Consider the following 57,671-nt stretch of genomic DNA (forward strand, 5'->3'; position numbering starts at 1 on the left):
TCAGGATATTTCTACTCAGGTCGGTCGTCAGCGCAAAAACGCTGTGGCCATCGTCAAGGTCAAAACCGGCGAAGGGATCAAAGAATGACTATCGGCCTCGCACACTATCTCACCGTTTCGGCCATTTTGTTTACGATCGGGGTGCTGGGCATCTTCGTGAACCGCCGCAACGTTATTATTATTCTGATGTCGATCGAACTGATCCTGCTGGCGGTTAATATCAACTTCGTGGCTTTCTCAAGCTATTTGCATAATGTGCAGGGGCAGATTATGGCCATGTTTGTCCTGACAGTGGCGGCGGCTGAGGCCGCAGTCGGTCTGGCTATCCTCGTCACCTTCTTCCGTAATCGCGGCGATATCGAAGTCGATGACGCCAGCATGATGAAAGGCTAATCCATCATGCAGACCTTAGTTACTGTTCTGGTTCTGGCGCCGATGGTCGGTGCGCTGATTGCAGGCCTGTTTGGTCGCCGCATTGGCAATATTGCCTCTCAAGGTGTGACGACGGGGCTTCTGTTCCTGTCCTGCGCCCTGTCTTGGTATGTGTTCGGAGCCCACACTTGGGGCGGCGCGTCGGATTTTACCGTCAAGTTGCTGGACTTCATCAATATTGGCACCTTCCAATCGGCGTGGTCGATCCGGATTGATGCCTTGTCGGCCACCATGCTGATCGTCGTGACGTCGGTGTCTTCTCTGGTTCACCTCTATAGCTGGGGCTATATGGCTGAGGATCCGTCACGCCCGCGCTTCTTTGCCTATTTGTCGCTGTTTACCTTTGCCATGCTGATGTTGGTGACGGCGGCTGATTTCATGCAGTTGTTCTTCGGCTGGGAAGGGGTGGGGCTGGCGTCCTATCTGTTGATCGGGTTCTGGTTCAATAAGGCCAGCGCCAATAATGCGTCCATCAAGGCGTTTGTGGTCAACCGCGTTGGGGATTTCGGCTTCGCGCTGGGGATCATGACGGTTTACTGGATGTTCGGCACCGTTAATTTTGCCGAATTGTTTCCGATGATCGAAGCCAAGGCTGGAACAACCTGGATGTTCCTTGGCTACTCTTTCAGCGCCATTGATCTGGCCTGCTTCCTTCTGTTCATCGGTGCTATGGGTAAGTCTGCGCAGTTCTTCCTGCACACCTGGTTGCCGGACGCGATGGAAGGCCCGACCCCTGTGTCGGCCCTGATCCATGCCGCAACCATGGTGACCGCCGGTGTCTATATGGTTTGCCTGCTGTCGCACATGTTTGAGTATGCGCCGGTTGCCAAGATGATTGTCGCCTATGTGGGGGCTATTACGGCGATTTTTGCGGCGTCGATAGGCTTTACACAAAACGATATCAAGCGCGTCATCGCGTTTTCGACCTGTTCGCAGCTTGGCTACATGTTTTTTGCCGCAGGCATCGGTGCTTATCAGGCCGCCATGTTCCACCTGTTCACGCACGCTTTCTTTAAGGCGCTGTTGTTCCTTGGTGCCGGTTCGGTAATTCATGGCATGCACCATGAGCAGGATATGCGTAAAATGGGCGGGCTTTATAAATATATGCCTATCACCTATGCGGTTATGACCATCGGCACCATCGCCATTACCGGCCTTGGGATTCCGGGGACACAGATCGGCTTTGCCGGCTTCTTCTCTAAGGATGCCATCATCGAATCCGCTTGGGCGATGAGCGAAACGCCGCAAGGTATGTTCGCGTTCATCATGGGCCTGTCGGCAGCGCTTTTGACCTCATTTTATAGCTGGCGTCTGGCCTTTATGACCTTCCACGGCAAGAAGCAGTGGGAACATGCACACGACGACCACCATGCCCATGCAGAGACACACGGCCATGACGATCACGCGGATGATCATGGGCATGGTCACCACGCCCATACGCCGCACGAAAGCCCTCTGATCATGCTGGTGCCTTTGCTGGCCTTGGCAGTTGGGGCGGTCGCGGCAGGCTTTATCTTCGCGCCTTATTTCGTTGGCGATCATGCTCATGACTTCTGGGGGCATGCTATTTTCACAGCACCGACCAACCATGTTATGCACGATGCGCACCATGTTGAGACGTGGGTAAAGTTTGCACCGTTGGTCGTCACCATGCTTGGGCTGGTATTGGCGTGGTTCTTCTATCTCAAGCGCCCGGATCTGCCGAAGAAAATGGCCGCGAATGAGGGACCGCTCTATACCTTCCTGTATAATAAGTGGTTCTTCGATGAGATTTATCAGGCCACTCTGGTCAAGGGTTCGCGCGCCCTAGGTAATGTCTTCTGGAAAATCGGTGACGTAAAGCTCATTGATGGTCTGGGCCCCAACGGGGCGGCATGGTCAGCCTTGAAAGCCGCCAAGAATCTGGTCAAGACCCAGACGGGTTATGTCTATCACTATGCGTTCGTTATGTTCTTAGGTGTCGCGGGTCTTTTGACTTGGGTCGTATTCTGGCTGGCCGCTTAAGAGGGGATAAGTTTCAACAATGTCACTGGTTATACCTAATCTCCTGAGCGTCATTACCTTCCTGCCTTTGGCAGGGGCGCTGGTCATACTTGTTCTGCGGGCGATTTCGCGCAAGGATGATGAAGCCGCGATCGACACCAATGCCAAGTGGATCAGCCTGTGGACGACGCTGGCGACGCTGGCTTTGAGCATGGTCATGCTGTTGGGCTTTGACCGCACCACGACTGATTATCAGTTTGTTGAAAAAATTCATTGGTTTGGGCCCTTGTCTTACCATCTGGGTATAGACGGCATTTCGATCCTGTTTGTGGCCCTGACCGCATTCCTGATGCCGCTGTGTATTCTGGCGTCCTGGACCTCGATCAAAACGCGTCTGGTCGAATATATGATCGCGTTTCTTATTCTGGAAACCCTGGTCATTGGTGTCTTCACGGCGCTTGATCTGTTCCTGTTCTACGTCTTCTTCGAAGGCGGTCTGGTGCCGATGTTCTTGATTATCGGAATCTGGGGCGGTAAGAACCGGATTTACGCAGCCTATAAATTCTTCCTCTATACCCTGCTTGGTTCGGTGCTGATGCTGGCCGCCATGCTTTACATGGTCAATGTCGCGGGCACCTCTAGCATTCCTGAACTGTCTAAATTCGCCTTTGCTGAGAATGCTCAGCCGTGGCTGTGGTTTGCTTTCTTCGCGTCATTTGCAGTTAAAATGCCGATGTGGCCGGTACATACTTGGCTACCGGATGCCCACGTTGAAGCCCCGACCGCGGGTTCGGTCATGCTGGCGGGTATTCTGCTGAAACTGGGCGGCTACGGCTTCATCCGCTTTAACCTGCCTATGTTCCCGCAGGCATCGGAAATGTTCACGCCGTTTGTGCTGGCCTTGTCGGTGATTGCCATTGTCTATACGTCACTGGTGGCTTGGCGCCAGACTGATATCAAAAAGCTGATTGCCTATTCGTCCGTTGCCCACATGGGTTTTGTGACCATGGGTATCTTCGCCGGCAACCAGGCGGGGATACAGGGTGCAGTCTATCAGATGATCAGCCACGGTATTATCTCCGGCGCTTTGTTCCTCTGTGTTGGCGTGGTTTACGACCGGATGCACACCCGTGAAATCAGCTTCTATGGCGGTCTGACCAACCTGATGCCGCACTATGCCTTTGTGTTTTTGCTGTTTACGATGGCCAATGTCGGTTTACCGGGCACGTCTGGCTTTGTCGGGGAAATACTGACCATGACCGGGGTCTATCAGGCCTCGACGTGGACGGCCCTGATCGCAGCTTCCGGTGTGATTTGGTCAGCCGTTTATGCGCTCAATCTGTTCAAGAATGTCATGTATGGTCCGGTGACCAACCCTAAACTTGACGGCATTAAGGATTTGAATGCGCGCGAAACCCTGATTTTCGTGCCGCTGGTTGCGGGAACGCTTTTGCTGGGTATCTATCCGGCGTTTATATTTGATTTTACGACCGTCAGTGTGGACGCCCTCGTTGGTGTCTACCAAGCGGCTATCGGCGGTTAAGGGTGGCTTGATATGGACTTGAACCTCGGTCTGAATTTGGCACTACCAGAACTGATCATCGCTGTTGGTGCGCTGGTTGTTCTGGTATTCGGTGCTTTCCGTGGCGATAAGGGCATGACTTCGGTCAGCGCCTTGTGCGGGGTGGTGCTTATTGCGGCAGCCTATTTTGCAGCCTTCGTCGGACATGGCACAGCGTTTTCCGGTTCTTTCGTCATTGATGGCGTGGCCGCCTTTGCCAAGGTATTTATCTACATCGCGGGCGTTTTTGTGATTGTGCTGGGGCAGGGCTATTTTGACCGTGTCGGCAATCGCCGCTTTGAGTTTCCGATCCTGATCCTTCTCGCCACACTTGGCATGAGCATGATGGTGTCGGCAGGAGATCTGATTGCGTTGTATATTGGGATCGAACTGCAATCTCTGGCGCTTTATGTCTTGGCCGCTTTCCGTCGTGATGACCCCAAAGGCTCAGAAGCTGGTTTGAAGTATTTTGTACTTGGGGCCCTGTCGTCTGGCCTGCTTCTGTATGGTGCGTCGCTGGTTTACGGCTTCACCGGCTCGATGAATTTCAATGAGATTGCGGTCGCGGCGGCGGCTAATCAGCAAACCGGCCTGATCTTTGGTCTGGTGTTCCTGATCTGCGGTCTGGCCTTCAAGATTTCAGCAGCGCCCTTCCATATGTGGACGCCGGATGTCTACGAAGGCGCTCCGACCCCGGTTGTGGCCTTTGCGGCAGGTGCGCCTAAATTTGCGGCACTCGTTCTTATTGCCCGCGTCCTGATGGGCGGTTTTGAAGACTCGATCGAACAATGGCGGCAGGTCATTCTGGCTATTTCGGTTCTGTCATTTATCGTCGGGGGCCTGGGCGGTTTGATGCAAAAGAACATCAAGCGTCTGATGGCCTATTCATCTATCGCCAATATGGGCTATGCGCTTCTGGCTATTGCCGCCGGTACTGAATACGGCGTTCAGGCGCTGCTGCTGTTTTCGGTGCTTTACATGGTCGATACGCTCGGCATGTTCGCCGTGCAAATGGCTCTGTCGCGTAAAGGCCAGCCGGTTGAGACTGTGGCCGATCTTACCGGCATGTCCAAACTCAGCATGCCCATGACCATCGTCATTACCATTCTGATGCTATCACTACTGGGTATGCCGCCACTGGGCGGGTTCTGGGGCAAGTACTATATCTTTGGTTCGGCTCTGGCAGTCGAAGGTTTATGGCCATTCGCGGCACTTGGTCTGGCCGCATCGGTTCTGTCGGCATTCTATTACCTGCGCATCCTCAAAGTCATGTGGTTTGATGCCCCGACGGGTGAACTGGATAAGGCACCGGCTGAAGCCAAATGGATTGCCTATGGGGCGGCGGCTTTTGCCTTCCCGGTTGCTATGCTGGCCCTTCACTGGCTTGATCCGTTAGCGCAAATGGCGGCCAGCAGTTTTGGTCTTAAATAAGAAAGGTGTCCGGCTACGGTCGGCGACTATGGCATCTTACTCTTCGTCCCGAATTGAAGTTTTTGATGTCCTGCCGTCCACTCAGACGCTGGCGGTTGAACGGTTGCGATCCGGAGTGGTTGGATCGGGATGGATTCAGGCTCGGATGCAAACCGATGGTATCGGCCGCCGGGGGCGGGCGTGGCTGGGTTTTTCCGGAAATCTGATGGCGTCCTGGTACGGTTTGTTGCGTTTAGATGTTGGCTATGTGACCCAACTCTCGTTTGTAGCGGCCCTCGCCGTTACTGATCTGCTGCGGCCACTAGTGCGCGATAAGGCGGATCTGGCGATCAAATGGCCTAACGATATTCTTTATAAGAATCAGAAGCTCTGCGGCATTCTGGTACAGAGTGAGCCCACTGAGGTTGATGGCTATTTAGGCATCGTCGTTGGTATTGGTCTTAATGTTGCGGCTGCTCCCGAACTGGAAGCCTATGCTACAGCAGCTCTAAAACATGTCGTTCTGACACCTGAAGAGTTTGATCCCCTGCGGCTACTCGAAGATCTCAGCGTTTATTTCGACCAGCGTTTAAAGCTTTGGCAGGAAGCAGGATTTAGCCATATAGCTCAGGACTGGCTTGAACAGGCCTATGGTCGTAACCATTTGATTGAGGTCGTGGATGCAGGTGGCCAGATCATAGGCAAACTTAAAGGTCTTGACCCTTATGGTGCTCTGAAGATCATGGATAGATCCGGCGCTGTTCATCACTTTAGCGGCGGTGAAATTGCCTACAAAGAAGTCTAACGGTCGCAACTAACGACTGATCCGGCGAAAGAAATGATATGCTGCTAGCCATTGAACAGGGCAATACCAACACGTTGTTTGCCGTCCACGACGGCGAAACCTGGGTCGCACAATGGCGTGCGTCGACCGATTCGACTAAAACGGCGGATGAGTATGCCGTCTACCTGTACCAGTTGCTGCAGATGAGCGGGCTTGATTTCAAGTCAATAACCGACTGCATAATATCCTCGGTCGTGCCTCAGTCTTTGTTTAATCTGCGTAAGTTGGCGCAGCGTTATTTCCACAAGCAACCCTATGTCGTGGGCGACAATACCGTGCTTGGCATCGAAGTACGCATCGATAAGCCAAAAGAGGCGGGGGCTGACCGGTTGGTGAACGCTATTGGGGCGCATATTGTCTATTCAGGGCCATTGATCGTCATCGATTCCGGTACGGCCACCACCTTTGATGTCGTCGCCGCCGATGGCGCGCTTGAAGGCACCGCGATTGCGCCCGGCATAAACCTCTCGGTTCAGGCCCTTCATCTGGCGGCGGCTAAATTGCCACGCATTGCGATTGAGCGGCCCGCACATAAAATCGGCAAGGATACGGTATCGGCTATGCAATCAGGGATATTCTGGGGCTATGTCGGCCTGATTGAATATCTTGTGACCTCCATTCAGGCGGAGTATGGTCAAAAAATGACTGTAATCGCAACGGGCGGCGTTGCCTCTCTGTTTGAGGGCGCAACCGACAAAATCGACCACTTTGATCCCGATCTGACCTTGCGTGGACTCCTTGAAATTTACCAGCGCACAGTAAGCGCTTCAAAAGTATAAAAGAAAATATGAAAAAACATAAAGACGAACTTGTGTTCCTGCCGCTTGGTGGCTCGAACGAAATTGGCATGAATCTGAATCTCTATGGATTCGGGCCGGAAGATAACCGGCAATGGATTCTGGTTGATGTCGGTGTAACCTTTGGCGATCTGACCACACCAGGAATTGAGGTCATTGTACCCGATCCCAAATTTCTGGAAGGCGAAACCATTCTGGGTGTCGTCCTGACCCATGCCCACGAAGACCATATCGGCGCCTTGGGCTGGCTGTGGGATAAGATTAAAGCGCCGCTTTATGCCACACCTTTTACGGCATTTCTGATTCGTGAAAAGCTTCGTGAAGCGGGAGTTGATGACTTCGATCTTACCGAAGTCCCTTTAGGGGGCAGCATTAAAATTGGGCCGTTTGAGATTGATTATATTACGATAACCCATTCTATCCCAGAACCAAATGGCCTTGCCATTCGCACTCCGCTCGGCACAGTTTTACACACAGGTGACTGGAAGATAGATCCCGATCCGATCACCGGTAAAGCCACTGACATCAGCGCCATCACAAAACTGGGTGATGACGGCGTGCTGGCCATGATCTGTGATTCCACCAATGTATTTGTCGAAGGCGCGTCTGGTTCCGAAGCCGGAGTCCGCGACGCTCTTGCTGCCCTGATCCGCACATTGAAAGGCAAGGTGGCCGTGGCGTGCTTTGCATCGAACGTCGCGCGGATGGACAGCGTCATCCGTGCCGCCGAAGCGTGTGGGCGCAGAGTATGTCTGGTCGGGCGTTCCATGCACCGCATGACGGCAGCAGCCAAGCATGTGGGGCTGTTGGGCGGTATCAGTGAATTTGTCACCGAAGGCGAAGCGTCCAAGATGAAGCCCACAGAGGTGCTTTATCTGTGTACGGGTTCCCAAGGGGAGCCACGGGCGGCACTGTCACGGATAGCGGACGGAAACCACCCACTGGTCAAACTTAAATCCGGTGATGCCTGCGTTTTTTCATCGCGGGTTATTCCTGGTAATGAAATTTCCATCCGCTCCCTGCAAAATCGCCTGTCGGATTTAGGCGTTGAAATCCATACAGAAAAAGATCATCCAGGCATTCACGTCTCCGGGCATCCGGCGCGCGATGAATTGCGCCAGATGTATGAGTGGGCGCGTCCTAGGATTGCCGTGCCGACCCACGGTGAACGCCGGCACCTTCAAAAACATGCGGCCTTGGCGGCTGAAATCGGTGTACCTGAACAGATTACCCCAAGAAATGGCGATATGGTGCGTCTGGCCCCCGGCCTTGCCGAAATTATCGATGAGGTGCCGGCAGGTCGTTTGTTTGTAGATGGCGGCATGCTGGTTCCGGAAGGTGCCGATGCTCTGCGAGAGCGCCGTCACGCCGCCCATAATGGTATGCTGTTTTGCTCTTTTGCGCTGGACCGCAAAAACAAGCTGGCCTCGATTGTCGAAGTCCGCGGTTTGGGGCTGGCCTTCGAAGACGACGACACCATCTCTGATCAACTGGAAAATATGTGCGATCTGGTTGAAAAGGCACTGCAAAAACTGTCGCCCGAAGAACGGGATGATGATGTCACCGTTGAGACAACCGTGGCCCGTGTACTGAAAAAAGCGGCCCAGAACATCTGGGATCGCCGCCCGATCGTAGAGACGATTATATTACGGCTTTAGCAGAGCCAAAATGTCTTCATAAAGCTTGGCCGGGATCGTTACGGTTCCGGTCTCAAGACTGCGGGCGCGAGCTTCATAACGACGCTGTGAAGGTAGGCGGGCGCCCTGATCAACAATGGCGTTAAAAAGCGCTTCAGCGCGGTCCGTATGCAGCGCCCAGTCAGGCCCCATAAAAGTCTTAGGGTCGATCGCGATAATCAATTCGCCATGATAAGGTGTAGCACCGGCTCCGGCATCGTAAGCCCGCGACTCCAAGCTCAGAAAATCTCCGATCAACGGGCCGGCCATAAGCTCTATCATGGCCGACAGGGCAGACCCCTTATAGCCTCCAAAGGTGAGCATGGCACCCGCCATAGCGGCTTCGGCATCAGTGGTGGCGTTTCCGTCCTTATCGACCGCCCAACCTTCAGGAATCGCTTTTCCCGCCCGGCGATGGAGTTCGATTTCTCCACGCGCCGCAGAACTGGTGGCAAAATCAAAAACGAATGGATTGCTACCGGGCCTTGGCCAGGCAAACGCAATGGGATTAGTGCCGAAAACGCCTTTAGTGCCACCGTAAGGTGCGACCCAGCTATGACTTGGTGTCATGGCGATAGCCACTAATCCTTCGGCGGCAATGGCCTCAATTTCAGGCCATAGCGCCGAGAAATGATAGCAGTGGTTGATTGCCAAGGCGGCCATACCGTGCCGTCGAGCCTTTTCAGCCAGTATCGGCCGCCCTTTATCAAAGGCCAGCAAGGAGTAAGCGCCCTTGGCGTCTACGCGGACCAGCGTGTCTGCGGCTTCGCTGACTTCTGGAACCGCATCTGGTGATACTTTGCCAGAGCGGAGCGTATGAACACATACGAGCAGCCGGTAAAGACCATGAGATTGACATTCATCTCTCTGGCAGGCCCATATAACCCTGGCTATAGATTGCGCATGATCCTTTGAAAAACCATTATGAATTAATACATTAATGGAAAGATTTAAGGCCTCATCCAGGGAAATGGTCGTGGTCATATCTTAGCTCCGGTAACACGACCTTACCCTTACTTTGGGTGTATACAATATACAAGTCCAGCTTAGGATTTGACCATCACATAACTGCCCGGTGCGTCTAAAATAGGCTTTAGCGGGCCTTTTGAGGGATCACGTGCCTCAACCCAATCACCGGATTTGTCATGCAACCATTCCGCCCAATAGAGCCACCATGATCCGGGATGCTCAGATGCTTTTGAGAGCCAGTCATCATAGTTTGTTGCCGCAGACAGATTTTTGTTGATCCAGTGCATATACTTTTGAGCGGCTGGCGGATTGACGACACCGGCTATATGCCCTGACCCGGCCAGAACATAGGTCACGTCTCCACCAAACATTTTAGCACCTTTAAACACGGATACCGGAGGCGCAATGTGGTCTTCGCGACCGGCCTGAGTGAAAATGGGTATTTTTACGTTTTTAAGATCAATCTTAATCCCACCTAATTCCAGTTCCCCTTTGGACAAGGCATTTTCGTTATAGAATTTGCGTAGATAAAACATATGCAAGGCCTTGGGCATACGCGTTTGATCGGCATTCCAGCATAGCAGGTCAAATGCCGTAAGATCCTTACCCATCAGGTAGTTATTCACAAAGAATGACCAGACCAGATCATTGGCGCGCAGGGCGTTGAAAGTATCAGCCATAGCCGCGCCGGGCAAAACCCCGCCCGCCGCATCCATCTGACGCTCCAACTCGTCAATCCAGGCGTCGTTGGTAAAGAGCAGCAAATCACCAGCTTCGGAGAAATCATGCTGAGCCGTAAAGAAAGTGGCTGAGCCTATGCTTTTGTCACCCTTGGAAGCCATATGTGCCAAAGCCGTGCCGAGCAATGTCCCGCCTATGCAGTAACCGACAGCATTAACGGTTTTAGTACCACACTGCGCCATGACTTGTTTTGTGGCTTCGTAAATGCCTTGGGTAAGGTAATCCTCAAAGGTGACATCCTTCATGGAGATATCGGGGTTGACCCAGGAAGTTACGAAAACAGAAAATCCCTGATCCGTCAGCCACTTGATAAGGGAATTCTTAGGTTGCAGGTCAAGTATGTAGAACTTGTTGATCCACGGCGGGAAAATGAGCAGGGGTATATCACGCACTTTGTCTGTGGTTGGCGCATACTGGAGCAGTTCAAAAAATGCGTTTCGATAAACCACCTTGCCTGGCGTCGTGGCGACATTTTTGCCGACTTCAAAATGGGCGTAATCGGCTTGTGAAATCTTGAGCTTACCGTCACCGCGCGCGAGGTCCTCAGCAAACTTCTGCATGCCCTTGACTAAACTTTCGCCATTCGTGTTCATCAGTGTGTCAAGGGCAGCCGGATTGGACATCAGGAAATTTGATGGTGAAAAGGCGTCAGTCACCAGCTTGGTAAAAAATTCAGCACGTCTTTTGGCAATAGGATCAATGCCTTCTACGGATGAAATAAGGTTATTTAGCCAGTTGGACGACAACAAATAGGACTGCCGCATCATATCAAAAATGACATTTTGCTCCCAACGGGGATCGGAAAACCGTTTGTCCTTGATTTTGGCTGAGGGCATTTCGGCATTATCATCGGCACCGAGACTGCGCCGGGTCATGGCGGCCCATAATTGCAAATACCCCGTCATGAGTTCGGTTTGCGCATTAACAAGCTTATCGGGATCAGACGCCAGTGCTTTAGCCACTGTCGTCATAGCAGGGCCAACCTGAAACGGATCGGACGGCACATTATCCGTAACATCCTGAGGCCGGAACAGTGTTTGCGCCAATGCGCTTTGGGCCGTCATGGCTGCCTTGGCAAGATTCAAGGATAAATCTTCGAGATTTTTAAGCGCGTCTACCTTCGCTCCAAAATGATCCGAAGCTTTTTCGTGCGAGGCTGAAGCCGTTTGTGTTTCATAGGCCGATGATATTGCCTCGGGCTTCGTTTTCGTCTTGCGGGGCGCTGATTTTAAAGGTGCTTTAACCTCTGGCGCGGTTGCTTTTGACGTAACCTTAGGTTTGGCGGGACTTGAGCCGGATTTAGTTTTCGGGGGGCGGGCGGACGGCATCTAAATCCCTTCATTATGAATCACAGCATCAGATTATATACCAACATAATTTGGCCTTGGCAGAACATAAGACTAAAGGCGTACAAATTTTTGCTTTCCGATTAGCTGATTGCGGACTATGACATGACTGGTTTGAAGACACCCGCATATGCGGTTACCTGCACTAAGGAGTCTGAAATGCGTATCCGGTTCCTTTGCCTGTCTTTCACAGCGTCTGCCGTTATAATGGCAACAAACCCCGCCATGTCGCAAACTCAGCCTGTCTGTGCGCCTGACAAACGGGTTGCGTCCGTAGTGCCTGTGGTGGCACCAATCATCGCCCCTGTCGACGCGCCTTCAACTCAGGTTGTGGTGCGAGACCTTGAGCGCGATGAGAAGGGCTTTCCGAAATGGTCGAATTTTCCATCCGCGCCCCAGAATGTGCCGACCGCTTCAGACATCAAGCAGCGCGTATCCAGCATTAACGGGCGTGAAGACGCTCTTGAGACGGCGGTTGCGCGCTTAAGTTGGGATATGACGGATCCGGTGGCCTACAGTGCGTCTACGCGCAATCGGCTAAATAGTGATCTTAGCCGGCCAGTTACGAAAAACAGTTGCAATGAAATTCATCAGTTCGCGCTGACCCAACGCGCTAAAGCGGTGCCGCCGCCATCAGCTGACCGATAAAACCGAATCAATAAAAAAGTATAAGGTTAGGAAACCGCCACACCATGCCAGCATTAGATTTCAGCCTCAGCCTCGATGTTGTTCGTGTAGCTGAAGAAGCCGCTATATCTGCCTTTGAACAGGTGGGCGGAGGTGATGAGAAAGCCGCCGATAAAGCCGCCGTTGACGCCATGCGCAATGCGCTCAATGCCATTGATATGGATGGGCGTATCGTAATCGGGGAGGGTGAGCGTGACGAAGCGCCTATGCTTTATATAGGTGAAAATGTAGGTACCGGCAAAGGCCCTCAGATCGATATCGCCCTTGATCCATTGGAGGGCACAACGCTCGCGGCCAAGGCCATGGCTAATGCGCTGGCGGTTATTGCGTTCGCGCCACGCGGCGGCCTATTGCATGCCCCCGATACCTACATGGACAAGATTGCCATCGGCCCCGGTTATCCCGAAGGAACCATTGATCTGGACGGCACACCTGAAGATAACGTCCATAATTTGGCAAAGGCTAAGGGGGTAAGGGTCAATGAAATCGTCGCCTGTGTGCTTGATCGGCCCCGTCATGAGCAGATCATTTCGTCGCTTCGTAAATCAGGCGCGCGGGTTCACCTTATAACCGATGGCGATGTAGCAGGGGTTATTCATACGGCTCAAGCCGAGACGGCGATCGACATCTATCTGGGACAGGGGGGAGCCCCTGAAGGCGTGTTGGCCTGCGCCGCTCTTAAATGCGTAGGTGGCCAGTTTCAGGGCCGCCTTGTGTTTCGTAATGATGATGAGCGCGCCCGCGCCGCTAAACTTGGGGTTACCAACTTTGACCGCAAATATATGCTGAATGATCTGGTGAGTTCAGACGCAGTCTTTATAGCGACCGGTGTTACTCATGGCGCACTGCTTCGCGGTGTCCAAAAAGAAGTATCGCCACGCGGTGAGGTCTTTGTGACCACAGAAAGTCTCGTTATGATGTCTGAGACGAAAACTATTCGCAAACTGTATATGCGCCGGCCTTTGTGACAACAGATAGACAGTCAATCCCCGCCTACCTTGATGTTACAACCTCGGCTACGGGCCGGGTTTGGCAGGATCGTCAGGCCGCCCGGTCTCTCGATCCGGACAATTTGCGTAAAATCAGCCACCAGTTAGGCCTCAAAGCTATTGTGCCTGATACTTACGTGGAGCCCATCGCCCAGTCGATTGCGGGGCGAGGCATAAGCGCCGAAGCCTTGGATGACTATCTTTACCCAACGCTGAAGGCCCTTTTTCCCGAACCTGATGGTTTTATGGACATGCCTGTTCTGGTCACAGCGATACTTGACGCGCTGGAAGCCCGGAAAAGCATTTATGTCTTTGCGGATTATGATGTCGATGGCGCCACCAGCGCCGCGCAACTCGTGCGCTGGTTCCGTCACATGGGCCAGGAGTTGAAGGTTTATGTTCCCGACAGGCTCACCGAAGGCTATGGTCCGTCGCCGGCAGCCTTTGACCGCTTAAAAGCTGAAGGCGCTGATCTAATTATCACCGTCGATTGCGGGGCCTCTGCCCACCACGCGCTGGAATATGCAGCCGGGATAGGGTTGGACGTAGTCGTTATAGACCACCATCTGATGCGTGAAGACCCGCCTAAATGTCTGGCGGTTGTCAATCCAAACCGGCCGGGTTGCCAGTCCGGTCAGGGCAACCTTGCGGCGGCCGGGGTCGTGTTCGTGGTGCTGGCCGCACTTAATCGTGAAGCTGAAAAACGCGGACTGTTTTCTGAGGTGCCCAAGCCCGACCTGCGGCAATGGCTTGATCTGGCGGCACTTGGAGCGATTTGTGATGTGACGGCTTTAACGGGCTTTAACCGGGCATTGGCGTCTCAAGGCCTTAAAGTTATGGGGCGGCTTGAGAATACAGGGATTAAAGCCCTGATAGATGTGGCGGGGATCGACCTTAATAAACCGGATAACCGTCAGAATCTGATGAGCGTGTTCCATTCGGGTTTTGTTATCGGCCCTCGTATCAATGCTGGCGGCCGCGTAGGCCGTGCCGATCTGGGGGTAAGGCTATTATCCACCGATGATCCTGAAGACGCCAAAGCTCTGGCTAATGAATTGGACACGCTCAATCAAACTCGCCGGGATGTGGAAGCCGAAGTTTTGGAGCAGGCGGTCGCTATTGCTGAGCGCGAAAAGCTGATCGTAAGCGACGACAACGTCATCATTATTGCGCACGAGGAGTGGCACCCGGGCGTCATCGGTATTGTGGCCGGCAGGTTACGCGAACGCTGGCGCAAGCCGGTTATTGTTATCGGTATTGATCCGATATCGGGTACCGGCAAAGGATCCGGCCGCTCTCAACCCGGCATTAATCTGGGGCAAGCGGTAGGGGCTGCGTATGAGGCCGGCATAGTCATGTCAGGGGGAGGTCATGCTATGGCGGCAGGCCTTAGCGTCATGCGCGACCGGATTGATGACTTGCGTCAGTTTTTGAATGACCACATCCGGCACCAGACCGGCGGAGCCCCGGTTCAGGAAACACTTGAAATTGACGCGACCTTAAGCTGCGGTAGCGCCACCCGTGATCTGCTCACACAATTTGATATTATGGCACCTTTCGGGCAGGGAAATCCTGAGCCCATATTTGCCTTGTCTCATATGACGGTCAGCTATGCGTCCGTGATGAAGGGCGGTCATGTCAGGGCTCAACTCAATGACGACCGCGGCCACCGCATCAAAGCCATTGCCTGGCGCGCGGAAAATACCGCGTTAGGAGACATGTTGCTGCATCCTCCAGGCCGAATTCACGTGGCTGGAAGGCTGAAGGCTGATGATTATATGGGCCGCAATGGCGTTCAGCTGGAGATCGAAGATGTGGCCCATGCTCAGGCCACAGATATTCACAAGACGATGTAAAAACGCAAAAATAAGGCTTGCATCGTTTATTTTGTAAGGCTATCTAGCGCACCTCTTGATGCGGTCCCTTCGTCTATCGGTTAGGACGTCAGGTTTTCAACCTGAAGAGAGGGGTTCGACTCCCCTAGGGACTGCCAAGAGAATGACGCCTAACGGCTCTTACCAAGCGCTTAATGCGGTCCCTTCGTCTATCGGTTAGGACGTCAGGTTTTCAACCTGAAGAGAGGGGTTCGACTCCCCTAGGGACTGCCAGTGCGCTTAGCTTGTCTTTACAACCGAATGATAGTGTTGATTTTAGGCCACTATCGTAAAGGTTTTGAAACAAGACTGACATAACACCCAAATTTCATATATATTTATGACCGGATTGGCCGTAGTCACGATTATGACTGCATAAGATTACCGGGGGTTGTCGGAGGGGGATTCTTCGCATTTTTTGAGAAAACTTGTCAGAAATGCCTCCCCTTTTTGGGATATCCGTGTTATTAATAATGATGTCGCATTAGTTTTATGTGCGTGGTGAGGGATTATGAGTTTGTACGAATTGAATAATCGGGGTGAGGCGGAACCACTGGTCGACATTAAAGGCCAAGTTAAATGGTTTGATACAACCAAGGGTTACGGGTTTATCGTGCCTCAAGATTCATCCCTGACCAATATGCGCGATGTTTTGCTGCATATTTCAAGCCTTCGCGATATTGGTCGTGATACGGCTTCTGAAGGCGCTGAAATTACTTGCAAAATCGCCAAGCGTGCTAAGGGCTGGCAGGTCATTCAGATAGACGATCTGACCGATCAGGGAACGGGTGCGCCGATGCGCGTACCGTCCGGCGATACCAAGCTGCACTCCAGCGCGGTCGTAAGCTCCATTGCCGTAGGTGACCTCGAAGCGGCCACTATCAAGTGGTTTAACCGAACAAAAGGGTACGGCTTTGTGGTTCGTGGAAACGATCCGACAGATATCTTTATCCACATTGAAACACTGCGCCGGTTTGGGCTCGAAGATGTTCAACAGGGCGAAATCATCATGGTGAGATTTGGTGAGGGGCCTAAAGGGCTGGTGGTAACTGAGGTTCAGCCTAAGGCCTTTGCCTGATTGTGTTGTGGCCGGGTTGCTCTGGTCATATGTGAGGCTCTATGTCATACCTTCCTGAATAATTCAGGAAGGTATTTTTTATGCCGCATCTTCATCTAAAAACTAGCTCTGCGGCATCAGCCCTGACCGCAGTTATGCTGTCTGTGGTGGTGGCGTTCGCCGGTCTTAGCGCATGTGCAAAACCGCTTGCTGACAATGCTCAGATAAAGCCCTATTCGGCACTTGAGCCATTAACGGTAAAAACGCCGAACGCCGCGCATGAATTCCGGGTTGAAATCGCCGATGACTTTTCTGAGCGCGAGCAGGGTCTGATGTATCGTAAAAATCTGCCGGAAACACAGGGGATGCTGTTTGAGTTTCCGGATATATCTGAGCGTGCCTTCTGGATGAAGAACACCGTCATTCCTCTTGATATTATTTATATTTCCTCAGAGGGCCGGATTGTGTCCATTCAAAAGCAGGCACAACCGTTTGACGAAACCCCGTTACCATCATTCGCGCCAGCCAAAGGGGTGCTTGAAATTCAGGGGGGGCTTGCTGACAAACTGGGTATAAAGGTTGGAGATCAGGTTATGCACCCTTTTTTCGGTTCCAAGCCATAAAACTGCATATCATTGAGGAATAGGGCTTGCAGCCACATGTCTTAAGTGGCAATAAGCGCGCCTCTTCACGGAGAGATGTCTGTAAAGGCATCGGGGTGTAGCGCAGCCTGGTAGCGCAGCTGTTTTGGGTGCAGCAGGTCGGAGGTTCGAATCCTCTCGCCCCGACCATTAAAAAAGCGATCCGCAAGGGTCGCTTTTTTAATGATTGCGATGATGAACACTTTCCCCCGAAAAATATCTGCCCTCACAGAAATTAATTCGATGGGGCTTGTCAAAAGAATTGTGGCCTATTAAACAACCGCTTCCTAAAGCGTCGGGGTGTGGCGCAGCCTGGTAGCGCGCCTCGTTCGGGACGAGGAGGCCGGAGGTTCGAATCCTCTCACCCCGACCATTTAAAAAAGCGATCCGAAAGGGTCGCTTTTTTAGTATCTGTTTTTGGGGGCCAATTTTCAGGCGCTGTTTGCATTTACAATGCTTTGATAGTAACTAGCCTCTAGGAGCCAGGACAGATTCTATGAATCTGTATAGGAGACGTGTTTATGTTCGCGCGCATTTTCAAACCCGCAAAAACAGCCATGCAATCGGGTAAGGCCAAAACGCAAGATTGGGTGCTTGAATTTGAGCCGGCGTCAGCACGCCATCCGGATCCCCTTATGGGCTGGATCAGTTCCTCCGATACGCGCGCCCAGATTCGCCTGACGTTTGAAACCAAGGATCAGGCTATCAATTATGCCGAACATCATGGCATTGCCTTTCGCCTGATCGAGCCTGAAGTTCCGCCCAAGATCATTAAAGCTTATGCGGACAACTTTGCCTACAATCGCAGGCAGTCCTGGACGCACTAGGCATTTAATAGCCAAAACGACTCCGTAGCTCAGCTGGATAGAGCATCCGCCTTCTAAGCGGACGGTCGCAGGTTCGAATCCTGCCGGGGTCGCCAATGGGCCTTATTGGGCTATATTGTAACTAATCTTCCCATTTAGCTTTGACCGGGCCTAGGAACCGGCCTATGATTTCAATAATCCCGTCTTTGGCTCAAGGTGTGTCAATGCCGCTTCGGCATGTTCTCGACAATGGATCAAGATACCTGTTAACGGCCATGATGGCTGTTGTGACCATAAGTGCCTGTTCCCCTCGGACGTCCGGTGACGATGCACCTTCCGCCGAACTGAAGGCGAATGTGAATGAGGGTAAGGCCAATACGATTCGCAACAATTATGGCGCTACTCTAAAATCTGTGCAGGAACGTGGCCATTTAAATTGCGGCGTCCATCCGGGCCTTGTCGGTTTTTCCTATCGTGACAACCGCGGTGAATGGAAGGGGTTCGATGTCGACTTTTGCAGGGCAATGGCGGCGGCTATTTTCGACGATCCGGCAAAAGTGAACTTTATCCCGCTTGAAACTGATAATCGCTTCGGTGCTTTGAGGCGCGGGCAGATAGATGTTTTGTGGCGAAACTCTTCGTGGACGATGTCACGCGATACGACCGAAGGGTTAAATTTTGGCGGAACAAACTACTATGATGGACAAGGATTTCTTGTACGCCGTAGCTTGCGGTTGAATAGTGCAACGGAACTGAACGGGGCCCGTATTTGCGTTCAAAGTGGCTCCACAACAGAACTAAACCTGGCTGACTATTTCCGCATCAAAGCCATTAAATATACCCCCATCGTGGTCGCCACAGAGGATGAAGCACGCGCCAAATACGCCAACGAAAGCTGCGACGCTTTTAGTTCAGATATTTCTGCCTTGGCGGCGGCGCGCACCACCCTTAATGACCCTCAAAATCATGTCATTCTGCCTGACGTTATATCTAAAGAACCGCTCGGCCCTGTGTTGCGCGAAGGGGATGCGCAATGGGACAATATTGTACGTTGGACGCTGAACGCGCTAATTCTGGCCGAAGAATATGGCGTCACATCTAAAAACATTGACGACAGTATGAAATCTTCCCCAAACTCTGAAGTCCGTAGACTGTTGGGGGCCGATAGCAACCTTGGGAAAGATATGGGCCTAAATGCTAAATGGGCCTATAACGCCATTAAGCGGGTAGGGAACTACGGTGAGATATTTGACCGCAATGTCGGCAGTCAATCACCATTAAATCTGGATCGAGGCTTGAACGCCCAATGGAATAGCCCAAGACCTGGCCTGATATATGCGCCGCCAGCGCGGTAATCAGATATTGACCGGCATGTTCAGATGCGGCTGTCCCCACTCTGCCCATGAACCGTCATAAAGTTTGATATGCTTATGGCCAATTTCATGAAGGGCCAGGGCTATAATAGCTGCCGTTACACCCGATCCGCAGGTGGTTACGGCCGTTTGATCGGGCGTAAGTCCCATATGATCGAATATCGATTTCAAATCACTGACCGGCCTTAATTGCCCATTTTCGAGCAATTGATCAAAGGGCAGGCTGTGACTTTGTGGTATATGCCCGCTTATGAGACCAGGGCGAGGCTCAGGTGCGGCGCCATGAAACCGTGCTCGTGATCGGGCATCAAAGATCATAAAGCCATTTATGCCTATTTGCGCCGATAGATCATAAATTTTCACAATTAAATCAGCATTATAATTTGCCTTATAAGACTTAAAAGTCGGCGCTGAAATCTCATCAGTGAGCGGAGCCGATAACCCACGCCACGCCGGCAAGCCACCTTTTAAAATTTGAACTTTATGATGCCCCATAAGCTTAAACGTCCACCAAATTCTGGCGGCCGAAAACAGCCCTTGCTGATCATAAATAACGACATGATCGCTTTCAGATATTCCTAATTTTCCCACGGCTTCAGCAAACTGCGCCGGCGAAGGCGCCATATGCGGCAGATCAATACTATGATCACTTACGGCATCAAGATCAAAAAACTGAGCCGTTGGGATATGCGCCTTCCGAAAAGCGGTTTTCATGTCCGCTCCGCCCAAGTCCCAGCTACCATCAAGGATTTTGACAGAGCCCTTGCCTAACAATCCATTCAGTTCTTCAACATCGATCTGGGACGACGTCATAAGCGCTCCTGCAAATGAATCTGGTAAACATGCTCTGGTTTCATAACTCACTATCCCGGTCATCAAAAGCGGTCAAAGCCCTCTGACGGGCAAAACTATGATCTATAATAGGCTGTGGATAATGAGAATTATTTCCGTATTTACCTATATTATCAAATAAATCTGCCTCACTTTTGATGTGATTATCCTTTGTGGATAATGTGGTAAAGCCCTGTATATATTTATTCCGATATAGCCCTTTAGGGTCAAACTTTTCGGCCTGAGTAATCGGGTTAAATATGCGAAAATAAGGCGAAGCGTCAGCGCCCGATCCAGCCACCCATTGCCAACTTGCCGCATTATTGGCTGGATCCGCATCGACTAAACAATCCCAGAACCACGCTTCGCCCCACCGCCAATCTACAAGGAGATGTTTAATCAGGAAGGATGCGGCAACCATGCGAACACGGTTGTGCATAAACCCTGTCTGCCACAGTTCCCGCATGCCGGCATCGACCAAGGTGTAGCCGGTCAGGCCTGCCTTCCAGGCTTTGAAATCGGATGAATTATTATGCCATTTTATGCTGTCATATCCCGATTTGAAATTTTCTTCATTAAGCCGTGGCTGCTGAGCCAAAAGGCCATAAGAAAATTCACGCCATGCTAATTCGGAACGAAACTTTTCCACCGGGCCCTGCAAGTCAGGATAATGGAACAGAGCTTTATCAAGTTCATGAAGAATTCGGTGAGGGCTTATCTCCCCAAACCTTAAATGGGGCGATAGTTTTGACGTTGCCTCGATATCCGGCCTGTCACGGTAGTCGGCATAAAGCTTAAGGCTATTTTCAACGTAAATATCCAGCCTTTGACGTGCCCCCAGTTCTCCGGGCGCCCAAACATGAAATCCTTGCGCCCAGTTCTTGCCTGATACAGTAACCGTATTGTTAAGCCCTAAAGACTCGATCGACTGAGACTGTGGCCAGACTTTAGGGACGGGCCATTTAAAGTTGGGTGCGTCAAAAATATTCGCATCGCAAAACCCTTCCGCCACCATGGCCCGGTAGAAGGGGGTAAACATACGAAACGGATCACCCGATTTTGTGCGCACCTGGTTAGGTAGGCACAGAAAACTGGTGTTGAAACCTTTAAGTGAGATGCCTGCCGAGTGAAAATCACGGGCAATTTCAGCATCCAATTTTTCACTTTTGGGATCAAAAGTATGAGAATAAATAATTGTTTTAACGTTATATTTTATACATAAATCACGAAGCTCACTTTGAGAATCACCGCAACGAATAATTAGTCGCGTCCCAAGCTTACGAAGTGATTTATCAAGCGCTTTAAGTGAATGATGTAACCACCACTTAGACGCCGCCCCCAAAGGGCGTGTGCTTGAATTTTCATCAAAAATATAAACAGGAATGATCGGAAGCCCTGAAACCAGTGCAGCGCTCACACCGTCGTGGTCATCTATTCTAAGATCAAACCGAAACCAGATCATGCAGGCCGCAGGCATTTCAGTGTCATTATTTGGCTGTTTTTGCATCATAGATGGGATATTCTCAGAAAGCGCTTGCCAATGCGACAGGCAACAACCATTTGATACGTCGAAATCGCCACCAGGGATCTGTGGCATCTATCTAATTTCAGGAGCTTTGAGCCTTGGTTCAGCCGAATGCGGTCATCACTGTCAAAACCCCTTGGGGCAAACCCGTAGCCATTGGCGGTTCTCATAAAATTGCCATCATCGCTGGCCCGTGCCAGATGCAAAGCCGGCAACACGCTTTAGAAACGGCTCAGCAGCTAAAAGAGATTGCTGATCGTCTCGATATAGGCCTGATTTATAAAACCTCTTACGATAAGGCCAACCGCACTTCTGCCATTGCGCAACGCGGCATTGGCATGGAGAAGTCCCTGGAAATTTTTCAGGAAATTCGTGAAACCACAGGGCTTCCTACCCTGACAGATGTTCATGAATCAGCTCACTGCGATATCATCAAGGATGTCATTGACGTCATTCAGATCCCGGCGTTTCTGTGCCGTCAGACCGACCTTTTGATCGCAGCGGCAAACACAGGACGTGCGATAAATGTCAAAAAAGGTCAGTTTTTGGCGCCTTGGGACATGAAAAATGTGATCGCCAAGATCAATGGCGCTGGCAATCCTAACGCTATGGCATGTGAGCGCGGCACATCGTTCGGTTATAACACGCTTGTATCTGATATGCGCGGGTTGCCAATAATGGCCCAGATTGGCTGCCCGGTAATTTTCGATGCCACCCACTCTGTCCAACAGCCTGGCGGGCAAGGCACGTCCTCCGGCGGGCAGCGTGAATTTGTGCAGGTTCTGGCTCGGGCTGCGGTCGCAGTAGGCGTATCTGGCGTTTTCATCGAGACACACGAAGATCCCGACAACGCTCCCTCTGATGGTCCCAATATGGTTCCGCTTAGCCAGTTCGAAATCCTTGTGGCGGAACTTTTAGAATTTGACGCCATTGCCAAATCGAAGTTGAGAGCTCTTGAACACGTTCTTGCTTAAACTTCAGTCTGAATTAATCGCACATGGCCGTTAAAAAATATTCGTTTTTTCAGGATTTAAGCTGGCGTATAGAAGCTATCTTTTATGACCTGTTTGTGGCCGTTATAAGGGCCCTGCCAATTGATACAGCCTCTGATCTTGGTGGTTGGATGCTGAGGACAATGGGGCCCTTAACAAACGTTCAAAATACCGTTCAGCGCAATATCGATATCGCCTTCCCGGATAAGGATAAAGCTTGGAAAAAACGCGTCATAACAGAACAATGGGACAATCTGGGGCGCACCTTCGCTGAATTTCCCATTATGGATAAGATCAGGATCGCCAACGGTCGGGTTGAGGTCATAGGGGGCGAACGACTTGAAGCCTTGGCGCACGCTTCCAGTCCGGTCGTATTTATCTCAGGGCATCTTGCCAACTGGGAAATCATGCCCTCAACCATAGTCGATTTTAACGTCACCTGCCTTATGACTTATCGCGCGGCAAATAATCCGTATGTTGATAAGCGCATCAAAGCTGGCCGTTTTCGCTATGGAGTGCGACTGTTCGCTCCCAAAGGTGGGGACGGAGCTAAAGATCTGCTTCTGGCTATGAATAAGGGCGAATCTGTTGCCCTTATGAATGATCAGAAATTTAACAAAGGCGTGCCTACGCCCTTTTTTGACAGCATTGTTTATACGGCACCTGGTCCTACACGACTGGCCATGCGTTTTGGTACTGTCCTTCAGCCTATGTCAGTCGAACGGACACACAAAGCCAGATTTCGGGTCATTGTTCACCCTCCCATTACTGTAGATGATACGGGTAATCGGAGTGCTGATATTGAAACTACCGTGTGTAAGGTCAGTAAATTCGTTGAAGACTGTGTGATCAAACGCCCAGAAGAATGGTTTTGGGCGCACAAGCGATGGCCCAAAGAAAGCTATAAACGCTCTCAGTAGCATTGGCTTTCTGTCATTATGTGAAACCGGAGGTGTCTTGTCAGGGTTATGTGAGCTTATATGATCATTTGCCAATCGTTTTTAAGGTTAACCACGCGCTCATGGCAAAGCCAGTTTTTCTAAAACATAATCTGGGTGTGATATCACTGATATCTGTGGCGGGCGTGTTGGCGCTGGCCTTAATTCTGTTTAGCGACGACATTAAACGCCATAATATGGATCCCAAGGTTCCATTTCAGACCTATCAACGTCCCCCAGCCCCGGACTACGCTAAGCCATCAAGTTGGTATCTAAATCCATCCCTGTCCCGCACGGCATCAACGCGTAAAGCTGATGTCTTTTTTGTCCATGCGACAAGTTATAGTGTGGGGAAGGAATGGCTTGGCCCCATCGATGACCAGGCGGCAAGCGATGACATATTGCAGATGCAGTTGCCTAACTACGCGGCACCTTTTGCCACGGAAGGCAATGTGTACGCTCCGCGCTACCGTCAAGCCGGCCTCTATAGTATGCTGACCAGGCGTGAAGATGCCCGCGAAGCGCGCCAATTTGCTTATGGTGATGTCGAAAAAGCCTTTGAGGCGTTTCTACGTCAAAGGCGAGGGGATCGTGGACTGGTGCTGGCAGGTGTAGAGCAGGGTGGCCTGATCGTTGATAGATTATTGAAAACCAAGATCTTGCCTGACAAAAATCTGTCATCCCAGCTCATTGCCGTTTATATTTTTGAAGCGATTGTGCCTGCATCAGACTATCAAAATGGTGAGGTGAAAGCCTGTGGTAGCCGTTCACAAACGGGATGCGTACTGGCCTATATGAGTGTCGATGCCGGTCGACCTGATCAAGCTTTGCAGGCCGAACGCAAAGCGCTTATCTGGAGTGAAAATTTCAATCTTGTGCCTCTAGGAAAAGAAAAAGCCCTGTGCGTCAACCCCTTAACCGGAGATACCTCAGAAAGCGATGTAGATGCACGTCAAAGCCTTGGTGCCGTAAATGCGACGGGTTTGGAGTGGGACACGCCACCGGCACTTGTGCCGCGTAAGGTGAGCGCACAATGCCGCGGAGGAATGCTATATATCACACGCCCAAACTCTCCAACCTTCGAAGATGATGGCACATGGATCTCCAGAATGAAGGTAAATAGCTACAATCTTTTTTACGGCGATATTAAAACTGATTTCCGGGATAGGCTTTATAGTTTTCCCTACAATCAGAAAGCTCAAAAATTCCAGACTGTAACAGATTAATCTGCCTTATCAGGTACATCTAACCTCCAATCAAACAGGTTTCTTAAAATATCAAGAGCGTGTACCCGTGCTCTAGGCAAATCGTGATGCTTTTGGATAAGGTAAGATGCTTCGCGGGATGCCATAGCAATTAAATCGTCATGGCTGACTGGATTTACGAAGCGATACTCTGGAAAGCCCGATTGTTTAGCCCCAAGAATATCGCCTTCACCTCGTAATTTCCAATCTGTCTCAGCGATTAAAAAACCATCTTCAGTGTCGCGTAATAGTTCAAGTCGAGCCTGAGCATTTTTGCTTAAAGGCATGTCATACAAAAGAATACATGCACTTTTATCTGTACCGCGCCCAACCCGCCCGCGGAGTTGATGAAGCTGTGCCAATCCGAAACGCTCTGCCTGTTCAATGATGATGATGGTGGCATTCGGTACGTCTATCCCGACCTCGACTACGGTGGTTGCGCACAGCAATTTGATTTCGTTACGTGCAAAGCGACTAATCACGGTGTCCTTATCAACCGGCGGCATTCGACCATGCACGAGCCCAACTTCCGCACCGAGTACGTCTGACAATTCACGGTACCGTGCTTCAACGGCCATCAGATCAGATTCGGCGGTATCCTCAACCAGAGGACACACCCAATAGGCCTGAGCCCCCGTCGACAGAACAGTTTTCAGTCGTTTAAAGACATCATTCAGGCGCGCTCTTGGGATAACTGCCGTGTGGATAGCTTGCCGCCCAGGGGGCTTTTCATCCAGTATGCTTAGGTCAGCCTCACCATAAACTGTTAGCGCCAAAGTACGCGGTATTGGCGTCGCTGACATTGATAGATAATGAACGCTGTCGCCTTTTTGGAAAAGCTTTTGTCGCTGACCAACCCCAAACCTGTGTTGCTCGTCGATGACTGCCAGTTGCAGCGATTTAAACTCCACCCCATCCTGAAAAACGGCATGGGTGCCAAATATAATCGATGCGAGACCGGCCGCTACATTTGCACGCTTTTGTTCACGAACAAGCCCTTTGTCGCGCCCGGTCATGAGTATGGCATTGACGCCCAAACTTTCGAGTATGGGTAATGCTTTTTCATAATGTTGCCGAACCAGAATTTCGGTTGGAGCCATCATCACGCTCTGAAATCCCGCCTCTGCTACGTCAAGCATGGCCATGAGCGCCACCAGCGTTTTACCTGACCCGACATCGCCCTGAATAAGGCGGTTCATTCTGTAACCAGAATTAAGATCGTGCCGAACATCATCCAGCGCGCGACTTTGCGCGCCTGTAAACGCGAAGGGTAATGAGTCACGAGCCCTGTCTGACCAGATGTTGCTGGATATTTTAATTGCCGGACTAGCCTGGCGATTAGCTTTACGACTTTTCAGAGCCAATTGATGTGCCAGCGCTTCATCATAAGCTAAACGCCGACGATAAATGTGACCCGGATGTATCCCAGTTACACCTTGAGGCATGTGTACACCCTGCAGTGCTGTGTTAAAGGCAGGCCATCCTTCCCTTTGCAACAGGTCCTCACCTAACCATTCAGGCAGATTGGGCAGGGTAGTCAGCCCGCTTTGAACAAATCTTCGTATAGTGCGTGACGTCAATGACTGCGTGGCGGGATAGACGGCCTCAAACGGCGGAATATCACCTCCGTGGCTTTCTGCGACCACGTAATCCGGGTGAGTCATTTGTAAGAGGCCGTTAAAGATTTCGATCTTACCGCTTACCCATCGTTGTGAACCCACTGGGTGCTTGATTTCAAAACCCCGTATTTTATGGAAAAATATGAGATGAAGTTCACCGGTTGCGTCCGTCGCTACAATGCGCTGAGGGCCACGAAGGTTAGTGGGGTAAGCGGAAATCGTGACTAAAACAGTTTGTGTAAGGCCCGAAATGGCCGAAGCCAAAGTTGTCACCGGGCGCTCAATAACTCCTGACGGTACAGTAAATACTAAATCCCGTACCGTTGGGCCAACATGCTTTATCAAAAGCGGCGCAATTTTAGGCCCAACCCCTTTCAGGGCGGATAAAGACGTGTAATAGGGAAACAGAATCTCCGGGCGCATCACAAGGGATCATGCCGGATGGCAGGGTCCGTGAACAGTCGCCCTAGCAATATTATATCCGTCTTATCCCCCTTAATGAGAGGGCTGGAGCAAATCATCATGACCAGCATGCACGACGAAGACAGGTTAGCGCGGCAACGTAAATTATCGTTTCGTGCCTGGCGCCGCGGCTTTAAGGAAGCGGATATTATACTAGGTAATTATGCAGACGATCGCCTGGATACGATGACCATTGAGGAACTCGATATATTCGAAGTGCTATTGGAAGTACCAGATCAGGATCTTTACGGCTGGATTATTAAAAGAGATCCCACGCCGGATGAATTTCAATCTATAATCATGAATGAACTCAACGTTTATTATAAAAAAGCTTATACGAAAATTTAAAAAAGTATGACCGATTTAATCAGGATTTCGAGCGACCTGCCCGACCTAATACTCACCGGATGCCCCCCCGGTTTTGATAGTCTGATCCTCTCCGATATTGTCAGGGCAGACGGTATTGGACTTTTTATGGCTCGTGATTACGGGCGCATGAATGCCGTCGCAGAAGAGCTGAATTTTTACGCACCGGATATTGATGTTATTAAATTTCCAGCCTGGGATTGCCTGCCATACGATCGCGTAAGCCCATCGGGAGGCCTGATCGCCCAGCGCATGGCTGGCCTGACACGTTTGCAAAGCCTTAATACCGAAAAGCGCGCCAAGCCTGTCGTCATTTTGACGACGGCCGCCGCAATGACTCAGAAAGTCCCACCTCGGCAAACGACCCAGGATAGTTTTCTATCGCTACGGCCGGGGCAAAGCATCGACACCACTAGGCTCGAAGCTTATTTTTCTCGCAATGGGTATAATCGTGTATCTACCGTGTCCGAGCGTGGCGAATTTGCCGTTCGGGGGGGCATCATAGATGTATTTTCGCCTAGCCAGGACGAGCCGGTGCGTCTTGATTTTTTTGGTGATACCCTCGAATCTTTAAGGACATTTGATCCCGAAACCCAACGTTCATTGAAAACCATTCACAGCCTTGATTTTATGGCCGTGAGTGAAATCCTTCTGGACGAAGAGTCTATCAAGCGGTTTCGACAGGCGTATCTCGAATCTTTTGGCGCAGCGGGTGACGATCCTCTTTATGCAGCTATATCAAATGGCGTCCGCCGCCAGGGTATGGAGCATATGCTGCCACTATTTTATCCTCATCTCGACAGTGTGTTTGATTATCTGCCTTCTAATGTGCTGATTTTTATGGATGCGCTGGCCGACGCGGCTTTTGAAGAGCGTCAGGCAACTATTCAGGATGCCTATCAAAACCGTAAATCTGCCTCAGAGCAAAAAGGGGGCAGTTCTTACCGAGCACTGCCTCCAGAAAAACTTTATGTAAATGAGCGCGAATGGAAAAGTGCTCTGAAACGTTTCAGAATCCGTCGCTTTGAAGCCTTATATCGCGATGGCGATGCCATTATTGATGTGGGCGCCCGCGCAGGGCGGAGTTTTGCGCCCGAACGGCTCCAGGACAGTGTAAACCTGTTTGCCTCCGTCACGGATCACGCCAAATCGCAATCTAAAGCTGGCAAGCGTGTTATATTCGCCTCCTGGACCGATGGTTCATCGGAACGTCTATCAACCCTATTGAGTGATCATGGATTAGGGACGATAAGACAAGCCTTAAACTGGGCTGACGCTATGACGTTTGGTGTGGCGGGCACCAAGGCGAAACCCATACAAAGGGCGGTCTTGCCGCTCGATCAAGGTTTTGAAACTGAAAATCTGGTTATCATTTCTGAAACAGATATCTTAGGTGATCGTTTAGCTCGTCCCCGTAAAAGACGAAGAGCAAACAATTTTTTAGCCGAAGCTTCTGCCCTGTCTCAAGGCGATCTGGTGGTTCACATCGAACATGGTATCGGACGCTATGATGGCTTAAAAACTTTGACGGTTGATCATGCGCCTCACGACTGTCTGGAGTTGCAGTATGCCAGCGATGCAAAACTATATCTTCCGGTAGAGAATATTGATCTTCTGACACGGTATGGCGCTGATAGCGACAGTGCACAGCTTGACCGCTTAGGGTCAGCAAGTTGGCAGGCGCGTAAAACCAAAGCCAAGGATCGGCTACGGGAAATGGCCGATGGCCTTATCCAGCTTGCCGCCGCTCGTGCGCTCAAAGTTGGGGTCCAGATTGACCCGCCATCAGGTCTTTATGATGAATTCTGCGCTCAATTTCCATACGAAGAAACCGAAGATCAACTGGGGGCGATTGCGGATGTTCTGGAAGACTTAGCCAAAGGTCAGCCGATGGATCGGCTGATCTGTGGCGATGTCGGCTTTGGAAAAACAGAGGTTGCGCTCAGAGCGGCTTTCGTCGTGGCTATGTCCGGGCAGCAGGTGGCCATTGTATGTCCGACCACGCTCCTGGCGCGACAGCATTATAAAACCTTCACGCAACGTTTTCAGGGCTGGCCTATCCGCGTCCGCCATCTATCAAGGATGGTGACCCGTAAAGAAGCTGATGAAACACGCGAAGGCCTTAAAAATGGTGAGATCGAAATCGTTATCGGCACACATGCCCTTTTGTCAGAGCAAGTTAAGTTCAAAGACTTAGGCATTGTAATTGTTGATGAAGAGCAACACTTTGGGGTTAAGCACAAAGAGAAGCTGAAATCCTTCCGGTCCGATGTTCATATGTTATCTCTGTCCGCAACCCCCATCCCACGTACTCTGCAAATGGCCCTGTCCGGCATTCGGGAAATGTCGATTATAGCCACCCCGCCTGTGGATAGATTGGCTGTGCGCACCTACGTGCTGCCATTCGATCAGGTCTCAATCCGGGAAGCCTTATTACGTGAAAAATACCGTGGCGGTCAGGCCTACTATGTCGTGCCAAGATTGAGTGATCTGGTCGACGTTCAGGCGTTTTTGCGTGAGCAGGTGCCGGAAATTAAATTCATAGTCGGTCATGGCCAATTGTCACCCACCCAGCTCGAAGATGTCATGTCTGCCTTCTATGAAGGGCAATATGATGTGCTGGTTTCGACCACTATCGTGGAATCAGGACTGGATGTTCCAACCGCAAATACTCTGATTGTTCACCGGGCTGATATGTTTGGTTTGGCGCAGCTTTACCAGATACGCGGTCGCGTCGGCAGATCTAAAACCCGCGCCTATGCTTATCTTACAACGCAGCAGAATAAACCCTTAAGTACCGCATCAGAAAAGCGCCTTAAGGTTCTACAATCACTGGATAATTTAGGCGCAGGATTTCAACTGGCCAGCCATGATCTGGATATACGTGGCGGCGGAAATTTGCTGGGTAACGAACAATCTGGACACATTCGGGAGATCGGGGTCGAGCTGTACCAGCAGATGCTGGAAGATGCAGTGGCTGAGCTTAAAACAAAAAGCGAGGTCACAAACGATGCCCGTGGCTGGTCGCCACAGATCAATGCTGGCGCCGCCATTATGATCCCTGAAAATTATATTCCTGATCTGAATATTCGTCTGTCCCTATACCGGCGCGTATCCGATGCAGAAAAGCTGGAGGACCGCGAAGCGTTGGCGGCTGAGTTGATTGATCGCTTCGGCCCGATTCCGGAAGAAGCCGAGCAACTCTTGAAAGTTGTCGGGATTAAAGGGCTATGTCGCCAGGCCAATGTAGCCAAAATAGATGTAGGCCCAAAAGGCGGGGTCATTACGTTCCGAAATGATCAATTTGAAAATCCGATGGGCCTTATCAAACTTATCCAGTCGCGCCCCAATGACTGGAAGTTAAGACCAGATCAGAAATTACTGGTTAAGGGTGAGTGGGACACCGGGGTCGCGCGACTGCAAGCCGCGGAAAAGATAATGAAGGAACTGGCCGGTTTGGCCGCTTAAATGGCTTCCTGGCGTTGATTGACAGCGGCTGCGGCCCTCATAAGCGCCGCCGCAGCCGGCTCATTAGGTAACAGCTCAGCCACCCCCACATCAAATTCAACGATGAAGGGAGATTTCCCGCTACCGGCTTCAAAAGCTGTGCATCCAATAACGGCAGCAATACGTTCACCGACGCTTTGGGCAGCAGCAAACGTCGTGGCGGGAAGGGCGAGCGCAAAAACCTCTGGTGATAAACGCCCGGCCGTATCTTCGGCTCGCACAAGGCGGGAAATCATAGAGCCGATTTGCGGCATGGCTCGCTCCAGCGCTTTACGCGATCGAGCTGCCGTAATATCCGGCGTTTCGGCGATTTTAAGTACGCACACACTTAAAGGCCTGTTTCGCTCAGAGGCCGCCCGTGACAGCCGAGCCAGATGCCCTGCGAACAAGTCACGGCTGAACAAGCCGGTGCCCTTGTCCATCTTTGGACCGTTCCGGAGACTTTCGAGCGCTTTCCTGATGGTAAACTGGCGTCTGTAGGCTTTAGCCAGGCGTAAAATGCGATCTGCTATTTCCGTTTCAGGAGTTTCCGGGAAGGATATGTCGCTTACACCCCGCAAGTAAGCGTCCCCCATATCGATCTCGACCGTCTTTTGCAGTCTCAAAAAAATAGGCGTGTGATAGAGCCGTGTATTGCGACGCATGCCAGCCGCAACTGCGAGTGCTTCTGCGGGCGTCTTGCCGCCCCACAAAACAACCGTGTCAAACTCTGCATCATGAAGGAAATCAAAGGCGCTGTAACTCGAAAAGGCCCCGACAACATCAGCGCCATAGCCGCGCAATGTATTCATCAACGCCAGGAATTCAGGATCAGGATCCCCCACCGATAAGATGCGTAAGCCTGTTTCCAAACCTAGAGATTCAAGTGACGGCATCTTTAAATCCGTAAAGGTTTCCCGTCGCAGATCGTATTCTTCTTCGGCCACATTTGCCCGCACCATATGTTCCAGACGGAGCATGATCTGATGGGGGTGAGCGCTGGAATTGAACACCATGTCCCACCCTGCGGGGACATCGTATTGTGTATTATCACTGACCAAAATTATTGGCAGACGGCGCGGCTGACAAGCGTTGCGTAAATCAAAAACCAAATCGGCAGATGTTGCGGGATGATCAGCATCGATCAGTACAGCTTCAATCTGCAGATCGGCTATAGCGGCTGCGGCAGCACGTTCGTGGGTGGCCGTAATGGTGCGCCACCCCAGACGATCAAGCTCGTCGCCAAGGCGTGAAGGCCAGTCTTCGTTCCGGCTCAGGATGAGGAGGCGCGCATTCAGCGTCACTTTAAACCTCTGCAGAATCTGTACGCAAATTACCAAGTTCACTGATTCTTATACAGAACTTATGGTTATAAGATAGGGCCTAATCTTTCTGGCGAGCGGCAACTACAAACGCCCAAAACTTATCTAATTTATGAGTTGATTTAATTATGTAATTATTTTTCATACAAAAATGCGGTACATCAACAATGGCCATAGGATCGTCAGCCCACAAGGTCGCATTGGCTCCTGCAGGCAATGTTTCCATGAATTTTCTAAGCTTAAGCGTCGGTACGGGGCAGCGATAGCCGCGCGCATCAATCAGATGGTCTGGTTTTATCATCTATGCCGCCTTTTTGTGGCGGCTACTTAACACGTCACATGTGAAATAAAAACCGCGCCATTATGGCGCGGCTTCATTTATTTTACAGCTTTGATGGCTTCGGCATGAGCTTTTATAAGCGCTTGCGTGCTCGCATCAGTGTTGAATACGCTATACCATCCTTGAGGTTCGTGCGGCGGGTCCCCTACATAAGCCGTTTCGCCACGTCGCATGTGGTAATCTTTATTCAGCGCGCGTCCGGCGCCACCCCACGCCCAGAAATTCGACCCCATAACAGGCCCCTGCGTTTTCACAGCCGTTTCAACGGCATCATAGATCATGCTATAAAACTTATCTTTCCAGATGGTTGGCGTACCAGGTTCATAGGCCACATCATCACGAGGGAAACCGAACTCTTCAAACACAAGCGGCTTTTTGATTTTTTCGGCCATAGCAATATGATCATCGATATATTTGCGAACCTTGGCTTCACCAGCCGCAAATGTGCCCGGCAAATCCTTACCGTCGACCCATGACCAGTTCTGAGGCCATATATGCGCCGTCAGGTAGTCGATGTCCTTATGAGCATCTATGACAAATTGCTCATTACCAACGGCCCCCATCAAGCCCTCATGCCCTAAAGAAACGAGATGGTTTTTATCAAGGCTGCGGATCAAATTTGTGGTCTGGGTTATCCATTGCAGATAAACCGGCATATTTTTAGCCGCCACTTCCGGCCCTCCACCGGGCCGCGGTTCGTTTGACAATTGCCACGACATAATGGTCGGATCATCAATATAAGCTGTTTTTGTCACTGAATTGGTGCGCGACACCAGCATTCGCACATAATCATGATAAAGCCCTACGGCTACCTTATCAGAGTAGAATTGTGAGGCGTAATCTGCAAATGCCGGCCAGGGATATTTAGGGTCGCCGTTATTGATGAATTTACCTGTAGTATAATCCAGATACGCCATCATGCCGCCAGACCATTCCCAAAAATTGGTCAGGTAAAGCACAGCCTTCATGTCACGCTTAGCCATTTCAGCTAAGAGGAAATCAAGACCGTTCAGAAGATCTTGATTGTAAACGCCTTTGTTTTTAGAACTAAAAGCTGGATCCAGTGAGTTATTAATTAGCGAAAGTTCAGACGAAGCCAGAACGCGCAGGTTTGTAACACCCAGTCCTTTTAGATCATCTAACTCTTTCAACAAACGCTCACGGTTACCAAACGCTGCGGGTGCTCCCAAATAGGCACCGTACCAAATATTGGCCCCCACAAAACGGTATGTCAGGCCTTTGTGCTTGAAGTGAAGCCCCTCAACCGTGACGAAATCATTGGCAGGCAATGCCGTCGCCTTGGTCGTGCACGCCGAAGCCATCAAGGCGACACCTGCTGCACCGGCAATAAGACTGCGCCGCGACATTTCAACCATATTTTCCTCCTGTCATTTTTTAAGGCTTAAACCGCCTGCATTGCCCAAACCCATAGCGCAGATTAAATAAAATTGAAATATTTAATTTCATGCAACGTGGAGGCACAATTTACCATCCGAAATGCTCATGCGCGCGTATATCTTATGTAACGACAACAAGGTGACCAATGCGCTTAATATTTTTGCTCTTCCCAGCCGTTTTAAGTTCATTCGGATTGATCGGATGTGTGAGTGCTCCCGTCACGACTCACACCACATTATCAGCCACACAAGATCTGTCTCCAGGTAAGGCAGGGCGCGCTCAAATCAAGGAAAAGCGTAATATCCCGCTGCTGAACACAGTATCAAAAGTCTATATTCATCCGACCAAATTGGCCATTGGTCAGCACACGCGCTACAGCTTATCTGATAAGGAGCGGAATATTGTTTTGAATGAGATTGAAGCTCAAATTTGCTTCGAGTTATCAGAACGATATGAGATTGTTTCAAACAAAGATGTAAGCTCTGCAGAGGTCTATTCTGCAGTTACCTGGTTTGAACCAACCGGAGCGGCGGCTTCTGGTGCCGCCGCGGTAGCAGGTCAATTTATTCCGGGCCCTATTGGATTAAGGTTACCTGGCTCACTGGGAGGGCTGGGCGCGGAAGCTGAAATGATTAAGGATGGCTCACAAATAGCGGCTATAGTCTGGGCGCGCAGAGCTCAGGCTATTGGTACTGACACACCGTCTTTGTCACGTCTGGGCGATGCGTTGCAATTTGCAGAACCGTTTGCTGATGAGGCAGCGCGCATTATGTCCCCGGATCCACTACCGCCCAAGCGTGAGTATACTAAGCATACCGATCCATGTGCACAGTATGGCGGGCGTATAGATGGCAGAGGCTTCGTCACAAAAGCAATCACAGGACTTTACAACCCAACCCAAAGAAGCGACACACAAGACGAAACAGATAAATGAGTAACTGAAGCGTTGGGAATACGGCGGTATATCTGATATGAGGCTGTACCTTCCTATATCAGCCTCAAATATTTTATGCTTGATAACTTTATCGATCCCTTTATCCACGGTTTAAACCTATTAGGCACCGCAGTTTTTGCCATAAGTGGTGCCTTAGTTGCCGCACGCAAACGATTGGATATTATAAGCTTTATATTAATAGCAACGGTTACGGCGGTCGGCGGAGGCACGCTGCGAGATCTGTTATTGGGTATTAGTCCGATCGGATGGGTAGGGGCGCCGCACATCCTCTGGCTGTGCATTGGAAGCGCCGTTACAACCTATTTCGCCGCGCATCTGATTGAGCCTCGGTACAAGCTTCTCCTGTGGGCAGATGCTGCGGGTATGGCCTTGTTCGCCGTTGTCGGGGCTGAAATTGCACTTGCTAATGGCACATCAGGGATTGTGGCTGTGGGCATGGGTGTAATGACCGCCACCTTCGGAGGAATCATAAGGGATGTTTTATGTCAGGAAACATCCCTCGTGCTGCAACAGGAAATCTATGCAACCGCGGCACTCATTGGCGCTTTGAGTTATGTTTTAATGACGATGGTACTGCATATCGATCGCCCGTTTGCTGTGCTTATAGCGTTTGCGGCCGGCTTCATTATCCGAGGTCTGGCTATTGTCTACCGATTGTCACTGCCCATTTATGGCCGCAACGACACCGCTTCAGGCGCTTAGTAGTGACGGTTGCTTAGTTGGGCGAACCTTAGAGAGTTTGTCAGCAAGACGCGTCGGTTCAGGCAGTTTGAAGCGCGTCAAACATCTAAGCGTAATGTCGACAGCCGTTTTCATGCTTAATCGGTGCCCCGGCGATATGAATAGGGGATTGACCTCATCCTTACTGCGCAGCACCACCCCAATCTGCTCACCGCTGGCCATCAGAGCGGATTGCTCTCCCTTATGTGGACCCGGCATGTCATAACGCCCGGTCAGGCGTGACTTGGCAACACCTATGGCGGGCTTATTCAGCAGTACACCAAGATGCGCCGCAATGCCCATACGGCGAGGATGAGCTATACCCTGACCATCCACCATAAACAGGTCTGGACGCGTTACCAGACCATCCAGTGCGTCCAGGACTGCGGGGATTTCCCTGAACGCCAGCAACCCCGGTATATAAGGAAAATCAACCGGTACAGAGGCTTCCACAGCTTCGATAGGCCTTAGATCCTCGATCGACATGGTGACGATTGATGCGTGCGCCAGCCCGTTTTCAATATCATACCCAACATCGACGCCGGCTATGGTTTCAAGAGTGTCAAAATCATCAAACAAGCGAATTTCACGGCGCAACTTCTCTTGAATTGCCCGCGCTTCGCTTTCTGATTTTGGCATGTAAAAACGATGCATGAGCTTAATGGTAGGCGAGGCTCTTATAAAAAATCGATATAGCTTGCAGGCTTAATGGGGCTGAGGTCTGACTGCAATTTCATTAAAAGGGAATTCAGAAAACCCATTTTACCTCATACTTACCTAAAGGCGTCTAGTAAGATTTTTACCTTGTAGCTATGGTGACATCCTGCTCAATATACGGATGATCGTAAAAGCAGTGCGACGCCTTCGACACACAAAGGTGATCCTGACGCCTATTCAAAATCAGCCCAAAAAGCAAAATCAATCAAAAATAGCTTTGCATTCCGGGACAGGGGAGAGGGGGCCGTCACCTGATAGCCAGGCCTTTACATTGGCAACAACAAGCTCTGCCATATCCTTACGGGTTCTAAGTGTTGCCGAACCAATATGTGGCAACAGCACCGAATTATCTGATGAAACAAGCACATCAGGTACGTTCGGTTCATCCGCGAAAACATCAAGTCCGGCGGCAAGGATGGTTTTGTTCGCTAACGCATCGGCAAGGGCAACCTCATTAACAAGACTGCCCCGTGCGATATTCACGAGAATGCCATTCGCTCCCAGCGCCTCAAGAATTGGCCCATCGATCATATTCCGCGTAGCGGACGATGCAGGTGCCGAAACCAACAACACATCGCATGCTATCGCCATAGCCTTAAGGTCACTAAAATATTTATAGCGGACATCCGTTTGAGGATGCCGCCCGTGATACAGAATCGACACCCCGAAAGCTTCTGCGCGGCGAGCGATAGCCCTGCCTATGCGACCAAGACCCACTATGCCCAGTGTCCGCCCCTGTAGCGATGACGACAGAGGGAAGGGGGCCGCCGCCCACTCTCCTTGACGTACAAATCGGTCGGCTTGGGGGATACGCCGCACCGTCGCCAGCAAAAGTCCCATAGCCAGGTCGGCCACGTCTTCAGTCAGAACGTCTGGCGTATGGGTCACTATGATACCATGCCGGCCAGCCCACGACGCATCGATATTATCATAGCCAACACCGTGGTGCGAGATTAGCCTAAGCTGCGGAAAACGCTTCATATATTCAGCATCAATGAGTGTGCGGGCACTACAATTTATAATGCCCCTGACTTCCGCTGATATGTCTTCGATGGTCAGATGCGGCTGATCAGTTTTCCACGGGTCTACAATGCGTACCCATTCACCACTAAATGAGCGCTCAAGTGCGTTTGAAACAAATCTAGTCGGTGGAGACGACAGCAATATTACATTATCGGCCATCCAATAAGCTTACGCGATCAGAGCCACATCTTGAATAAAAAAGTGCCCGACGGATACGGGCACTTTTCTAAACAATTTTCAGTAACGATCGCGATCGTTGCCATGACGATGGCGGCCATCCCATCTTTCGTCGCGTCCGTTATGACGAACATAATAGCTGTTATAGTTGGGACGTTCCGTAAAATAGACAGTCCTGTAACCATCCGGCGGAGAATCCGGCTCATAGTAACCGCGATCATATACGTAATATCTGCTGTTAAGGCAGTTCGCACGCGCTGTTTCTTTTTGATCTTTCGCAATTTTATTGCCGATGGCGCCGCCAACAATAGCCCCCAGAATACCACCTTCAGTTTTTGCACCTTTAGCGGCGACGCCAGAGCCAACGGCAGCGCCCGCAACGGCCCCAATAACAGTGCCTTTGGTTCGGGCATTGCTATTTTTCTGGTAGCAATAACCATCATAGTTTTGAGCTTGTGCTATTGAAGGCGCTACAAACAGACCCAATCCCAAGGCCACAGCCACAAACAGGGGGGCAGATTTTTTAGCTGTAAAAGATTCTGACGGGTTCGAGCTAAACATGGAAACCTCACTTAATATCAAGCGTCCGCAAGGTCGATATGACCTAAATCGTGCACTAATTTAGCACCTTCGAAGTTGAACGGTGGCTGACGAAGTTGAACGGTGGCTGAATGAATTGTGCCAAATTATTGATTTTAAAATAAGGTTTCCATAAGCCAACCATGAGCAAAAGATAAGATCATCAGGCGTAGCAACATTGCAGAAAAATCCCGCATAATATATATTATGGGAAATTAATGAAATAGGGTTCTTATTCTACAGAGGTATTTCTACGGTCAGCCCGTCATAAGCCGGCTCGACATGACGCGGCAAAATCGCTTTTAATGCCGTATAATCCAGATCTTGGTGCAAGTTAGTCAAAATAGCACGTTCGGGCTTTACACGCTCAATCCAACCTAATGTCTTTTCGACATGAGAATGTGTTGAATGCGGCTTTAGGCGCAGCGCATCGACGATCCAAAGTTTAAGGCCCTTAAGGTGCTCGAAATATTCATCGCTGATATCTGATACATCGCTTGAATACGCCACATCACCGATCCTGTATCCGACCGATTTAATCGGGCCGTGTTCCTGTTCAAAAGTTTTGACAGGTACAGCTCCGCCATTTCCCATAATCTGCCACTCTACGCCGTGTGGAGGGATAATATTCGGCGTGCAAATCGGCGGATATCCAAACTTGCCCGTAAATACGTACTCAAATCGCCTAAACAGCCCGTCATAGGTCGCCCGGTCCATATAACCGTCAATATTACGCTGATTGGCCATCGCGAAAAAGCGCATGTCGTCAATACCATGCGTTTGATCTGCATGATCATGAGTCCATAAAATGGCATCTAAATGCCTTATCCCAGCCCTTAGAACCTGCTCACGAAATTCAGGTGCTGTATCAATCACAATCTGGGTTTGTATGTCCGGTGCATTGTCATCATACACACAAGCAGCCGCACTGCACCGGGATCGCCGATTCTTTGGATTTGCAGGATCACAGGCTCCCCAATAGCCGTCGACCCTTGGCACGCCACTTGAGCAACCTGATCCAAGTACAACAATTTTAAGAATTTTTGTCATCAGGTAATAGGTTTAGGAATACGGTCAAACAGTTCAAAAAAAGCAGCATCCGTTAACGCCTTCGTTTCATCAAGGCTCCAACCGCGTATATCTGCAAGTTTATCATAGACATGGGTTACACAGGCGGGTTCATTACGTCTGCCGCGCCACGGCACCGGTGCCAAATACGGGCAGTCCGTCTCAACGATTATACGGTCTTTTGGCATATTTTTGATGATGTCACGCACATCCTGCGCCGCCTTAAACGTCGCAATGCCAGAAACCGAAAACCAGGCACCAATATCTGCCGCTCTACGGGCCAGATCAGGGCCGCTCGTGTAGCAATGCAGCAGGAATTTAAATTCACCATTGCGGTGCTCAGAATGTAAAATATCCCACATTTCTGCGTCGGCTTCACGTGTATGAACCACTAACGCAAGCCCGCTTTCACGCGCGGCCTGAATATGGGTGCGAAATACCTTCGCCTGAATGTCACGCGGACTATAGTCGTAATGGAAATCAAGCCCGCACTCCCCTATTCCCACAACCTTTGGACGCTTGGCCAACGATAAAAGACCGTCCACAGTGATGCCAGGATCTTCTTTGGCTTCGTGCGGATGGGTGCCTACCGTTGCCCAAATATCATCGTAAGCTTCGGCTACTGCATAACAGGCATTAAAATTAGACACCCTGTCGCAAATATTGACCATAAGTCGAACGCCGGCGGCACGCGCGCGGCCTATAACTTCATCGCGGTCCTCTTCATATTGAGCGGCATGGAGATTCACGTGGCTATCGATATACATAGTCAGGCAATCTCTCTGATATCACGGCACAATGACCAGAAATACTCACCACGGTCCAAATTTACAGCTTCAGTTTCCGCAGTCACCACGCTCAGGCGAGCCCACAAATCCGCCCATTGCCGGGCCCGCCCATATGGGTGGCTGCTCAAGGCCCGTTCACGCACCTGCTCACACAAGACATCCATAAACAGGCCGAATTTTTTAACGCCATCAGATTTGGCCGAACTGGTTTTGAACTCAGTCGCATAACGGATAAGCTCTGCACGTGGCGGAGGGGATGATGACAAAATCCGCCCCGCCAGATTATCCATGTCAAGCGCCTTGTCCTGCCATAGTTTTACGGCCTTTCCAGGCGACCCCTTAGCCATTGAAATCAGGCGATCAAGGTCATCGCCTCTCGCATCTACATTCGGCTCGACAAAGGCACGTACAGCTTCATCCTGCCATGGCGCAAACGTCAGGCGACGGCACCGTGAACGGATCGTCGCCAGCAATTTTCCGGGAGAATGCGATACCAAAAACAGGATTCCACGCTCAGGTGGCTCCTCAAGAATTTTCAATAACGCATTGGCTGAGTTAATATTTAAATCATCAACAGAATCGATAATGGCCACACGATAAGCCGATCGTGACGGGGCTTTGGAAAAAAAAGTCCCTACGTCGCGAATAGCTTCAACCGTAATATTCTTTTTTAGCTTACCGCTATCATTGGTCTCACGCTCAAGTGCCAGCATGTCCGGATGAGATTGCGCAGCAATCAATTTTGCATCAGCGTCTCGATGTGAAATACCTAAAAGCCCTAATGATGGATCACGATCATTGCCCATCAAAAACCGGGCTGTGCGATAGGCAAACGTCGCCTTACCCACCCCTTGGGGCCCGCATAACAACCACGCATGGTGCAACCGACCACGCCCAAACGCATCCAGAAATGCACGCTCCGCCGCCTCGTTATGAATGTAATCATAGGTATCGCGCGGGTGTGTAGTAGTTGCGTTTATTTCCATGTTACGCCCCCCTCAATTCAGGGAAATGCGTTGATGCAATTGACCATATATCTGAGGAAATAAGCTCAATTGACTGATCTGCATCGATAATTTTATATCTTTCTGGTGCCATAGCCGCACGTTTCAAAAAGCCTTGGCGTAACCTTTCATGAAACGCCAGTCCCTTGGCTTCAAAACGATCTTCGTCGCCACCACGCCCTTTAGCGCGTGCCAGGCCAGCCTCAACCGGCATGTCCATAATCAGCACCAGATCGGGCTGACTATCCCCCACCACAGCCTTATCTATCTGTTCAATAAATTCAGGCGATATGCCACCGCCGGCGCCTTGGTAAGCGCGCGTTGAATCGGCAAACCGATCACAAACCACCCAGGCGCCGCGATCCAGCGCCGGCCGAATGACTTTTTCGAGGTGGTCCGCGCGTGAGGCGTACATCATAAGCGCTTCAGATACCGGTGACCAGCGCGTGGCATCGCCCTTAACCAGCAGATCCCGCAAAGCTTCTGCTCCTGGTGATCCGCCCGGTTCGCGGGTTTGCACAACCTCTAAACCCTGATCGCGCAAACGCTTGACCAAAATCTTGACCTGAGTGGACTTCCCCGCCCCCTCACCGCCTTCGAATGTAATAAATTTTCCACGCATGGCCGGAACTTAATCGGCAATTCGGCAGTTTTCTCAAGCCTTAAAATCTATTCCCGGCGTAAAGCCGCATCAAAAAAGCCTTCGGACAGCGCCTTTTGTCGCGCATGTTCGGCTTTGTCGGCGCCGTCAAAAGGCCCCATAGATACGACGTAGAGGCCATCCTTGCGTTCAATGGAAACCTGATCCAGACATTCTTTGGCGCGATAGGCATTTTCACGCACCGCGAAGCTACCCAGCAAAACCAGATAGCGTTCCTCATCATTACGGCGGGCGATCGAAGAGTTGGAAGCGTTGCGCCCGGCAGGCCCTAAAAATGTGACCTTAACCTTGGCGATGCCTGGCCCTAAAACGCCTAGTTCCCGCGCGGCCCCTTTCGACAGATCAATCAGGCGGCCGTCAATAAACGGCCCGCGATCATTGACGCGCAGCACCATAGATTTGCCGGTATCGAGGTTTTTAACCTCTACAATTGACGGCAAAGGCAGGGTTTTATGGGCCGCAGAAATAGCATCCGGATTGAAATATTCGCCGTTAGCCGTTGTGGAATTAGGCGATTCTGAACCGTACCAGGAGGCCGTGCCCACCCAACTGTCGCCTTTATCGGGGATGGAGGGTTTATAGGTTTTTCCGCGGATGGTGTAAGGTCGCAGCGTGCCGGAGTGATAGGTGCCGCCCGTCGCGACCGGCGGGTCTTTGTCTATTTTATAGCGCGGACCGGCGCAGGCGCTCATCAGCGCAAAACAGATGATTGCCCCCACCCACAACATGTGGCGGGCGGCGGTTTTAAGCCACTCTGAACGCCTGACCTTGCCCATGTCCGAATATATCGCCATGCCCTGCCCTACGCACTACACATTGAAGTAAAGGCGCGGCATTTTGCAGCGCTTGTGCATAATTTAGCGAAAATGAGAAAAATCTTAGTTAACGACTTGGATTTACGAAAAAGTCGGGTTAAGACCCCAAACCACCCTCGTGCGGACAGATGGCCGAGTGGTTTAAGGCAGCGGTCTTGAAAACCGCCGTAGGTGGAAGCCTACCGTGAGTTCGAATCTCACTCTGTCCGCCACTTCATAGAAAAGGCCCCTACTTAGGGGCCTTTTCTATGAAGTGCTGAGTGTGGACTTGAACTCACGGAAAAAGCGAGTTCGTAAACCGGAGCGCCTTAGCGCGCAGGTTTCGGCGCAGCGAAGCGCAGCCAATCTCACTCTGCCTTCAAATTTTCTTTATATATTTTTATGAGTTACGCATTCGGCATCCTGAACGTAGTCAGGATTGTTTCATCACGCCACTTTGCGTAGCCTAAAAATACGTAACAAGCAGTTCTTAAAGGCCCATCGTAATCACAGCCCAGTTGTCTATAATCGAGTGAACGCGCTAAGGTGGCGGCGCGTGGGAGATGAATATGCCAGAGCTTAGTGGATACAAAATTATCAGAGCGGACGAGATCGACCACCAAGCGGATATTGCGGAACAGAGCGCCAAATTTCCCGGTGCGCTTTATGGCGATGCCAGGTTGTTACGTGCAGGGCTGGACGAGGAATTTGAAACTTCGCTGACCGGCTCAGAAGAGACCATTCAAAAGTTCCTGGCGGCCAATCCCTATCTGCTACAATACGTCATTCCCAATTCCGGTCATCACGGAACATGGGTTTTCCCAAAGAAAATGATAAGAACAAAAAGAACCGACGGAACTCCGGGCCTAATACCTGACTATCTGGTGGCGACCCAAAGCTCTTTAGGATACCACTGGCACATTGTTGAACTTAAGTTGGCGTCGGTGCAGTTTGCAAAAGCTTATGGCAAGTCATATTCGCGAGATGCTACCGAAGGCATTGCTCAGTGCGCTACCTACATATCGCATTTCACCAACTATATCGAAACCGTACGATCGAACATCGGTGTGACTGAGTTAATCACCCCAAAGAACGCTATTCTGCTAATGGGCGATGCAAGAAACGAGACGGAAGAGCAGCGAATTTCCAGAAGCGAGTTTTGCGACCTTGCACCGCGAATGATCGTTGCTTCGTATGACCGAATCCGGCGGGGACTTGCGAACGATCTTCGCGGACGAATGTGAGTATGTGAGTCTTAGGCGCCCCAACAGGACAATTTACGAGCGTCCAACAGAAGTACCTCATCCACATCAAATATCCCCGCCCACAAATCCCGCGCTTGCCAGAGGCCGCGACTCTGGCAAACATCGTCCCTCACATTGCGCAGGGGCCTGACATGACATTTAAATGCGACACACCCTTATCTGATTTGCCGGAAACCAGCCGTATCCAGATCCGGTGCACCAAATGCAAATCCATGCGTCAAACCACACCGCGCGACCTGATGCGCGTGGGCCGCTTTAGCGCACACCTTAAGCTGGCCCAACTGGAAGACGCTTTTGAATGTGACCGCGCGGCGTGCCGCAGTCCTGTGACCTTTACCTCATTCGGCGGGCTAAACGCTGTCAGCGCCTGATGGCATCAAACATTTGTGATTGGCCAAATCATTCAAAATGAACAATGTTCAGGCGCAATAACTAGGCCGGGGAAATGCCTTTGTCTGAATCTGCGCACACGCCGACACCCAATGCGTCTCAAGTCTCTGCCGGACATCTGCTGGCTTTTATCGGCCCGTGCCTGCCGTTCGCGGCCTTGGGATTGCCGCTGGCGGTCATACTGTCCGAATATTATGTCAGCGAAATTGGCCTAAATCTCGGCGTCGTAGGGCTTGTATTCATGTCTGTGCGGCTGGTCGACATTTTCGTCGACCCCATCGTCGGCTGGGCGATGGATAAGACCCGCACACGGTTCGGCCGCTTCAAGCTGTGGATGGCGATCTGCCTACCGATTTTGTTTGTCAGTACCGGGTTTATCTTTCTGGCACCCACCGGCGTATCACCGCTATATTTATGGGTATGGCTTCTGGTCATCTATATCGGATTCTCGATTGCAACTCTGTCACAAGCCAGTTGGGGGGCAGTGCTATCCAGTGATTACAATGAGCGCACTAAAGTCTTTGCCTGGTGGCAGATGGCCAACATCGTCGGTATCATCGCGGTTTTGTTGATACCCGTTATTGTTCAGTCGGTTTTCCACGAAAGCTACCGATTGGCAGTGCAATATATGGGCATCTTCATCATGGTGCTTTTGCCGGTCATGATCGGCCTTGCGCTATGGATTGTGCCGGAGAAACTATCCGATACGCCGGCGCATAATGTGCGGATAAGCGATTACTTTCGCATGTTGAAACGCCCCAATGTCGTTCGCGTGCTACTGGCCGATCTGTGGCTGGGCCTTGCGCCAGGCATCATGGGCGCGCTGTTTTTCTTTTATTTCATGCAGACAAAGGGGCTGTCGCGCGAACAATGCTCGATCAGCATGTTCCTCTATTTCGTGGCAGGCCTTGTCGGGGCACCTCTGTGGACTTGGGCATCCAAGAAATACAATAAACATAAGACGCTGATCATATCCGCGCTGATTTTTGCGGGCATCTATGCCCTCTTAGGGTTTTTGCCCGCCAATAATTTCCCGCTCGCCGCGTTTTTGGTGTTTCTGGCCGGCATCCCTTATGCCGCATCGCTTTTACTGACCCGCGCGCTGATGGCTGACATTGGTGACGAAGTGCTGGCCGAAAGCGGTCAGGATCATAAGGGCGCGTTGATGTCGATCCTGTCGGCCACAACCAAGCTGGGCTATGCGTTTTCGGTTTTGACCATGTCAGCCTTGGCGGTTTTAGGATTTGACAATAAGGCCGCACAAAATAGTCCCGAAGCCCTGATGTGGGTGCAGGTTTTCTTTGTCGGCCTGCCGGTCATTTTCCTTTTACTTGGCGCATGGGCTATGAAATCCTATGACCTGACACCTGAGCGGTTCGCCCAGATTCAGGCAAAGCTCAAGCAGCAAGGATTGGCCCCAAATGACCCAGCACACTCAACCGGCTCCTAACCGTGCAGCGATTGACGATCTGCTGGAGGTAATGAACCGGCTGCGCGCCAAGGACGGAGGCTGCCCCTGGGATCTGGAACAGACCTTTGAAACAATTGCCCCCTATACAATCGAAGAAGCCTATGAAGTCGCCGATGCCATAGAGCGTAAGGACATGCGCGACCTCAAGGAAGAACTTGGCGACTTGCTGTTTCAGGTCGTTTTTCATGGCCATATTGCCAAAGAACAGGGACTTTTTGACTTTGACGATATCGCGCGCGCGATGACCGAAAAATTGATCCGCCGTCATCCCCATGTATTTGGTGATGAAGCTGGGCGCACTGCCGATGAGCAAACGGCAGCCTGGGAAATCATAAAGGCCGAGGAGCGCAAATCTAAATCAAAGCACGGCATACTGGATGATGTTCCAGTCGGGTTGCCCGCCCTTACCCGCGCGGCCAAGTTAACGAAGCGGGCAGCGCGCGTCGGTTTCGATTGGCCAAGTCTTGGCGAGGTTTTGGACAAACTTGATGAGGAAACTCAAGAATTAAAAGCGGAAATTGAGGTCGGCAATTTGGAAAATGCCAAGGCTGAGTTAGGCGATTTATTATTTGTCATGGCGAATTTAGCCCGTAAACTTGATGTAGAGCCTGAAGATGCTCTGCGCGGGACTAATGCCAAATTTGTCCGCCGGTTTTCGAGCATTGAAGCAGCTTTGGCCGCGCACGGGCGCACACCTGATCAGTCCAGCCTCGAAGAAATGGACAGGCTGTGGAATGACGCCAAGGCTGCGGAGCGGGTCATGCCGGGATAGGGCCTAACGGCCAAACCCTTGTCGTTTGCAATCAGAATCATTTATAGCTTTCTTATCGCAAGCAATGGCTCTGACATGATTAAATCCGCCTCAAAAGAAGTTTCCAGAACAGCTAGGAAAACGGCTGTAAAGGCGAGCAAAGCTCCCGTACGCGCCAAGACCAAATTGCCGGTCAAGGCCAAAGACCCCAGATCCCGCTGCGCTGTTAATCTGGCGCTGGAGGCTGTGGGCGATAGCTGGTCTTTACTAATCATCCGCGATCTGATGTTTAAGGGCCGCAAAAGCTTTCAGGCATTTCTGAATGCCGATGAGAAAATCGCCACCAATATCCTGACGGATCGCTTAAGTAAGCTGGAAGCTTGCGGCCTGATCTCACGCCAGATTGACCCCACAGATAAACGTAAAGTCATTTACGGCCTCACATTAAAAGGTGCGGATCTGGCCCCCGTACTGGTGGAGTTTATGGCCTGGTCGCATAAATACGAGATGACTGATACGCCGAAAGAGCTGCGACTGGAGATCGAAAAAAATAAATCTGCCTTCGCAACACGCACGATAAAAGGTCTTCAAACCCTGGCGCCAATCCAGAAGCCCGATAAAGCCGCGGCTAAACCTGCGGCATTTACCGATTTTTCGGACGAGACCCTTAGCCTGTTTTAAGCTTCGCCGGCCGTCATGCGTTCATAGCGCCCCAGAGCCTGATCCGACAGCTTGACGTGTAATTGGACACGCCCGTCATCATGATCAAAGCGATCCAACACACGGCCATTTTGGTAAACCCAAGCCATCAGGTTGCCTTGAGACGGTTTAAGCACGATATCAAGCTCGGTACCTTCCTCATCGACCTTTCGGGCAATAGATTGCAAAAGCGCATCAATACCCTCCCCCGTGATGGCCGAAACCATATACGGTTTCGTGCCGCCCTTATGGAGAATGGCGCGGGTGTGCAAAACGTCACGCATTTCTTCATCAATAAGATCAATCTTATTCCACACCTCAATCATGCGCGTCCGGTCGAGTTCGGGCAGTATCACTTTTAAAACTTGCTCGACATCCTGCCCCTGCGCCTCAGCCTCGGCGTTTGACATATCGCGCACATGCAGGATCAGATCAGCCTCGATCACTTCTTCGAGTGTTGCCCGGAACGCAGCCACCAACTCGTGCGGCAGGTCGGAAATAAAGCCCACTGTATCTGAAATGATCGCTGAACGGCCATTGGGCAGTTTGAGCGTTCGCAAGGTCGTATCCAGCGTGGCAAAGAGCATATCTTTCGCCAGCACCTCAGCCCGTGTCAGGTGGTTAAACAGCGTCGATTTGCCCGCATTGGTGTATCCGACCAGAGCAACCACGGGATACGGCACTTTTTTGCGCGCGGCTCTATGCAGAGTGCGCGTGCGGCGCACCTCTTCAAGTTCGCTTTTGAGCTGCTTGATCTTGTCAGCGATCATACGCCGGTCAAGTTCGATCTGAGTTTCGCCAGGCCCGCCGGTGGTGCCCGTCGCGCGCTGGCGCTCAAGGTGAGTCCAGGTTCGCACCAGCCTTGATTTCTCATACTCAAGTCGCGCCAGTTCGACCTGAAGCTTACCTTCATTCGTACGCGCGCGCCGTCCAAAGATTTCAAGAATCAGGCCCGTCCGGTCGATGACCTTGACGCCCCACTCCTTTTCCAGATTACGCTGCTGGATAGGCGTGAGGGCACCATTGACCACAACCAGATTGGCTTCAGTCTCTTCGCAAAGCTTACGTACATCATCCACCCGGCCCTGACCAAACAGAGTCGCTGCATTAAACTTACGCACACGCACACTGAGCGTACCCACGATTTCAAGATCAAGCGCAAGCGCTAAGCCCACGGCTTCTTCAAGCCGCGAGTCATCATATTTGCGTTCAATAGCCGCCTCTGTCTTTTTAGGAGAGGCGTGTGCCGAAACTTCAGGATCAACGACAACCGCGCGTTGAACATCGGGCGTGTGATCTACATATTTACCGGTCAAAAACGATCCTTATGCTCAAGGCAACCTTAAGCTTAGTCTTCGGAATCATCTTCTTGTTCATAAAGTTGAACGGGCGCCGCCGGCATTATGGTCGAAATCGCATGCTTATAAACTAGCTGCGACTGGCCGTCGCGACGAAGCAGAACACAGAAATTGTCAAACCAACTGACAATGCCCTGAAGCTTCACACCATTTATGAGGAAGATGGTCAAAGGGGTTTTGGTTTTACGAACACTGTTGAGAAACGTGTCCTGGAGATTTTGTTTTTTATCGTGGGACATTGGTTGGCCCTTCTCGTTGAATCCTGAGAGGCACATTACCCCTCACACAGACATAGATGTGTATCATATGCCAGATCACAAGCTAAGGGCAACTATTTACACGATAAATTTTTGATATCAAATTCCAGCGGTTTTAGTTGCCTGTTGAATATAGGCTTCCCGTAAGGATGTCGCCACAGGTCCCGGCTTGCCATCCGCAATCCTGTGGCCATCGATTTCAACTACAGGCATGACCAGACTGGTGGCGGCCGTAATAAAAACTTCTCTGGCGGCTAAGGTTTCAGCAACTGTAAACGCCTCTTCCCTGAGTTCGATGTCTGTCGTTTTCAGAATCTTCAATAGCTGTGCGCGTGTTATACCGGCCAGAATATTGGACTTAAGGCTGCGTGTGCGGATCACACCAGCATCATCAACAATATAGGCATTAGCAGAGCCGCCCTCGGTAATAAAATCATCCTTATCGACAAACAGGACATCAGAGGCTCCCGCATCTTTTGCGGCCTGCTTTGCCAGCACATTGGGGAGAAGCCCTACGGTCTTGATATCGCAGCGCCCCCAGCGAATATCCGGCTGAGTGATGACCTTGATGCCCATCCGGGCTTTGACAGCCGCTGCCTCACGATCGACAGCACGCGCCGTGATTACCAATGTAGGCTTCACACCTGCCGGAAAGAAATGATCGCGCGCAGCGACCCCACGGCTGACCTGAAGATAGACCATGCCTTCTTTGATGCGGTTGCGGCGAATGACTTCATAAAGCACGACCATAAGGGCCGCACGACTCATCGGCGCGTTAATACGTAAAGACTTAAGACTCCGGTCGAGGCGATCAAGGTGGCCTTGAGTATCCGCTAAACGTCCATCAAATACCGACCAGACTTCATATACGGCATCGGCAAACTGATAACCGCGATCTTCAATATGCACACAGGCATCGCCATGACGGATATAGCGGCCATCAACATAGGCAAAACGGGACATGCTCAGATATCCTCGTCCTCGACCCCACGAATATGGGCCAAGCCAAGACTTTTCAGTTTGCGGTGAAGTGCTGAGCGTTCCATGCCAATAAAATTGGCGGTGCGTGAGATATTACCGCCAAACCGAACGATCTGAGACGACAGGTATTCGCGCTCAAACACCTCACGTGCCTCTCTGAGTGGCAAGGCAATAATACGTTCTGGGCGAATGGCGCCGGCAACCGCCGATTCCACGACTTCGGACGGCAGCATATGTGCGGTTATAAGCTCGGCAGGATCGCCGGACGCCAAAATCAGCAACCGCTCTATATTGTTTCGCAACTGACGGACATTGCCTGGCCATTCATGCACCTGAAGCGTCGCCATAGCATCTTCACTCAGGGTGCGTTTGGGCAGTCCCTGCGCTGAGGCTATGCGCTCAATAAAATACTGCACCAGTTCGGCAATATCACTGCGACGTTCAGATAGGCCCGGCACACGCACCGGCACAACATTCAGGCGATGGAACAAATCTTCGCGGAACCTTCCAGCGCCAATTTCCTGCTGTAAATCCTTAGACGTAGAGGAAATGACCCTAACATCAACCTGAACGTCATTAACACCACCAACCCGAACAAAGCGCTGCTCAACCAAAACCCGCAGAATGCGGCTTTGCGACTCCATCGGCATGTCCGCGACTTCATCGAGGAACAACGTACCGCCGTGGGCGCGTTCAAACACCCCGATTTTACGCGGACGACCGCCATCACCCTCTTCACCGAACAGTTCGATATCCAGCCGTTCAGGCGTCATGCCCGCCGACGATATCGGCACAAATTCACACTTGGCGCGCGGCGAAGCGTCATGAATCATGCGCGCGACTAATTCTTTACCCGAACCCGCCGGGCCGGAAATCATGATGCGTGAATTGGCCCCAGCCACCTTGGCGATTGTCGTGCGCAGCAACTGCGCCGCCGCTGAATTGCCAACAAGTCCATCGGGCACAACGGCCTGATTACGAAGGCGGCGGTTTTCACGCTTAAGCGAAGCTACCTCAAGCGCCCTTTGAACAATCATAATCAATCGTTCTGTTTTAAAAGGTTTTTCTATAAAATCGTAAGCCCCGCGTTTGATGGCGGACACAGCGGTTTCAATCGTGCCATGACCAGAAATCATAACCGCCGGAATATCAGGATCAAGCTCGCGGATTACATCCAGCAGTTCCAGGCCATCAAGGCCCCCGCCTTGCATCCATATATCGAGCACAACCAGTGAGGGCTTGCGGGCCTTGACCGCCCGAAGAGCCGCGTTCGAATCGGAGGCCGTTCTGACCGAATACCCCTCGTCCTCCAATATGCCCGCAATCAGTTCGCGAATATCGGCCTCATCATCGACGACCAGAATATCAACACCCGAAGATACTTTCATCACAGCCTCACCATCTTATTGGCACTGTCGTGTCTGGGCACATTCCCGGACGCATCGGCAGTTATTTGTGTATGTGGCAAGCGCATGGTTGCGCGTGCCCCGCTTAAATGCACGGCATCACTCAGCGTAAATTCGCCGCCGTGGTCTTCCAGAATACGCTTAACAATAGCCAGGCCCAGGCCCGTGCCCTTATCTCGCGTGGTAACATATGGCTCCGTCAGACGGTCACGATCTTTATCCGGCAAACCGATGCCGTTGTCTTCGATATCTATTCTGACAAGCCCCTCAATAATCGCCATTTCTACGCGTAGGCGTCCTTTGAAGGGGTCGGGTGGCACAAGATCAGACTGCTCGGCCAATTTTCGCTCGGCCGCCTGACGCGATATTATGGCCTCCCCGCCATTTTTAAGCACATTGCCTAAAGCCTGCGCCAACAGACGACCATCACACACAATTTTCGTGTCCGGTAACGGCTCAATGATATCAATCTGTATATCCGGATCGGCGACGCGACGTGCAAAGACAGCATGCCTTATCAATTCAGCGGCATCTTCTTCAGCAAAATTCGGTACTGGCATACGGGCAAATGCCGAGAATTCATCGACCATCCGCCCGATATCACCGACTTGCCGGATGATGGTATCGGTCAGACGATCAAACACATCAACATCTGCATCAATATGGTCGCGATATTTGCGCTTTATGCGCTCTGCCGACAATTGAATGGGGGTAAGAGGGTTCTTGATCTCATGAGCAATTCTTTGAGCAACATCTTTCCAGGCCGCATTACGCTGCGCGGCGACCAGACGCGTGATGTCATCGAACGTGATCACCGCACCTCCGGTTTCCAGTCCCGAAATCCGCACTCTTAAGCGCCGGGTCTCGCCCTTACGAACCAGATCAACTTCTTGTTCCTCAACTTTTGATACAGAAACCTTGTCTAAAAGTTCTGCAATTTCAGGAACAAGTTCGCGAATCTTAAGCCCAAGGGCGTCCTCACCGACAACGCTGATAAAATTGGCAGCATGGCGATTGATGGCTGAGATATGCTCCAGCACATCAATACCCACAATACCTGCAGATATCTCTGACAAAACGGTTTCAATAAACCGCCTGCGCGCTTCGGCCTCTTCGCCCGCAGATTTGAGTGCAGCTTGCTGACTCTGCAGATCGCTGGTCATGCGGTTAAACGCTCTGGACAGAACCGCAATGTCCTCAGACTGGTGCGTAGTCACCACGCGCGCATCCAGATTGCCCGAAGCCACCTTATCAGCCGCCTGCACCAACCTTGCCACGGGAACCGCAATAGCATCTGCCGCTGACACACCCACCCATACAGCCCCAACCAAGACTAAAAGCACAGTCTCGATATAGGCCAGAGCAAACACACCCTGAACCCGGTTTGAATTTTCAGCAGCTTCACGTAAATCTACTACAGCGCGCGATACACTTGATAAGCGTGCCATCATGCCCGGCTGCAGCAGCCGAACCCCGTATAGCTGTGCGCCATCATATAAGGTTAGCGGATACACGACCCTGACCGCATCTGGGCCGGAAAACAGCGCCACCCGCGCTTCACCTGCGGACACGTCAGAAATCGTTTCACGCGGCGGCGCCAGATACACCGGTGCATCTTCACTCTCGGCCCGCGCCAGCACCTGACCGGTTCGGTCAATCACATAGATGGCCGCAAGACCGCCGCGTGAAGCCGCCAGATCCTGCAGGGCCATAGCAAAGGCCAGCCGGTTTGGAAACAGAGCCCGCCCCTCTTCATGGTCAATGCTAACTGCGATATCTTCAACCGTATCCAGCGCAATTTTCTGCTGCTCATCGACGAACAGTTCAGCGATCTTGGCGCCATTTTCGACTGATGACTGCACACGCTCGCTAAACCAGGTTTCAACGCCCCGATTGACCAAAACCCCAAAGAACAGAGCAACTACAAAGGCAGGCGTGACCGCGGCCAGTGCAAACAGGGTGACAAATCTAAGGTGTAGCCTTGCGCCCGCATCTGCGCCGCGCGAATGCGCGATCTGATAGATGCGGCGAACAACGAAAAAACAAAGCCCCAGCAGAAGTAACAGGTTGAGACATACCAGACCGAAAAGGATACGGCTGGCCGGGCCGATAGGGCCTGTCCCCGGCGTTGCAATAATCATCCAGATGATGAAAGCGGTAATCAGAGCCGACAAAACATAGGCGGCAGCCATACCAAGGCCCGCAGGGCTTGCGTTACGCAGTCCTCTGGACGCCCGCATCAGCGTCAGACCTATTCGACGTTTTGCCGCTGTGTCCTTCAAGACCCAATTCCGAAATGCCAAAATTTAGCCGTGGCATTTGCGCACTACTGTGTCCATATATCAACATGAATGTTGCTATAAAGCGTCTATTTTTTCGCTTTTCATCGCTTGTGATGAAACTTAAAGCTCAGATAGCAAGATTTTCAATTCTCGCTCTATGTCCTGTGGTGTTTCCAGACGACAAATTCGTCCTTTGTCCATCCGACGTACAATCGGGTCAGGGTTGTAATTTGCGGCTTCAATATACCAGCCAAGATGCTTTTTAAACATTCGCAAGCCCAATGGCTCACCATAAAAAATGAGGCTGTCTTGAAAATGCTCAAGAATAATGTCCAGACGCTGCCCTGTTGTCGGTAAAGGCAGATTCGTTTGCGCGCCCACGGCATTATCGAGGTGGTTTGCCAGCCACGGCTGGCCGTATATCCCGCGCCCAATCATAATCCCATCAGCACCTGAGTAGGCCAAAGCTTGGCGGGCGCTCTCAGGACTTACAATATCGCCATTGACGATGACGGGGATCGACACAGCCTCTTTTACGTTTTTTATTGCCTGCCAATCAGCTTCACCTTTGTAAAACTGCTGGCGGGTGCGGCCATGAACCGTGACCGCTTGTACACCAATATCTTCGGCGCGTTTGGCAAGTGATGCGGCGTTACGCTGCTGATCATCCCACCCCAGACGCATCTTGACGGTTACGGGACGTTTCGTCGCTTTGACCGCAGCTTCCATCAGTCGGGCTGCCTGATCCGGCTCACGCATGAGCGCCGATCCGCACAAAACGCCAGTGACCTCCTTGGCGGGACAGCCAAAATTTAGATCTATAATATCAGCACCGGCCGCGTCTGCCAAAGCAGCCCCGCGGGCAATATAGGCGGGGTCGCGTCCAATAAGCTGGATGATTTTCAGGCCATCATGCTCACCTAACTGGGCTTTGCGCACAATGTCCGGGCGGCCCTTTTCAAGCTCGGCGCAGGCGACCATTTCGGTGGCGGCATAACAGGCGCCCAGTTTGGTGGCTACTTTTCGAAACGGCAGGTCGGACACACCGGTCATCGGCGCAATCAGCACCCGTCCGCCGATAGCGACATCACCAATTTTAAGACCTGCGCTGAACATAGGGGGCACATACAGTAAATCCCGCCATTTGGAAACATCGCGCAATTGACCCCATTCATAAGCCGCTTTAAACGCTTAGTCTAAAATGGGAGGGCCTTATGGCGACAGTCAAACTGGCACAGAGCGACGACGATATCCGCCGGTGCTTTCCGGTGATGAAAGCTTTGCGCCCGCATCTGCAGGACGATGACGATTTGCTGGAGCGCGCCCGCCGCCAAATGTCAGAGAGTGGCTGGAGACTGGCCTATGTCGAGGATGGCGGGCAAGTCGTTGCGTGCGCAGGATTTCGTGTCCATGAATGGCTGGTATCAGGCAAAATTCTCTATGTCGATGATTTGGTCAGCGCTCAGGATCAACGCTCGAAGGGGTATGGCAAGACTTTGCTCGATTGGTTGAAAGATCTCGCAAAGTCAGAGGGTTGCACCCAATTACGTCTGGATAGCGGTACACATCGCACCGAAGCGCATCGTTTTTATTTCCGGGAAGGGCTGGTTATCAGTTCTTTCCATTTTGAAACCACGCTCTGAGTCATGACATTTAAAGCCATAATAGTTGCGGGCGGTTCTGGCACACGCTCAGGCGGACGCAAGCAATGGATGCCGCTGGCCGGCAAGTCAGTTCTGAACTGGTCCGCCGAAGCCTTTGAAAATGCAGGCGCTTCACAAGTTGTCATTGTTGTCCCCGAAGATGATATCGCCAAAGCGCGAGCGGAGTTTCCCAATGCCGTAGTGACACCGGGCGGCGCCACACGTGCCCAATCCGTTCAGGCCGGACTAAAGGCTTTGCAGGCAGCCGATGATGACATTGTCATGATCCATGATGCCGCGCGGCCACTCCTCACAGCACCACTCATCGAGTCTTTGCTATCACGGATGCAGTCAGCCAGGGCTGTCATATTGGCTTTGCCAGTGACGGACTCGTTGAAAAAGACCGATCATGCAACCATCACAGATGCGCCTCCGCGCGAGCACCTCTGGCGCGCTCAGACTCCGCAGGTTTTTCGATACGGTGATATTGTCCGCGCTTATCAGACCTGGCCGGATGGTCAGGAGCCCACGGATGACGCCATTGTAGCCGACCGCGCAGGCATAATTGTTGAGGTGGTCGAAGGCTCTATGCGCCTCCACAAACTCACCTACAAAGAAGATTTTGAGTTACTGGAGGCGTTGATCATGTCTGAAACCCAAACCCAGATGCGTGTTGGTCAGGGCTTTGATGCCCATCGTTGGGGGGATGGCAAAAGCGTGTGGCTGTGCGGCGTGGAAATCCCGCATGATAAAACCCTGATTGGACATTCGGATGCCGATGCCGGACTTCATGCCCTGACCGACGCCATTTTAGGGGCTGTGGGCTTAGGCGATATTGGCGATCACTTCCCCCCAACTGATCCGCAGTGGAAAGGCGCGCCATCTGATGTGTTTCTGAAACACGCCGTTAATCTGGCTCGTCAAAAAGGCGGGCGGCTGGTGAATGTTGATGTCACTCTGATCTGCGAACGACCAAAGGTGAAGCCTCACCGTGAAGCCATGCGCGCCCGTCTGTCCGAAATCCTGTCCCTGCCGATGGATTGCATCAGTGTCAAAGCGACCACGACCGAAAAAATGGGGTTTACGGGCCGCGAAGAAGGGCTCGCGGCTCAGGCGATCTGCCTTGTTGAAATGCCTGTTGTTCGGGCTTGATAATTTATAGTGACTAGGTCTCGCTACCCTTTGAATTTATAAGGGTATTATTGAGAAACATTCTCACTAGATAATGCCTTGAATTCAAATTTTCACCCCAATATATGTGTGGGGATATTAGCGTTTTTATCCCAACATTTGAAAGCAGGTCGTCATGGCATTCGAACTCCCCCCCCTTCCCTACGCGGCTGATGCGCTTGAGCCCTATATGACGGCCAATACCTTCAGCTTCCACCACGCCAAGCATCATAAAGCCTATGTTGATAACCTCAATAAGCTGATCGCAGGCACCCCATTTGAAGGCAAGTCTCTGGTCGATATCGTCAAGGAATCCGAGGGCACCAACGCAGGCGTATTCAATAATTCGGCGCAAGTATGGAACCACACCTTTTTCTGGTCTTCCATGACCCCAAACGGTGGCGGTAAGCCGACCGGCAAGATCGCTGAAAAGATCGACGCTGATTTTGGCGGGTATGATGCTTTTGCCGAAGCGTTTAAAACCGCAGGTGCCACTCAGTTTGGTTCCGGTTGGGCCTGGCTGGTTCTGGGTGCTGAGGGCAAGCTGAAAATCGTCAAGACAGGTAATGCCGAAACGCCGTTCACCAAGGGCGACAAACCTTTGTTAACGCTGGACGTATGGGAACATGCCTATTACCTCGATTACCAGAACCTGCGCCCTAAGTTTATCGAAACCTTTCTCGATAAACTGGTGAACTGGGAATTTGCTAACGCCAATCTGGATGCCCCCCTGCATCCCGGCGTGTAATCCCTTAAGCACACAATATCTTTACGAGAGCGGGGCCAAAACCCCGCTCTTTTTCGTTGAGGTCTGTGGTATGTCTGGAAAATACTCAGGGATATTTTACGATGACTGAAAATCTGTCTCCGCTCTATAGTCTGGCTGGTGATGTGGTGGCCGAGGCAAAGCTTAAGCGTAAGGTGCTGACGACGGCTGAAAGCTGCACGGGCGGACTGATTGCCGGCGCGATCACCTCAATAACCGGCGCGTCGGACATCTACAACGAAGGCTATGTCACCTATTCCAACGTCGCCAAAACCAAGCTGTTAGGCGTATTGCCGAAAATTCTGGATACGCATGGGGCGGTTAGTTTAGAGACCGCCTACGCTATGGCTGAAGGCGCATTAAAACAGGCCAATGCTGACATTGCGATAAGCGTGACAGGCATTGCAGGCCCCACTGGCGGCACCGCACTTAAACCCGTTGGGATGGTATGTTTTGGCTTAAGCTTCAAAGGGACGGACGGCGAACCGCAGACCATGAGCCATGTCCATTATTTTGAGGATAAGGGCCGCCATCATATCCGCGAAGAAAGCGTACAATTTGCTTTAAAATGGACCTATGATCATTTGAAAACGCTGGATTTACCCGTCTGAATCCAGCCCCTAAACTGTAGGATACAGCGCTTGGGCGCGGCCTTCAAAACACGCCATGAGTTTGGATACCGCCTTATCGAAATTGGCCCGCAAAAACCCATCCAAAAATGGATTTTTAAACTCGAAGTCGATATTGAAATCGATCGCGGCCCCAATTTTACCATTGCTCATGGTATGGTCCGTAAATTTCCAGGTGCAATGCAGCCGTTTAAACGGGCCTTTGAGCAGTACGATATCGATCGTCTTATTTTCACTAAAACGCGTCACGCGGGTGGTAAAGCGCTCGGTCAGAAAGCTAAATCCGACAGCCACATCGGCATCAAACCGGGTGATATCATCGCTGGGGCGCGAGACATTAAACGTCCGCAAGCTGTTTATCCACGGCACGAACTCAGGATAACGCTCAACATCTCCGACCATCTCGTA

Annotated in this window: 54 protein-coding genes and 6 tRNA genes (2 of these 60 running past the window's edge); 37 read left to right on the top strand and 23 right to left on the bottom strand. The window is 51.3% G+C overall.

Going from position 1 to position 57,671, the window contains the following annotated elements:
- The 8 genes in view from PQU98_RS01640 to PQU98_RS01675 are tightly spaced (at most 38 nt apart) and all read left to right on the top strand, a layout consistent with a single transcriptional unit that may run on beyond the window.
- On the top strand, positions 1–88 hold the end of the coding sequence (locus PQU98_RS01640) for an NADH-quinone oxidoreductase subunit J (RefSeq protein ID WP_272743137.1). Its footprint begins 527 nt before the window's first position; 88 of the gene's 615 nt are visible here — the last part of the coding sequence; its start codon lies off the left edge, out of view; the stop codon is at positions 86–88.
- A complete protein-coding gene (gene nuoK / locus PQU98_RS01645) occupies positions 85–393 on the top strand; it encodes an NADH-quinone oxidoreductase subunit NuoK (protein WP_189487229.1) in 309 nt (102 codons plus the stop codon). Before PQU98_RS01640 ends, nuoK begins: the two co-directional genes overlap by 4 nt.
- A 6-nt stretch (positions 394–399) precedes the next feature.
- Positions 400–2,436, top strand: a complete 2,037-nt coding sequence (gene nuoL / locus PQU98_RS01650; protein WP_272743138.1) for an NADH-quinone oxidoreductase subunit L — start codon at positions 400–402, stop codon at positions 2,434–2,436.
- Between the two features lie 19 nt (positions 2,437–2,455).
- Positions 2,456–3,958, top strand: a complete 1,503-nt coding sequence (locus PQU98_RS01655; protein WP_272743139.1) for an NADH-quinone oxidoreductase subunit M — start codon at positions 2,456–2,458, stop codon at positions 3,956–3,958.
- A 12-nt stretch (positions 3,959–3,970) separates the two neighbouring features.
- Positions 3,971–5,407, top strand: coding sequence for an NADH-quinone oxidoreductase subunit NuoN (gene nuoN, locus PQU98_RS01660; protein ID WP_272743140.1), 1,437 nt, complete (start codon positions 3,971–3,973; stop codon positions 5,405–5,407).
- A gap of 28 nt (positions 5,408–5,435) precedes the next feature.
- Positions 5,436–6,191 (top strand): biotin--[acetyl-CoA-carboxylase] ligase, encoded by a 756-nt coding sequence (locus PQU98_RS01665; RefSeq protein ID WP_272743141.1) that lies wholly within the window; start codon positions 5,436–5,438, stop codon positions 6,189–6,191.
- A 38-nt stretch (positions 6,192–6,229) separates the two neighbouring features.
- On the top strand, positions 6,230–7,009 hold the full coding sequence (locus tag PQU98_RS01670) for a type III pantothenate kinase (RefSeq protein ID WP_272743142.1): 780 nt from the start codon (positions 6,230–6,232) through the stop codon (positions 7,007–7,009).
- Positions 7,010–7,017: 8 nt separating this feature from the next.
- Positions 7,018–8,685 (top strand): ribonuclease J, encoded by a 1,668-nt coding sequence (locus PQU98_RS01675; protein WP_272743143.1) that lies wholly within the window; start codon positions 7,018–7,020, stop codon positions 8,683–8,685.
- Here PQU98_RS01675 and PQU98_RS01680 read toward each other — a convergent pair.
- A complete protein-coding gene (locus PQU98_RS01680; RefSeq protein WP_272743144.1) occupies positions 8,674–9,687 on the bottom strand; it encodes an Ldh family oxidoreductase in 1,014 nt (337 codons plus the stop codon). The genes PQU98_RS01675 and PQU98_RS01680 overlap by 12 nt on opposite strands.
- A 62-nt stretch (positions 9,688–9,749) precedes the next feature.
- Complete coding sequence (gene phaC, locus PQU98_RS01685) at positions 9,750–11,741, bottom strand: class I poly(R)-hydroxyalkanoic acid synthase (protein ID WP_272743145.1); 1,992 nt, start codon at positions 11,739–11,741, stop codon at positions 9,750–9,752.
- 177 nt (positions 11,742–11,918) lie between these two features.
- On the opposite strand from phaC, the gene PQU98_RS01690 reads away from it, so the two are divergent.
- The 12 genes from PQU98_RS01690 to PQU98_RS01745 all read left to right on the top strand — a co-directional run bounded on the left by PQU98_RS01690 (position 11,919) and on the right by PQU98_RS01745 (position 19,168).
- Positions 11,919–12,407: a hypothetical protein gene (locus PQU98_RS01690; RefSeq protein WP_272743146.1), complete on the top strand. Its 489-nt coding sequence runs from the start codon at positions 11,919–11,921 to the stop codon at positions 12,405–12,407.
- Between the two features lie 44 nt (positions 12,408–12,451).
- Complete coding sequence (glpX, locus tag PQU98_RS01695) at positions 12,452–13,414, top strand: class II fructose-bisphosphatase (protein ID WP_272743147.1); 963 nt, start codon at positions 12,452–12,454, stop codon at positions 13,412–13,414.
- Positions 13,411–15,291 carry a single-stranded-DNA-specific exonuclease RecJ gene (gene recJ / locus PQU98_RS01700; protein WP_272743148.1) on the top strand — a complete coding sequence of 627 codons (1,881 nt, stop codon included), beginning with the start codon at positions 13,411–13,413 and terminating at the stop codon, positions 15,289–15,291. Before glpX ends, recJ begins: the two co-directional genes overlap by 4 nt.
- A gap of 62 nt (positions 15,292–15,353) precedes the next feature.
- Positions 15,354–15,428: transfer RNA gene (locus PQU98_RS01705), tRNA-Glu, on the top strand.
- A gap of 40 nt (positions 15,429–15,468) precedes the next feature.
- Positions 15,469–15,543 (top strand) — tRNA-Glu (locus PQU98_RS01710).
- Positions 15,544–15,820: 277 nt separating this feature from the next.
- On the top strand, positions 15,821–16,387 hold the full coding sequence (locus PQU98_RS01715) for a cold-shock protein (RefSeq protein ID WP_272743149.1): 567 nt from the start codon (positions 15,821–15,823) through the stop codon (positions 16,385–16,387).
- 134 nt (positions 16,388–16,521) lie between these two features.
- Complete coding sequence (locus PQU98_RS01720) at positions 16,522–16,989, top strand: DUF192 domain-containing protein (protein ID WP_272743150.1); 468 nt, start codon at positions 16,522–16,524, stop codon at positions 16,987–16,989.
- Positions 16,990–17,080: 91 nt separating this feature from the next.
- Positions 17,081–17,157, top strand: a tRNA-Pro gene (locus tag PQU98_RS01725).
- Positions 17,158–17,303: 146 nt separating this feature from the next.
- Positions 17,304–17,380, top strand: a tRNA-Pro gene (locus tag PQU98_RS01730).
- A 148-nt stretch (positions 17,381–17,528) separates the two neighbouring features.
- Positions 17,529–17,834 (top strand): ETC complex I subunit, encoded by a 306-nt coding sequence (locus PQU98_RS01735; protein ID WP_272743151.1) that lies wholly within the window; start codon positions 17,529–17,531, stop codon positions 17,832–17,834.
- An 18-nt stretch (positions 17,835–17,852) separates the two neighbouring features.
- Positions 17,853–17,929: transfer RNA gene (locus PQU98_RS01740), tRNA-Arg, on the top strand.
- A gap of 69 nt (positions 17,930–17,998) precedes the next feature.
- Positions 17,999–19,168, top strand: coding sequence for an amino acid ABC transporter substrate-binding protein (locus tag PQU98_RS01745; protein ID WP_272743152.1), 1,170 nt, complete (start codon positions 17,999–18,001; stop codon positions 19,166–19,168).
- Here PQU98_RS01745 and PQU98_RS01750 read toward each other — a convergent pair whose 3' ends face one another.
- Together PQU98_RS01750 and PQU98_RS01755 are read right to left on the bottom strand one after the other, a co-directional pair.
- Positions 19,169–19,999 carry a sulfurtransferase gene (locus tag PQU98_RS01750; protein ID WP_272743153.1) on the bottom strand — a complete coding sequence of 277 codons (831 nt, stop codon included), beginning with the start codon at positions 19,997–19,999 and terminating at the stop codon, positions 19,169–19,171.
- A gap of 40 nt (positions 20,000–20,039) precedes the next feature.
- Positions 20,040–21,614: a cryptochrome/photolyase family protein gene (locus tag PQU98_RS01755; RefSeq protein ID WP_272743154.1), complete on the bottom strand. Its 1,575-nt coding sequence runs from the start codon at positions 21,612–21,614 to the stop codon at positions 20,040–20,042.
- A gap of 26 nt (positions 21,615–21,640) precedes the next feature.
- On the opposite strand from PQU98_RS01755, the gene kdsA reads away from it, so the two are divergent.
- The 3 genes from kdsA (at position 21,641) to PQU98_RS01770 (ending at position 24,698) form a co-directional block, all read left to right on the top strand.
- Positions 21,641–22,516 (top strand): 3-deoxy-8-phosphooctulonate synthase, encoded by an 876-nt coding sequence (kdsA, locus tag PQU98_RS01760; RefSeq protein ID WP_272743155.1) that lies wholly within the window; start codon positions 21,641–21,643, stop codon positions 22,514–22,516.
- A gap of 23 nt (positions 22,517–22,539) precedes the next feature.
- A complete protein-coding gene (locus tag PQU98_RS01765; RefSeq protein ID WP_272743156.1) occupies positions 22,540–23,454 on the top strand; it encodes a lysophospholipid acyltransferase family protein in 915 nt (304 codons plus the stop codon).
- 101 nt (positions 23,455–23,555) lie between these two features.
- Positions 23,556–24,698, top strand: coding sequence for a DUF3089 domain-containing protein (locus PQU98_RS01770; RefSeq protein WP_272743157.1), 1,143 nt, complete (start codon positions 23,556–23,558; stop codon positions 24,696–24,698).
- On the opposite strand, the gene recG is transcribed toward PQU98_RS01770, so the two are convergent.
- On the bottom strand, positions 24,695–26,758 hold the full coding sequence (gene recG / locus PQU98_RS01775; RefSeq protein ID WP_272743158.1) for an ATP-dependent DNA helicase RecG: 2,064 nt from the start codon (positions 26,756–26,758) through the stop codon (positions 24,695–24,697). The two genes, PQU98_RS01770 and recG, sit on opposite strands and share 4 nt — an antisense overlap.
- A 99-nt stretch (positions 26,759–26,857) precedes the next feature.
- On the opposite strand from recG, the gene PQU98_RS01780 reads away from it, so the two are divergent.
- Both PQU98_RS01780 and mfd read left to right on the top strand, forming a co-directional pair.
- Positions 26,858–27,145 (top strand): FAD assembly factor SdhE, encoded by a 288-nt coding sequence (locus tag PQU98_RS01780; protein WP_272743159.1) that lies wholly within the window; start codon positions 26,858–26,860, stop codon positions 27,143–27,145.
- A gap of 6 nt (positions 27,146–27,151) precedes the next feature.
- Positions 27,152–30,631, top strand: a complete 3,480-nt coding sequence (gene mfd / locus PQU98_RS01785) for a transcription-repair coupling factor (protein ID WP_272743160.1) — start codon at positions 27,152–27,154, stop codon at positions 30,629–30,631.
- Here mfd and PQU98_RS01790 read toward each other — a convergent pair.
- The 3 genes from PQU98_RS01790 to PQU98_RS01800 all read right to left on the bottom strand — a co-directional run bounded on the left by PQU98_RS01790 (position 30,628) and on the right by PQU98_RS01800 (position 33,687).
- Positions 30,628–31,995: a diguanylate cyclase domain-containing protein gene (locus tag PQU98_RS01790; RefSeq protein ID WP_368408127.1), complete on the bottom strand. Its 1,368-nt coding sequence runs from the start codon at positions 31,993–31,995 to the stop codon at positions 30,628–30,630. The genes mfd and PQU98_RS01790 overlap by 4 nt on opposite strands.
- 37 nt (positions 31,996–32,032) lie before the next feature.
- Positions 32,033–32,272, bottom strand: a complete 240-nt coding sequence (locus PQU98_RS01795) for a sulfurtransferase TusA family protein (protein WP_272743161.1) — start codon at positions 32,270–32,272, stop codon at positions 32,033–32,035.
- Between the two features lie 77 nt (positions 32,273–32,349).
- Entirely contained in the window at positions 32,350–33,687 is a 1,338-nt protein-coding gene (locus tag PQU98_RS01800) for a glycoside hydrolase 5 family protein (protein ID WP_272743162.1), read from the bottom strand.
- A gap of 167 nt (positions 33,688–33,854) precedes the next feature.
- Between PQU98_RS01800 and PQU98_RS01805 the strand changes: the two genes are divergently transcribed.
- Together PQU98_RS01805 and PQU98_RS01810 are read left to right on the top strand one after the other, a co-directional pair.
- Positions 33,855–34,643 (top strand): DUF3313 family protein, encoded by a 789-nt coding sequence (locus PQU98_RS01805; protein WP_272743163.1) that lies wholly within the window; start codon positions 33,855–33,857, stop codon positions 34,641–34,643.
- A gap of 75 nt (positions 34,644–34,718) precedes the next feature.
- Entirely contained in the window at positions 34,719–35,366 is a 648-nt protein-coding gene (locus PQU98_RS01810; RefSeq protein WP_272743164.1) for a trimeric intracellular cation channel family protein, read from the top strand.
- On the opposite strand, the gene nfi is transcribed toward PQU98_RS01810, so the two are convergent.
- From nfi to PQU98_RS01850, 8 genes are all read right to left on the bottom strand, one after another.
- Positions 35,355–36,023: a deoxyribonuclease V gene (gene nfi / locus PQU98_RS01815; protein ID WP_272743165.1), complete on the bottom strand. Its 669-nt coding sequence runs from the start codon at positions 36,021–36,023 to the stop codon at positions 35,355–35,357. The genes PQU98_RS01810 and nfi overlap by 12 nt on opposite strands.
- Before the next feature lie 279 nt (positions 36,024–36,302).
- Positions 36,303–37,283 carry a 2-hydroxyacid dehydrogenase gene (locus PQU98_RS01820; protein WP_272743166.1) on the bottom strand — a complete coding sequence of 327 codons (981 nt, stop codon included), beginning with the start codon at positions 37,281–37,283 and terminating at the stop codon, positions 36,303–36,305.
- A gap of 78 nt (positions 37,284–37,361) precedes the next feature.
- The gene (locus tag PQU98_RS01825) at positions 37,362–37,862 is read right to left on the bottom strand and encodes a glycine zipper 2TM domain-containing protein (RefSeq protein ID WP_272743167.1); all 501 of its coding nucleotides are present in this window, start codon (positions 37,860–37,862) and stop codon (positions 37,362–37,364) included.
- A 255-nt stretch (positions 37,863–38,117) separates the two neighbouring features.
- A complete protein-coding gene (locus tag PQU98_RS01830) occupies positions 38,118–38,930 on the bottom strand; it encodes an MBL fold metallo-hydrolase (RefSeq protein ID WP_272743168.1) in 813 nt (270 codons plus the stop codon).
- Complete coding sequence (locus PQU98_RS01835; protein ID WP_272743169.1) at positions 38,930–39,715, bottom strand: TatD family hydrolase; 786 nt, start codon at positions 39,713–39,715, stop codon at positions 38,930–38,932. The genes PQU98_RS01830 and PQU98_RS01835 overlap by 1 nt, the downstream gene beginning before the upstream one ends.
- A gap of 2 nt (positions 39,716–39,717) precedes the next feature.
- Complete coding sequence (locus PQU98_RS01840) at positions 39,718–40,722, bottom strand: DNA polymerase III subunit delta' (RefSeq protein ID WP_272743170.1); 1,005 nt, start codon at positions 40,720–40,722, stop codon at positions 39,718–39,720.
- Between the two features lies 1 nt (position 40,723).
- A complete protein-coding gene (gene tmk, locus PQU98_RS01845) occupies positions 40,724–41,362 on the bottom strand; it encodes a dTMP kinase (protein ID WP_272743171.1) in 639 nt (212 codons plus the stop codon).
- Between the two features lie 47 nt (positions 41,363–41,409).
- Positions 41,410–42,195 carry a septal ring lytic transglycosylase RlpA family protein gene (locus PQU98_RS01850; protein WP_272743172.1) on the bottom strand — a complete coding sequence of 262 codons (786 nt, stop codon included), beginning with the start codon at positions 42,193–42,195 and terminating at the stop codon, positions 41,410–41,412.
- 143 nt (positions 42,196–42,338) lie between these two features.
- On the opposite strand from PQU98_RS01850, the gene PQU98_RS01855 reads away from it, so the two are divergent.
- The 6 genes from PQU98_RS01855 (at position 42,339) to PQU98_RS01880 (ending at position 46,753) form a co-directional block, all read left to right on the top strand.
- Positions 42,339–42,428, top strand: a tRNA-Ser gene (locus PQU98_RS01855).
- Between the two features lie 336 nt (positions 42,429–42,764).
- Positions 42,765–43,439, top strand: a complete 675-nt coding sequence (locus PQU98_RS01860) for a Shedu anti-phage system protein SduA domain-containing protein (protein WP_272743173.1) — start codon at positions 42,765–42,767, stop codon at positions 43,437–43,439.
- Positions 43,440–43,591: 152 nt separating this feature from the next.
- Positions 43,592–43,831: a hypothetical protein gene (locus PQU98_RS01865; RefSeq protein ID WP_272743174.1), complete on the top strand. Its 240-nt coding sequence runs from the start codon at positions 43,592–43,594 to the stop codon at positions 43,829–43,831.
- An 80-nt stretch (positions 43,832–43,911) separates the two neighbouring features.
- Positions 43,912–45,300 carry an MFS transporter gene (locus PQU98_RS01870; protein ID WP_272743175.1) on the top strand — a complete coding sequence of 463 codons (1,389 nt, stop codon included), beginning with the start codon at positions 43,912–43,914 and terminating at the stop codon, positions 45,298–45,300.
- Positions 45,272–46,093 (top strand): nucleoside triphosphate pyrophosphohydrolase, encoded by an 822-nt coding sequence (gene mazG, locus PQU98_RS01875; protein WP_272743176.1) that lies wholly within the window; start codon positions 45,272–45,274, stop codon positions 46,091–46,093. Before PQU98_RS01870 ends, mazG begins: the two co-directional genes overlap by 29 nt.
- An 18-nt stretch (positions 46,094–46,111) precedes the next feature.
- The gene (locus tag PQU98_RS01880; RefSeq protein WP_272743177.1) at positions 46,112–46,753 is read left to right on the top strand and encodes a winged helix-turn-helix transcriptional regulator; all 642 of its coding nucleotides are present in this window, start codon (positions 46,112–46,114) and stop codon (positions 46,751–46,753) included.
- Here the strand turns inward: PQU98_RS01880 and hflX are convergent.
- The 6 genes from hflX to dusB form a co-directional block, all read right to left on the bottom strand.
- On the bottom strand, positions 46,750–48,087 hold the full coding sequence (hflX, locus tag PQU98_RS01885; RefSeq protein ID WP_272743178.1) for a GTPase HflX: 1,338 nt from the start codon (positions 48,085–48,087) through the stop codon (positions 46,750–46,752). The genes PQU98_RS01880 and hflX overlap by 4 nt on opposite strands.
- Positions 48,088–48,119: 32 nt before the next feature.
- A complete protein-coding gene (gene hfq / locus PQU98_RS01890) occupies positions 48,120–48,368 on the bottom strand; it encodes an RNA chaperone Hfq (protein ID WP_272743179.1) in 249 nt (82 codons plus the stop codon).
- Between the two features lie 117 nt (positions 48,369–48,485).
- The gene (locus PQU98_RS01895) at positions 48,486–49,349 is read right to left on the bottom strand and encodes a D-amino-acid transaminase (RefSeq protein WP_272743180.1); all 864 of its coding nucleotides are present in this window, start codon (positions 49,347–49,349) and stop codon (positions 48,486–48,488) included.
- 2 nt (positions 49,350–49,351) lie between these two features.
- Complete coding sequence (gene ntrX, locus PQU98_RS01900; protein WP_272743181.1) at positions 49,352–50,755, bottom strand: nitrogen assimilation response regulator NtrX; 1,404 nt, start codon at positions 50,753–50,755, stop codon at positions 49,352–49,354.
- A complete protein-coding gene (locus PQU98_RS01905) occupies positions 50,755–53,055 on the bottom strand; it encodes a sensor histidine kinase NtrY-like (protein ID WP_272743182.1) in 2,301 nt (766 codons plus the stop codon). The genes ntrX and PQU98_RS01905 overlap by 1 nt, the downstream gene beginning before the upstream one ends.
- A 120-nt stretch (positions 53,056–53,175) precedes the next feature.
- Positions 53,176–54,171: a tRNA dihydrouridine synthase DusB gene (gene dusB / locus PQU98_RS01910; protein WP_272743183.1), complete on the bottom strand. Its 996-nt coding sequence runs from the start codon at positions 54,169–54,171 to the stop codon at positions 53,176–53,178.
- 98 nt (positions 54,172–54,269) lie between these two features.
- On the opposite strand from dusB, the gene PQU98_RS01915 reads away from it, so the two are divergent.
- The 4 genes from PQU98_RS01915 (at position 54,270) to PQU98_RS01930 (ending at position 57,245) form a co-directional block, all read left to right on the top strand.
- The gene (locus PQU98_RS01915; RefSeq protein WP_272743184.1) at positions 54,270–54,698 is read left to right on the top strand and encodes a GNAT family N-acetyltransferase; all 429 of its coding nucleotides are present in this window, start codon (positions 54,270–54,272) and stop codon (positions 54,696–54,698) included.
- A 3-nt stretch (positions 54,699–54,701) separates the two neighbouring features.
- Positions 54,702–55,850, top strand: a complete 1,149-nt coding sequence (locus PQU98_RS01920; protein WP_272743185.1) for a bifunctional 2-C-methyl-D-erythritol 4-phosphate cytidylyltransferase/2-C-methyl-D-erythritol 2,4-cyclodiphosphate synthase — start codon at positions 54,702–54,704, stop codon at positions 55,848–55,850.
- 154 nt (positions 55,851–56,004) lie between these two features.
- The gene (locus PQU98_RS01925) at positions 56,005–56,616 is read left to right on the top strand and encodes a superoxide dismutase (protein ID WP_272743186.1); all 612 of its coding nucleotides are present in this window, start codon (positions 56,005–56,007) and stop codon (positions 56,614–56,616) included.
- Between the two features lie 101 nt (positions 56,617–56,717).
- Complete coding sequence (locus PQU98_RS01930) at positions 56,718–57,245, top strand: CinA family protein (RefSeq protein ID WP_272743187.1); 528 nt, start codon at positions 56,718–56,720, stop codon at positions 57,243–57,245.
- 9 nt (positions 57,246–57,254) lie between these two features.
- Here the strand turns inward: PQU98_RS01930 and PQU98_RS01935 are convergent, their stop codons facing one another.
- Positions 57,255–57,671 carry the 3' portion of a type II toxin-antitoxin system RatA family toxin gene (locus PQU98_RS01935; protein ID WP_272743188.1) on the bottom strand. The gene runs 51 nt beyond the window's last position, so 417 of the gene's 468 nt are visible here — the last part of the coding sequence; its start codon lies beyond the right edge, outside the window; the stop codon is at positions 57,255–57,257.

The organism is Asticcacaulis machinosus (assembly GCF_028550435.1).
Classification (GTDB): domain Bacteria; phylum Pseudomonadota; class Alphaproteobacteria; order Caulobacterales; family Caulobacteraceae; genus Asticcacaulis; species Asticcacaulis machinosus.

Excerpts from the sequence above, each read along its gene's own strand:
- nuoK (WP_189487229.1), top strand. The coding sequence starts at position 85 with ATGACTATCGGCCTCGCACACTATCTCACCGTTTCGGCCATTTTGTTT.
- nuoL (WP_272743138.1), top strand. The coding sequence starts at position 400 with ATGCAGACCTTAGTTACTGTTCTGGTTCTGGCGCCGATGGTCGGTGCG.
- PQU98_RS01655 (WP_272743139.1), top strand. The coding sequence starts at position 2,456 with ATGTCACTGGTTATACCTAATCTCCTGAGCGTCATTACCTTCCTGCCT.
- nuoN (WP_272743140.1), top strand. The coding sequence starts at position 3,971 with ATGGACTTGAACCTCGGTCTGAATTTGGCACTACCAGAACTGATCATC.
- PQU98_RS01665 (WP_272743141.1), top strand. The coding sequence starts at position 5,436 with ATGGCATCTTACTCTTCGTCCCGAATTGAAGTTTTTGATGTCCTGCCG.
- PQU98_RS01670 (WP_272743142.1), top strand. The coding sequence starts at position 6,230 with ATGCTGCTAGCCATTGAACAGGGCAATACCAACACGTTGTTTGCCGTC.
- PQU98_RS01675 (WP_272743143.1), top strand. The coding sequence starts at position 7,018 with ATGAAAAAACATAAAGACGAACTTGTGTTCCTGCCGCTTGGTGGCTCG.
- PQU98_RS01680 (WP_272743144.1), bottom strand. The coding sequence starts at position 9,687 with ATGACCACGACCATTTCCCTGGATGAGGCCTTAAATCTTTCCATTAAT.
- phaC (WP_272743145.1), bottom strand. The coding sequence starts at position 11,741 with ATGCCGTCCGCCCGCCCCCCGAAAACTAAATCCGGCTCAAGTCCCGCC.
- PQU98_RS01690 (WP_272743146.1), top strand. The coding sequence starts at position 11,919 with ATGCGTATCCGGTTCCTTTGCCTGTCTTTCACAGCGTCTGCCGTTATA.
- glpX (WP_272743147.1), top strand. The coding sequence starts at position 12,452 with ATGCCAGCATTAGATTTCAGCCTCAGCCTCGATGTTGTTCGTGTAGCT.
- PQU98_RS01715 (WP_272743149.1), top strand. The coding sequence starts at position 15,821 with ATGAGTTTGTACGAATTGAATAATCGGGGTGAGGCGGAACCACTGGTC.
- PQU98_RS01720 (WP_272743150.1), top strand. The coding sequence starts at position 16,522 with ATGCTGTCTGTGGTGGTGGCGTTCGCCGGTCTTAGCGCATGTGCAAAA.
- PQU98_RS01735 (WP_272743151.1), top strand. The coding sequence starts at position 17,529 with ATGTTCGCGCGCATTTTCAAACCCGCAAAAACAGCCATGCAATCGGGT.
- PQU98_RS01745 (WP_272743152.1), top strand. The coding sequence starts at position 17,999 with ATGATTTCAATAATCCCGTCTTTGGCTCAAGGTGTGTCAATGCCGCTT.
- PQU98_RS01750 (WP_272743153.1), bottom strand. The coding sequence starts at position 19,999 with ATGACGTCGTCCCAGATCGATGTTGAAGAACTGAATGGATTGTTAGGC.
- PQU98_RS01755 (WP_272743154.1), bottom strand. The coding sequence starts at position 21,614 with ATGCCACAGATCCCTGGTGGCGATTTCGACGTATCAAATGGTTGTTGC.
- PQU98_RS01765 (WP_272743156.1), top strand. The coding sequence starts at position 22,540 with ATGGCCGTTAAAAAATATTCGTTTTTTCAGGATTTAAGCTGGCGTATA.
- PQU98_RS01770 (WP_272743157.1), top strand. The coding sequence starts at position 23,556 with ATGGCAAAGCCAGTTTTTCTAAAACATAATCTGGGTGTGATATCACTG.
- recG (WP_272743158.1), bottom strand. The coding sequence starts at position 26,758 with ATGCGCCCGGAGATTCTGTTTCCCTATTACACGTCTTTATCCGCCCTG.
- PQU98_RS01780 (WP_272743159.1), top strand. The coding sequence starts at position 26,858 with ATGACCAGCATGCACGACGAAGACAGGTTAGCGCGGCAACGTAAATTA.
- mfd (WP_272743160.1), top strand. The coding sequence starts at position 27,152 with ATGACCGATTTAATCAGGATTTCGAGCGACCTGCCCGACCTAATACTC.
- PQU98_RS01795 (WP_272743161.1), bottom strand. The coding sequence starts at position 32,272 with ATGATAAAACCAGACCATCTGATTGATGCGCGCGGCTATCGCTGCCCC.
- PQU98_RS01800 (WP_272743162.1), bottom strand. The coding sequence starts at position 33,687 with ATGGTTGAAATGTCGCGGCGCAGTCTTATTGCCGGTGCAGCAGGTGTC.
- PQU98_RS01805 (WP_272743163.1), top strand. The coding sequence starts at position 33,855 with ATGCGCTTAATATTTTTGCTCTTCCCAGCCGTTTTAAGTTCATTCGGA.
- PQU98_RS01810 (WP_272743164.1), top strand. The coding sequence starts at position 34,719 with ATGCTTGATAACTTTATCGATCCCTTTATCCACGGTTTAAACCTATTA.
- nfi (WP_272743165.1), bottom strand. The coding sequence starts at position 36,023 with ATGCCAAAATCAGAAAGCGAAGCGCGGGCAATTCAAGAGAAGTTGCGC.
- PQU98_RS01820 (WP_272743166.1), bottom strand. The coding sequence starts at position 37,283 with ATGGCCGATAATGTAATATTGCTGTCGTCTCCACCGACTAGATTTGTT.
- PQU98_RS01825 (WP_272743167.1), bottom strand. The coding sequence starts at position 37,862 with ATGTTTAGCTCGAACCCGTCAGAATCTTTTACAGCTAAAAAATCTGCC.
- PQU98_RS01830 (WP_272743168.1), bottom strand. The coding sequence starts at position 38,930 with ATGACAAAAATTCTTAAAATTGTTGTACTTGGATCAGGTTGCTCAAGT.
- PQU98_RS01835 (WP_272743169.1), bottom strand. The coding sequence starts at position 39,715 with ATGTATATCGATAGCCACGTGAATCTCCATGCCGCTCAATATGAAGAG.
- PQU98_RS01840 (WP_272743170.1), bottom strand. The coding sequence starts at position 40,722 with ATGGAAATAAACGCAACTACTACACACCCGCGCGATACCTATGATTAC.
- tmk (WP_272743171.1), bottom strand. The coding sequence starts at position 41,362 with ATGCGTGGAAAATTTATTACATTCGAAGGCGGTGAGGGGGCGGGGAAG.
- PQU98_RS01850 (WP_272743172.1), bottom strand. The coding sequence starts at position 42,195 with ATGGCGATATATTCGGACATGGGCAAGGTCAGGCGTTCAGAGTGGCTT.
- PQU98_RS01860 (WP_272743173.1), top strand. The coding sequence starts at position 42,765 with ATGCCAGAGCTTAGTGGATACAAAATTATCAGAGCGGACGAGATCGAC.
- PQU98_RS01865 (WP_272743174.1), top strand. The coding sequence starts at position 43,592 with ATGACATTTAAATGCGACACACCCTTATCTGATTTGCCGGAAACCAGC.
- mazG (WP_272743176.1), top strand. The coding sequence starts at position 45,272 with ATGACCCAGCACACTCAACCGGCTCCTAACCGTGCAGCGATTGACGAT.
- hfq (WP_272743179.1), bottom strand. The coding sequence starts at position 48,368 with ATGTCCCACGATAAAAAACAAAATCTCCAGGACACGTTTCTCAACAGT.
- PQU98_RS01895 (WP_272743180.1), bottom strand. The coding sequence starts at position 49,349 with ATGTCCCGTTTTGCCTATGTTGATGGCCGCTATATCCGTCATGGCGAT.
- ntrX (WP_272743181.1), bottom strand. The coding sequence starts at position 50,755 with ATGAAAGTATCTTCGGGTGTTGATATTCTGGTCGTCGATGATGAGGCC.
- dusB (WP_272743183.1), bottom strand. The coding sequence starts at position 54,171 with ATGTTCAGCGCAGGTCTTAAAATTGGTGATGTCGCTATCGGCGGACGG.
- PQU98_RS01915 (WP_272743184.1), top strand. The coding sequence starts at position 54,270 with ATGGCGACAGTCAAACTGGCACAGAGCGACGACGATATCCGCCGGTGC.
- PQU98_RS01920 (WP_272743185.1), top strand. The coding sequence starts at position 54,702 with ATGACATTTAAAGCCATAATAGTTGCGGGCGGTTCTGGCACACGCTCA.
- PQU98_RS01925 (WP_272743186.1), top strand. The coding sequence starts at position 56,005 with ATGGCATTCGAACTCCCCCCCCTTCCCTACGCGGCTGATGCGCTTGAG.
- PQU98_RS01930 (WP_272743187.1), top strand. The coding sequence starts at position 56,718 with ATGACTGAAAATCTGTCTCCGCTCTATAGTCTGGCTGGTGATGTGGTG.